A 57,671-nucleotide genomic window follows, 5' to 3' on the forward strand; every position below is an offset into this window, starting at 1 on the left:
CTCTCATCCCTTCGATTGTGCTGTGGGGAGATCACTTTTGCTTGAGGGCGATCGTACTCTTTAGTCTAAACTCCAGTCACATACCTCTCAGGAGTTAAAACCTAACACTTACCGTTTTGCTTTTTTGTGGCCTTTTGACTCCGCACCAGTGTTACAACTCTTCTGGAAAGTACATTTGCAGCAAATCTGCCCCGCCCTAACCCAACTGGCCTAACTTCTCCAGAACTTACGTAAAAAGCACCTAAAGTATGATGCGAAACTCGGGCAAAACTCTTACTCTATAAATTCATCGGGCATTAAACCGATACCCACAACCGCCAAGATTTATTGCCAAAAATTAAATCTTTCCGGCGAAAACTTGCTATTTACTGAATAAGACTTTAAAATCCAGCTATGTAAATCAAACTCTCAATGAGCAGCCCTGCAAGCACAAACCCGAAAGGGGTCGCAAGTGCCAAAAAGCAGCAAAAGCTACCTTTTTTAAGTCTTTCAACAGCAAAGCATTGGCAGAAAAACCCAGGGATCGACGGTTGGCATCTTGGAACGAATGCTTTGCTCGCAATACTACAAATGTATCAAAACTTGTCAGCCAAATTTAGCCCTAACAGATGCCTAGCTGTAACTCTTGCTGCGTAAGGTTTCAGTTTGTAATTAGGCTGGTTTTATTGTCTTTAACTACTTGAGGATTCGATCGCATGGTTTCGATTTCTACAACTCAATCCGATGTGCTGCCTTTGTCTTCGCCAACCGTAACTGCTGCAACCCAAAGCAGTGCGGCTGCCGCAACTGGGGTGTGCGTGACGGTTCACGGTCACTTTTACCAGCCGCCCCGGGAAAACCCTTACCTGGACGCGATCGAACGCCAAGCCAGCGCCTCTCCAGCCCACGACTGGAACGAACGCATTGACATCGAGTGCTACCGCCCGAACGCCTTTGCCCGCATACTCAACGATCGCGGCGAAGTCGCGGGGATCGTCAACAACTACGAGTATATGAGCTTCAACATCGGGCCGACCCTGATGAGCTGGCTCGAACGCTACGACGCGGAAGTCTACCAGCGGATTCTGGAAGCCGATCGCAAAAGCTGTCAGCGCCTCAACGGTCACGGCAACGCGATCGCCCAAGTATACAATCACATCATCATGCCGCTGGCTAACGAGCGAGACAAATACACCCAAATTCGCTGGGGGATCGCAGATTTTCGCTCCCGATTCAATCGCGATCCCGAAGGAATGTGGCTCGCCGAAACCGCCGTAGACTACGCCACCCTCGAAGTTTTAGTCGCTGAAGGCATCCGCTTCATTGTCTTAGCCCCCTCCCAAGCCGAACGCTGCCGCCCGCTAATCGGGCAAAACCACGAAGGAGAACCAGCGGAAAATTCCGAATGGCACGAAGTCGGCGGCGGTCAAATCGATCCGACTCGCCCGTACCGCTGTTATTTGAAGCCAGAAATGCGGTTGATGGCTGACCACCAACTCTCGCCGCTGAGCACTCACTATTTTGGCCGCCAGCACTCCCAAAATTCTGCAGCCCCACCTGCCAACACTCCCTACATTGATATCTTTTTTTACGACGGCCCGATCTCGCGAGATATGGGCTTCAATGACGTTCTCAGCAGCAGCCACCACTTGGCAGGGCGCTTGGGTCAAGCAGTACGGGGAGACCACCGACCGGCTCAATTAATCTGCGTGGCGACGGACGGCGAAACTTTCGGCCACCACAAAAACAGTACAGAAAAATGCCTCGCTTACGCCTTCACAGAAGAGTTTCCCCGCCGCGGCTGGACGGTGACGAATTTTGCTCATTATTTAAGTCAAAATCCGAGCGCTTGGGAAGTGGAACTCAAACCCGTGACGGCCTGGAGTTGCTCTCACGGGGTCGATCGCTGGCAAGATGATTGTGGCTGCGGTGGTGGCGGCGGGTGGCACCTCAAATGGCGCCGCCCTCTGCGAGATACTCTCAATTGGCTGCGCGATCGACTGATTCCGATTTACGAAGAAGCGGGGCGCAAGCTGTTGAGCGATCCCTGGAAAGCCAGAGATGAATATATTGAGGTCATCCGGGATCGATCGCCCGCTAACGTTGACAGTTTCCTTCAACGCCATCAAGTGCGCCCCCTCGATGCCTCCGAACAGGTGGACGCCCTGCGACTGCTGGAAATGCAGCGCCACACCCTGTTAATGTTCACTAGCTGCGGCTGGTTTTTTGAAGAAATCTCGCGGCCAGAAGGCGTGCAAATTCTGCGCTACGCGGCCCGGGCGCTGGAATTGGCGGGCGAAGTTACCGGCGTCCAGCTAGAAAAGGATTTTGTCGCTCAACTAGCCCTCGTACCCAGCAACGTTGACTATTTCCAAACAGGGGCCGAAGTTTACCGCAAACTTGTGGTGACAGCCCAAATTAGTCTCAGACAAGTGGCCGCCCACTACGCGATTAGTTCTCTGTTTGCCAAATATCCCCGGGAACAGCGAGTTTACTGCTATCAGGCCCAGCAGGAAGACTTCCAAATTCAGCGCATGGGCTCGATGACTCTGGCTGTGGGTCAATTGCAGTTAACCTCGGAAATTACGCGGGAAACAGAGATTTTTGTGTTTGCTGCGTTGCACCTCGGCGGCTGGGACTTCCACTGCTGCATTCAGCCTTTTGGCAGCCGCCGGTCTTACACTATGCTCAAAGAGCGGTTGTTTGGAGTTATGCAAGAAGCTTCGGCGGCCCACGCGATTCTGGAAATGGTGCGCCTGTTTGGGGATCAGTCCTTTAGCTTGCGGGATTTATTTGCTGAGGAACGCCACCGGATTGTGCAGTTGCTGAGTCAGGAAAATTTGACTCGGTTGGATCAGCTTTACACTCAGGTTTACCGCGAAAATTACGGGGTGATGATGGCGTTCCACCGAGACGAGTTGCCGGTGCCGGTAGAGTTGCAGGTGGCTGCTGAGGTGGCTTTGGGACACCGCTGTTTGACGGCGGCTAAGGCGCTGGAAGTGGAAACGGAGGATGTGGAACCGCTGCTGGCAGAAATTGAGGCGATCGCCACTGAAAGCGGCCATCTCCGCTGTCGGTTGAACGTTCCCGAAGTCAAGGAAATTTTGGAAAAGATGGTTTGGCGATCGCTAGACGCGCTGCTGCAAGCAGGATCGGGTGTGGATGAGCGCTCGCCTGTCAAGTTGGAAGCTGATATCCGCACGATCGAGCGTTTGATTGCGGTGGGCGATCGGCTGAGTTTAGGCTTGTGTTTGGACAAATCGCAGGAACTGTATTTCGATTCTCTGTACAGCCAAATTGTGCCTCTGTGCTTGGGCTGGCTGCAACGGCAAGATGCCTCGGCGGACGAAACTGCGGTGGCTGCTGTTGCCTTGGAGATTGCACGTTCAGGCGGCGGCTGGGAGTTGTCTTCGATCCGGCAGTTGCTGGAGTTGGGTCAAACCTTGGCTGTTGATGTTGAGTGTTGGTTAAATCAGTTAAGTAAATAGTTTTCTGATTAGCCTGCATCTATTCCTGCCCTTGAGAATCCGCCCGATCGAGCTTGAAATGCCGATCGGGCCTGCGGTTTCAACCGAGAATAGATCGGCCTGGATGCCTCCATGCCGATCTTGGCTGGCGATCGAAGCACCGACAGAGAACCGCCAATTTTGTTTAAGTTTTCGCTCTACTTATGTGGGAAGATAAAAAGACTGTCCCCAAAGCGTACAGGTGTTCTGCACTTGCGCGCTTTGTAGAGTTTGGAAGAAAGAACACTAAGTTTAAATTTATGAAAGTTGGCGATCGCGTTTGCATTAAAAACTCTGTTGTTGTCTACCACCATCCTGAAAATCGCAGTCAACCATTTGATATTAAGGGTATGGAAGGCGAAGTCGTGGCGATCGTTCAGGAATGGCACGGCAGACCTGTAAGTGCCAATTGGCCGGTTCTAGTTCAGTTTGACAAAAAATTTAAAGCTCATTTCAAAGAAGATGAGGTTGAATTGATCTCTTCTGAAGTCTAGCTGTTTGATCCCCGACTTCTTAAAGAAGTCGGGATCTTGGGGTTCGGTTGTTTAAAGTGGGATTAAGTTAATATTCGTAATTTATTTAATCCTTAATTTTTCGACCCTCTGCGGCTGAACCAACCTAAAATATTCCAATCTCCCTGCATTTTCTGCAATTCCTGCTGATGCTGCTTGGCTGTAGCGTAATACCACTGGCAGTGAAGTTCTAGTTCTTGACGGTACTTAATTTCGTCGTAAAACTCGCGGACAATTTGGTGTCTCTGAAAAATTTCGGCCGCGGGAGTCGGTTCTGGGGCAATGTTTTGCAACTCGTGGGGCAGCATGATTGTTTGGGGGCGACGGTGGCTAATATTGGCTGTATTGACTTTAAGCTAGCACACTGAATCAATTTTGGATTTGGGAAGTGACTTAACAGTTGAGACTACTTAAATTCTTCCATCCAAAACCCCAAATTTAAAATTCTGTTAAAGCCATCCCCGCAGCCGATAAACGATTAAGCCGATGTATTCTTTCAAAGCTTTAGTTGACTGGTTTAACTGATAGGTATCCGGCAATAAATCCAAGGCGACTGCTTGCCAATTGCTTTGGGATGCTGCGATATCCTGCTGCGTGATTTGAAAGTCTGTTGGTGCCGCAATTGCTTTTATTCCCTGACGCTGGAAAATTAAGAGCGATCGAGTCATGTGCATAGCCGATGTCACTAGCAAAACCGGCCCTTTTATAGCTTTAACATCTAAAATTTTCCGCACGTTGACGGCATTTTGATAAGTGTTGTGTGAATCGGGGTCTTGCAGAATTGCTGATGCCGGTACACCCATTGTTTGGGCAATTTCTGCCATGTCTGCCGATTCGGGAGACCCGCCGCCTTTCCAATCTACTCTACCGCCGCTGAGAATTAGCAAAGGAGCTTTGCCTTGCTTGTAAAGTCGGGAACCGTAGATTATTCGATCGCCCGCTTCCGCTAATTCTACCCAAGGACGGGGAGGTAAAGCTGCTTTGACACCGCCACCCAAGACGATAATCGCTTCAGCTTGGGGGAGTTCGGCGGTTGGTAAGTTTTGCCATTCGAGCGATCGAACTAATGATTTTGAAACCCAACCGCTACTTCCGAGCAGTAAAATAATTAGAGCCACAGCAATTGGCGCCGCCGCCCATTTGGGACGCTTCCAAAGTGTGATTAAAGCCGCCATCATTAACAGGCAACTTAACCCCAAAGGATAAATAAACAGTGGCAGGAGTTTCGAGAGAAATACAAACATTAAGCAAGTAATTCAAATTGCTCGTTAGTGGAAATGGGGAATGGGTAATCGGTAATTAGTAATTTAGCTGGCGAGAGTTGTTAACTTTTAGTATTGAGTTAGGAATTTTGAACTCTTTAACTTAAAACCGCGCAGCGTTACGAGGCAGGAAGCAATCTCCATACTCAAAACTATTAGAAGTGCTAGCGACGATCCTCTGGCCCAGATAACCAGCCAAACAATGTAGCAGCATCAGCCCTAGAGGTTTTGCTATATTTATGGCCGTCCCTTTGCACTACTTCTTTATTGAGGATAGCATCCGAGGTTTTGTCCTGGGAATTCATATTCGGGTTGAGTAGTAATTCGTTGTGCCACCAAGCGACAATTAAACCTGCTGCCACGCCGCCGAGGACACCAAGACCGAGACTCAGGAGCAGCTTACATCCTACTAAGCGAAACCCAACGGTAAACAACACAAACCATATCAGCGCGGGGCTAAACCCCTTGGAGTCTCCGGTAAATTTTGGCATAAGCTGCAAGTTTTGTTTGTAATAACACAGAAAGATATTTACAATATTAGCAGACAATCAAATTGCCAAGGGCGATCGAGCTGCAACTACTCCCCACAAATCTCGTTTAATTGTACCTCTAAGTCTGGGGCGGTATTTACAATTTTTACAGAAATTTGCTCTAATTCTGTAAAAGGTTCAAAAGCTGCTTGCTGCGAACTCAATAGTTCGGCTGTCGCGTCGGCAATATCGCCCCTGCGCTGTTGCAGTCGTTCTCGCAATACTTCAATTGGTGCGGTGCAGTAAATAATTTGCAGGGGCAAGCCGTGGGATTGAGCCTGATTAATCGCATCGGTTCTCAAGTTTTGGCGATCGAACTTTGCATCTAAAATCACATCCCAACCTCGGTCAGCCAAAATTATCCCCAACTCTAACAATCTACCATAAGTCTGCGCGGTCATTTCATCCGAGTACAAATCTTGTCCGCCGCGTTCATTTAAAGAAATCCCGCCTAAATGTTTGCGAACAGCATCCGAACGAATATGAATTGCCCCAGTGCGGCGAGCCAAATATCGAGCCGCTGTACTCTTGCCAGAACCAGACAAACCGGACATCAAAGTTAACTTTCCCCGGTGCGATTGTGTGTATTGCCAAGCCAGTTTATAGTAATGAGCTGCTGTCTGTGAAAGCTCTGCTTTTTGGTCAGTTGAAATAGCCGGATCGTCCAACATTAACGAAGTTACTTTCGCTCTAACATAAGCTTGACGGCTCAAATACAGAGGTAACAGTTGCAGTCCTTCCCAATCCCCTGTTTGTTCGATGTAAGTATTCAGAAAAGCATTACCCAAGTCTCTGCGTCCGCGCGATTCCAAATCCATTACTGTAAAAGCCACATCGTACATCACATCAACAAAGCGAAAAGGTTCGTTAAATTCTATGCAGTCGAATAGCAATATTTTATCTTGCCACAATGCTAGATTCCGCAAGTGTAAATCTCCGTGACACTCGCGAATTTTATTATTGGCAATCCGCAGGTTAAATAACTCTTGATTTTCCGCAAAAAACGCATCAGTATAATCTTTGGTTTCCTGAAATTGGGCTTGACTCTGCGGCCCGCCGATATATTTTTGCGAAGTCAGGTAATTGTTGTCTATTGCTGTACGAATCTGACTAACTTCGCCAAATGTGCGAATGTAGCTATTACTAATTGCCGTGCTGTGAAACTTGGCAACTTCCCGCCCTAAGTCTGCCATAATTTGCTCGGTCAACAGTCCGCGTTCCAACAAACTAAGCAACAGCGAATCTTGAGGAAACTCCCGCATTTTCAGTGCGTATTCTACAGCAACTTCAGCCGGAGTTATAGCAGGTAAGTTGCTGCCCAATTGAAACGAATCCCCAATTTGAACAATTGGCAAAACTTCTAGATAAATTTCCGGTGCAGTGCGTCGGTTCAGCAGCAATTCTTCCTTGCAGAAATGGTGCCTTTTCTGCAAGGAAGAATAGTCCAAAAAGCCAAAGTTGACTGGTTTCTTGATTTTGTAAGTATAATCTCCTGTCAGCAGGACAAAGGAAGCGTGAGTCTGAATTAGCTGCACTGGTTCTGTCACCCCGTGCGGATAAAAACCGGGCTGCAACATTTGCTGAATCAGAGGTGGGAGACAAGTCATAGCGATTTTAGATTTTGGATTTTAGATTTTAGATTGGGGATTTTGGATTTTGAATTTTAGATTTTAAGTTGGGGACTTTAGATTGGGAGTGGGGATGTTGACTTTAATCCGATTTATTATAGAGTTGATAGTTAGTGTAAAAAAAAAGCAGCGATGACAGAAAATAATCAAGATTCCCGTTCGGTGGATGTGTTTGGGGTAGGCAATGCCCTGGTAGACATTCTAGCATTGGTGGAAGATGAATTTGTACTCGGCCACGGGCTGAATCGCGGCGGGATGACGCTGATGAATTCGGAAACGCAGGGGGGGATTTTGCACGATTTAGAGCACAATTCGCTGCAAATGCGATCGGGGGGTTCGGCGGCAAATACGATGATTGGTTTGGCTCAGAGCGGCGGTAAAGCGTATTATTCGGGGAAGGTTGCTAAGGATACTAACGGAGAATTTTACCGACAAGATTTGCTGGCGGCGGGGATTGATTTTAACGTGCATCCTGCTGCTGAGTCGAACGGGCCTACGGGTACTTGTGTAGTGCTGACTACGCCGGATGCGGAACGCACGATGTGTACTAATTTGGGTGTTTCTACTACTCTGGCGGCGACTGATATTGATGTCGATCGCCTGAGTCACTGCAAGTACAGTTATGTTGAGGGCTATCTTTGGGATGCTCCCGATCCGAGAAAGGCTAGCATTGAGACGATGGAACAGTCTAAGCGTCTGGGTGTGAAGGTGGCTTTTACTTTTTCGGATGGCTTTTTAGTCGATCGATTTGCTGATGATTTTCACAAGGTGGTTTCGGAATATTGCGATGTAATTTTTTGCAATTCTGATGAAGTTCGGAGCTTTTTTAAGGAGGAATCTTTGTCAGAGTGCGCTCGGAAAATGACCGAGATTTCGGATTTGGCTTTTATCACTAATGGGGATAAAGGCTGCATGGTGGTGGAGAACAAACAGATTGTTGATGTGGCTGGATTTCCGGTAAAGGCGATCGATACTGTGGGTGCTGGCGATGCTTTTGCGGGCGGTGTTTTGTTTGGAATTACTAATGGTTTGAGTTCTACACAAGCGGCTCGTTGGGGCAATTATTTGGCTTCTAGGGTGGTGCAGATTCACGGGCCGCGTCTGGAGGGTTCTCAGGCTCATCTTTTGAGTGAGGTGATTTCTGGTTAGGAATTGAAATGGGCGATCGCACTTTTTGGATTAAGGGCGATCGCACTTTTGAACAGCAGATGCACGCGGATGGACGCGGATGAGGGAAAGGGCGATTAAGCTTTTGGAATGTCTAACAGGTGAGGTATCTGATTATTCAAGAAATTGTTGGAATCACGAAGTTTTCCTGAAGCTTCAAATCAGCCATAGTGAAAGTGCCATTCAGCACAGCCAGATATTCATTAGTTCCCTTAACCTTCAGTGCAGTCCGCGCGCCACCGTTGTTAAATGACTCCAAATCAATCATATTGGCTTTCAATTCACCTGCTAACCCAATCTTATCAACACCACCAAAGCCAATAAAGCTATTTCCAAAATCGGTAATGATATCAGCATCACCTATGCTAGAAGCAGTATCGCCTCGTGAAAATACAAAGGTGTCGCTCCCAAAACCGCCTGTCAGCGTATCTTTATTTTTGCCACCAATCAGAGTGTCATCGCCCCTATCACCTGAAAGGAAGTCGTTACCTTCACCACCAAAAAGGATATCATTATCTTTTCCTGCATAGATGGTATCGTTCCCTTGATCACCGTAAAGGGTATCGTTTCCTGTAGTGCTGTAAATGGCATCGTTTCCTGCGTCCGCTAGAATATAATCGTTACTGAATTCACCAATCACGTAGTCATTTTTAGGCGTTTCGTAAGATATAAAGTCATTTTCACCTGACGTTTTTGCATTCCTGACTTTAAGTTGAATTGGCTCGTTAGGTTTTTTAACAGAAAGAACCCCTTCATGTGCCAATCCATTCTTTGCATCTTCAGAATTATAAATTAAGGTATTCTGCCTTGCGTTAAAGGTTTGGCTGTTGAGGATGCGGTTTCCTATTTCGCCTTTTTCCTTGATTAACTCCGTAAATGTTTTAATAACTGCAAAATGCTCTTCACCAGAATCTATGATATTACCAAAATCCATTTGGAACGAATTTAGTGATCCCGCAGCAAGGCGTTGATTTCCTCCAAGACTTTTCGCACCAACAAAGGCTAGGGAATTACGGGCGATATCCTGGAAGAATTCTGGGCGGTCTACTTTTGCTGTTCTTCCATCTAAATCGTAGCTTGCTGTGTAACCTGAATACACATCTATATTCAATTGTGAAGGAGGATCGAGCGCTATTATCGTGTTAATTCCAGTTGCATTGGGTATGACACTTTCACCTTTTCTATTAGTGCCTAATGTATAAATCCTTCCCATTTCACTACTGACGAGTGAGCCAAGGCTATGGCCTACTATTTTTAGATTTTCACGAGCTGCTTTACCATCAATTCCATACTCTTGTTCTAGCTTTTTAACGGCCCATTCAGCAACAGGGCTTGCCCACTTAGCTGCAAAGTAGTTGCCTAAGCGAGCGGTAGCATATGTAGAGTTTCCATTGTCCTTTGGCAATCCACCATTGCTAGAAGCATCACTCCAGTCTAGTAACAAAACTCGATCGTTAGGTTTTGCATCTTTAAGTGCTGTTTCTAAATCTGGAAACCTGTCAGATGTATCATTCCATCCATGAATCAGTACCCAAGTATTTTCTGGTTTAGGTGATTCGCTAAGTTGCCTAATCTCTACTTTTCGTGTCTTTTTTTCTGGGTCATTTTTAATTCCTTCCTGCCAGAATCCATATTTAAAATCATCGAGCTTGTCAAGTTCGCGAATACTTGTATTGAAGCCAGATAAATCTGAACCCAATTGAACAGCCAAGGGGGCGGTATCATTGATAGCAATTAAATTTTTTATACCATTTTTTAAAATCTTATCCGTGTCTGAGTCAACAAAATCAGCCGTGACTGTGTTTGGTAGCTTTTCCTGAAAGGGAGTTACAACCGTCGGGGGTGTCGGAGTTGGAGTTACAACCGTCGGAGGTGTCGGAGGTGGAGTTACAACCGTCGGGGGAGTTGGAGTTGGGGGAGTTGGAGTTGGGGGAGTTGGTGTTGGAGGAGTTGGTGTTGGAGGAGTTGGTGTTGGAGGAGTTGGTGTTGGAGGAGTTGGTGTTGGGGGAGTTGGTGTCGGGGGAGTTGGAGTTAGAGTCGCAGATGGGATAGACCCTGCACCAAGAATGTAATCATCAATGTTAATATCTGCAAACTTAATATCTGTAAGATCTTCTCTATACTCAAGACCTGTAATTTTTTTATCGAAAGTCCCTTTTCCAGTTGTGGGATTGATAATGATACGCTCATCGAGTGTGAAACCAACAAGAGTGCTTCCCTCAAAGGACAATCCCCTCAAATCACCAAATCCAGTCTCACCAATCAGAGTGGATTCACCTGTTAAGGACACAGAGAACAAAACGCCTAATTCAGCAAACAAAAATCGGTTATTAACAGGATCAAATACTAGGTCTGTAGGTGTAGTTGCAGGCCCAAAAAAGGTGTTGAAGTTGGTGATTGATGATGCAACTCCAGTCTGAGGGTTAATGGTGTATAATCCTGGAGAGTCACTAGCTCCGTAAAGTGTGCGATCGGGCGAAAATTCCAGAGAGGTCATCGTCGCGTCAGAAGGCAAATTACCAATTAATGAGGATGAGCCTGAGCCTGGATCGAGGCTGTATAACTGGCTACCAACTGAATCTTGCTTAATACTCAAAATTTTATTGTCATTAGAGAAAGCAATATCATTAAAAGATCGTAATTTAGTTTCTGGATCGGCAAAAGTTCCTATCGGCACAAATCTTCCTAATGGATCAACTGTTCCTGCTCGTCCGTTTACCGTAACAACTAGGGATGATGCAGTTCCTAACGAGTTAGTTATGATGGTATAGTCTCCTGTCTCGTTCGCATTCAAGCTAGTAGCTCTGATCGCGTAATTGACACCAGGAACTACTGTAAATTTTAACTGTGAATTCTTACTACCGAGAATATAGTTATTATTCTCGGCAATTACTTCACCTGTTGAAGCATTTACCAATTGTAGGTAAGCGTCAAAAGCTGTTGCGCCGAGGTTAACTTGAACTTGCTGCCAATTGGAAACCCCTGTCAAGGTATAGTCATCGGAGAAGTTACCCAATCTTTTGGGGTTATTAGTATCAGTGCTACTCAAACTCTCATCAATGAATTGCCCTAAGCTAATATTCGTCATAATCCCATCTCCTCAAAAATATAGTTACCTCAAAACCAGCAAAGCCCGCCTAGCAAGCCTTCCTAGATATCTATCAGGGCCTTCATCTGCTTTTTATGCAGTTCGCCCTATTCTTGTAATAAAACTTTACATCGCTCCCAACAGCTGATCGGCCGTATCCCCGATCGCCCGCCAGATGCACCGTCAAACGTAGCTGACAGCCAAACACATCATTTCACAATACTCCAAAATCCTGAATCTTTATCGGCTAAACGGCTCACAATTTGGCTCAACATAAAAGGCTCATTTGGCTCACCCAATCATGTAACATTATTTACTAAGGCAGAGTTTCCGTAGAGGAGTAGCAATGGCAGGCTTGCTCAGAGCATCCGAAGAAGGGCTAAAAATCATTGACATGGTAAGACGCAATCTCGGATGGAATAAAAGTGAGGATACCTGGTGTAAAGCCGCTCTAACTTCAAAAGCCACTTTAAGGAGGTTTTGGGCGTAAAACCGAATTCGACGCGAAACATTTATCGATATTTGCAAAGCTGTAGGAATCAATAACTGGGAAGATATTATCGAGCGCAATGATATCAAACAAACAGAATTACTTTTAGCCGCCGCGATCGCAGATATCCCCCAAGACAACCAAAACGATCGCACTTTCCCCCTCCCCGACAACTTACCCCCCGTCAGAAATTGGGTACAGCGCACCAAAGAAATCGACATCTTAAAAACTACTATTATTAACTCAGACATCACCGCCATCTCAATTGTCGGATTACCGGGAATCGGCAAAACCACCCTCATCAGCCAACTAATTCGCCAACTCCACACAGAAAAAACCCCCTTCACCTGCGCCGCTTGGCAATCCTTGCAATCGGCAACAGACAAAGCACCCCCCTGCGATCGCACAATTGACTCGCTGCTATTCACCCTCTCCAACGGCGACATTACCGCAGCCGTCACTGCTCAAGATGACTCTTTCAAAAAAACCGAAAATCTGCTCAAAATCCTCAGAGAAAAACCTTGCTTGCTCGTTTTCGATCGCGCCGACACACTTTTGAAAGCTGGAGAGGCAAAAGCGGCTGGTTATTTCGCAGAGGATTGTGCAGAATATGCTTGGTTATTCAAACAACTATTAGAAACAGAACATCAAAGCAAAATTATTTTCACCAGTCGCGAAAGCTTAGCCGAATTGCCGTCAACAGTCACCCGCGAAATCCAGCTAAACGGATTGGATCGAGATAGCGCAATTTCCCTGTTGCAATCTTTTAATCTGACTGCAAACCCAGAAGAATTAGCCGAAATGGGCGATCGCTATTCTGGACATCCCAAAGCCTTACAACTCGTCGCAGCCTTGATTCGAGACGATACCGAGTTTCAGGGAAATGTCGGGATTTTTCTGCACCCGAGAGACTGGTTGCTGATTCGAGATATTGAAAGAGCGATCGATGAAATGATAGCACGTCTGGGCGACGGCGAGCAAACTTGTCTCAGCCGAATTTCTGTCTATCAAACCTCAGAATATCCCCTATCTTTTGCGGGAATTAGCGCTCAAATGCCAGAAGTTAGCAAGTATGAACTCCAAGAAAATATTATTCAGGGACTCAAACGCCGACAATTGCTATATTACGATCACCACCTCAAATCCTATCAGTTGCATCCGCTAGTTCGAGAAAAGGGCGAGTACCTGCTAAATCAAAACGCTGAAAATCTCCGTACCGCCCACAGCGAAGCCTATAACTATTATATCAGCATTCCGATCAAACCGGAATCGGAATGGCAAGAAATCGAGGATATTAAGCCCCTAATCAGAGCGCACTATCATGCTTCTCAAGCAGGAGATTTAGATGCAGCAAATGCGATTATTTCTGAAGTTTGTGAGTATTTGCGACAGTGGAATTGTGCAGAGTTGGTGTGTGGAAATATAGAGTTGCCGTTGTTAACAGAGGTTAAAAACATTAGCCTTTCAGGGGCGGGCAAGATGCCCACCCCACAAGAAAATTAAACTCTTGTGGAACGGGCATCTTGCCCGTTTCCATAGTCCGCGAAGGCGGACTTTGTTTGTGTAGACGCGGTTTCAGCCGCCGATTTTAGGGACTTCAACCACTAGAATAAATCCCTCTTTCTTGCAGTTGCTGCATAAAAAACTCTTCCAAAGTAGGCTTAGCCAAATTCATCCCAATTAGCTGCCCTCCCGTACCGCTCAGACTAGAAAGAAACTCCTTCGGATCGCCCTGCAAATGACCGTACCACAAATCATTATCAACTTCCATATCCGGTATCCATTTTTTCAGGATATTCAAGTGGCCGCCCCTACCTTCAACCCGGTAAGTTTCAGTATTACCGAGAATTTCGTCGATCGCACCAATGCAGATTAACTCACCCTTCGCCAAAATTGCCACTCGATCGCAAATCTTCTCCACATCAGACAATATATGCGAATTAAAAAAAATTGTTTTTCCTTGATTTTTCAGCGATAAAATTATCTCCCGCATCTGATAGCGTCCCATCGGATCTAAACCAGACATCGGCTCATCCAAAAATACCACATCTGGATTGTTAATCAAAGCTTGAGCCATGCCGATCCGTTGCAGCATTCCCTTAGAATACTGGCGCAACTGTTTTTTAATTGCTGCCGATTGAGATAGCCCAACTAAGTCTAGCAAATTCGGAATTCGCTGCCGCTGAATCGAGGGGGGAATTTCAAACAAGCCAGCCGCAAATTGCAAGAATTCCCAGCCCGTGAGATAATCGTAAAAATAGGGATTTTCTGGCAAATAGCCGACTCGCTGCTTCACAGCGCGATCGCCCAAAGGCCTCCCCAACAGCAGCGCCCGCCCAGAAGTGGGGCGCACTATACCCAGCAAAGTTTTCAGCAGCGTAGTTTTCCCCGCTCCATTTTGCCCTAACAACCCGAAAGTTTCCCCCTCAGAGACAGTCAGAGTGCAATTTTTGAGCGATTCAATTTTTTCATTCATCCAGAAGCCGGTACGGTAGAACTTCCCCAGATTAAATGTTTCCACCACAGGGGTAGCTCCGTGCATCTCGGTGTGATTTGGCGCGTCTATAAGAGGTTCCATTTTCGTAAGCGAAATAAGTAGCACCTGATTATATTCTATGGCATAAGTTCAGTAATAATCGCTCTTTTTAATGTTAAGCTAATATTAGCTGTACTGAAAATATTCGGAATATGGATCGTTCAAAAATTATTGCTATTATCACTGGGGTGATTTCTATAATTTTAGCAGTGGCCTACCTGCTGCTCGTCACCCTCCTCGACTTCCGAGGCGAAATGCTGCCCGCACCTCAAAGTCAGTTGCCAGTCTCCATGCCAATTCAGCAATTAGCTAATGCTAATCTGACTTTCCGAGTACATTAGTTATTGGTTATTGGTTATTAATCATTGCAATAATAACTAACAACTAACAACCAACAACTGCCAGCTAACAACTAACTAATACACATGAATTGCTTTCATCATGTGATATGCAACTAGCAACTGCGTCAAAGCTAGCGGGTAACTTTGCAAAACTTCGCCAGTTGTGCCGATAAGTTTGCCAATTTCCGGGTTGCCTTGGGCGGAGCAAAATCCTCGCAGGTGTGGCAACTCGCTACACAACATCATTTCCAGTTCGTTTACTTGCTCGCTGGTAGCGTGCGAGTCTACTTCCAAAACGTCAACTGGTTTGCCCATATCCCGATCGAGTCCCAAGCGAATTGCAGGTTTAAAACTCTCGCTGCCTCGACCTAAAATCTCAGTAAAATCAGGGTGAGGAATTGTCGGTCTGAGCACTAAACGGACGCTCAAATTTGATTCATTATCCGCTTCTGGCGGGTAAAAACTAACTACAACGTCGGCCGATTTGCGCTGAGGACGAATGAAGTCTTCAGAGTCCGGTTCCCGTTTTTTTATTTCTGCAAGCACCTGTTCTTCAGTATAACCGCGCTTCATAATATCGCGCTTAACTTTCCACTGAGTTCGCAACTCTTCGGGAGGAGCAAGATACACTTTTACGTCGTAAGAATCGCGGATTGTTCGGGTTGCGTAACCGAGCAAACCTTCAACTATGACAAATTTGCTGGGCTTGATGTATTCCGGTGGGTCGAATGTACCTGTGGTGTGATTGTAGATGGGTTTGAGAATTGCTTGTCCGGTACGCAGCAGACTGAGGTGCTGCTGCATGATGTCGAGGTAATTGCAGTCGGGATGCAATGCTGTGATTCCGATTTCGGCCCGCTGCTTTCTGTCGTAGCGATGATAGTCGTCAGTGCAAATCACAGTGACATTTTCTGGCCCCAATACTTGGGCAATTCCCCGCGTCAGGGTGGTTTTGCCCGCTGCGCTGTCTCCGACAATACCGAGAATAATTGGTCGATCGCTCATTGTTTTTACCCGGACGCACAATAGCAAATTTTGTTGTCAATCTTAAATCTTATCAAAGTTGTGTTCGATCCGATCGCTCGGTTTGACTTGAGCCCCCGGAGTCTCCCCAATGTGTAAAAATATTGTTATATTTCTTAATATAATGCGGCACGGGAGACTCAGGGAACATCTGATTAAAAAATCACGCCCATTTCTCAACCGCCCAGGAGCTCGATCCTACTTTTGAATCCAGCTCCGCGTCAAAATTTCGGGAAAATTCCCCCTGCAAAGTGTCCGGGTAGTCTCCTTTGTCTTTTGTAGTGCAAATTGCAGCGGTGGGGTTCGTGGGATATTTTTGGTTTCAAAACTTGCCAGCAAGTAGTGAATCAATTTGCCAGTCAATCAATCGATGCTGAGGCTGATCGAATTTATCCGCAATATGAAATTTTAGCCCCAGCTTTCGCTGTTTTGACAAATTAGTATAATAAATTTGAGTTGAGGAGGCAATCATGCCCTCACAAACCTGTTTTTTTTCCTCTTGCTTGCCTTCGGCAATGCGTCTTTCCGTGAAAAAACAATAGGTTTGGACGCACCTGTGCGTAATTTATAAATTTAAACAAATTTTAAGTTTAACTAAGCCCGTAGCAAGCCCATGAATCAACCATCTTCAGAAAAATTAAGGGGCAGTATTTTAATTGTGGACGACAGTCTTAACAATTTATTGTTAATGGAGCTGATCTTATCCAGGAAAGGCTATAAAGTAGAAGCTGCATCTAGCGGTCAACAGGCACTCGATGCTGTGGATTTGGCTCAGCCTGACTTGATTTTGCTCGATATTATGATGCCCGATATGGATGGCTATGAAGTTTGCAGTCGCTTGAAAGCTACCGCTAGCACTCGTGGCATTCCCATTATTTTTCTGACTGCTGTGGTAGAAGCTTCTGAGAAGGTGAAAGCCTTTAAGGCTGGCGGGGCGGACTACATTACTAAACCTTTTCAAACCGTAGAAGTGGTAGCTAGGGTAGAAAATCAATTGCGGCTGCGGGAACTAGAGTTGCAACTGAGGGATAAAAATCTGATGTTGCAGCAGGAAATCGCCTATCGGGAACAGGCAGAAATGGAAACGCGGTTGCTGTTGGAAACAACCCAGTCTCAGAAAGAAGAAATTGAAGAATTGCTATTAAATATTTTGCCAAAACCGATTGCAAAGCGCTTGCAGGAGAGACAAAGCATAATTGCTGACAGCTTTTCGGATGTCAGCGTTTTATTCGCCGATTTGGTGGGATTTACGAATTTTGCATCTCAAAGAAGTGCTGCAGAAACGGTGCAAGTTCTCAATCGAATTTTTAGTCAATTTGACGAGTTGTCGTTACGGCACGGTTTGGAGAAAATCAAAACTATGGGTGACGCTTACATGGTAGTGGGTGGTTTGCCAGAACCGCAGGAAAATCACGCTTTTGCGATCGCCCAAATGGCACTGGATATGCAAGCTGCTGTCGCTAGCTTCAATGTCGAAAACAATCACAACTTTAGTCTCCGCATTGGGATAAATATTGGTGGGGTGGTGGCGGGAGTCATTGGTTTAACTAAATTTAGTTACGATTTGTGGGGCGATACAGTAAATGTTGCTCAGCGGATGGAATCAAGCGGTATTCCGGGGGAAATTCAGGTGACTGCTGCGGTTTACGAGTGTTTGAAAGATAAATTTTTGTTTAAAAGGCGCGGTGTTGTTGAGATTAAAGGTAAAGGAGAAATGATGGCTTATTTGTTGGTGGGGCGAAATTAGTCAGTTGACAGTTGTCAGTTGTCAGTTGACAGTTGACAGTTGTCAGTTGACAGTTGACAGTTGTCAGTTGTCAGTTGTCAATTACCACTCATCCTTTCGCTTGTTGCTGTGTGTTTCCCAATCGTCGTATTGGGGCCGCGGATACAAAGGTTCTTGTTCTACTTCTGGTTCCAATTCGGCTGACATTTCTAATTCGGGTTCCGATTCCTGCTGATAGATGTTCAGAGGTTCGACAACGCGGGCGATCGCATCTTTGACAAATGCTTTGACAAACTCGTCTTTCCGATTTAACTGAAACTGCCTTTGCACAACTTCGGTGATGCCACCATCGCCCCAATCTTGGTCATGACGGAAATATTCAATAAAACTTTTACCGGCAATTCTGGTTAAATAAGCGGCGCTGACTGCTTGAATTGCTTTGCCAAGTACAAACCCGGCTACGCTTAATTGCAGCGCCCTTGATACTACTTGAATTACGCCTTCAACTATTCCCAAACTTGCTAGGGTTTTTGCTAGAGACAATGCCAATTCTTTGGCGCGGTCGATATTTAATTCGCAGCCGTAAATCTTGGCAATTTCTACTACCATTTGAGCGTTAACTGCTGCTGTCGCTAACAAATCCACAACTGGCAAAGGCGTGACAGCAATTACTCCGGCTCCGATCCACTGAAATCGCTCTACTGCTTTATCAGCTTGCCGCCTTCTTTGAGCATCAATTAACTTGCGCGCTTGGTCTCCCAAGTGCTGAGATTGCAGCAAAATATTGTCCGCAATTAAGTCTTCGCCTTCGGCTCGCAAAATCGCAGCGACGCGCCGAATTAATGGCATAATATCCGGGTCTGGCTGAAAAATTGTGCCGTCTTCTAGTACAACTTTTTGCGGATTGGCGCTAATTGCTACTACATCCATTGCTGATACAAAACCTTTGACTCGCTGCCGCAGCCTAGTGAGAATTTCATCTCTGTCGGTGTCAGGATAAAGGTCAACTTTATTAAAAACCACGATCGACCTTTTGCCAATTTCCGCCAAAGTCCGCAGCGGTTCGTACTCTGATTTTCGCAAATCGCCGTCCAAAACAAATAAGATCAAATCTGCCCTTGCCGCCAACTGCCTCGCCAATTCTTCTCTGTAAGTCCCCGCAACTCCCGCTTCCAAGATACCTGGGGTATCAGTAATTGCTAATTCTCGATCGATTCCTTTCAATTTCAGAGTGTAAGTTTCCCCAACTTCGGTAGTTCCCATCGGCGCGCCCACCTGTCCCGCCATCCGCCCCACCAGCGCATTGACAGCGGAAGTTTTGCCCGCAGAACCGGTGCCGAAAACAACTACTCGAACGCTGCCGCGAGCCATGCTAGCTTCAATTTCGCGAGCTCTCAACAGCAAAGCTTGCCGCGCTACTTCATCTTGAATGCGATCGACTTGTTGCCGAATTGCTTTGAGATTTTCCGAAGCTGCTTCACTTTTCACAACAGGAATCTTCGGAGTAATCGGCCGTTTTCCCTTAACTTTCTGAGGGCGTTGCAGCAACCTAAAATAGTAAACCAGCGCAAAAATTAGCGTTCCCAAAAGTACAATTATCAGGAAAATCAGCAAATTAGCCAGCAGCGGAGAGGCAGACCACGCAACTTGACTGTAAAGCCCTGTTAAGGAACTCACCAGCCCAATAATCAGCCCCAGGGCGAGGCAGAAAGCAGCAATTAAGGTTAATAGGCGCGGCAAAGGCATGAGGGGAGTGGCAAATAAAAGGGTTATGCTTTGATTTTTACATTACGCCGATAGTCATCAGTCATTGCAAATCTAAAATCTAAAATCTAAAATGGCGAAGCGCCCGTTACCGTTAGCGAAGCGATCCGAAGGAAAGCCCGCGCCTACGGGGGCTACGCCAACGAAGAGGATCGTACTGCGCGAGTCCGCAAATCGCGATTCTGTCCGACTGCGGGCGCGGTTTGCGGGGTTTTAGTGGTAGCGGGTGCAGATGGAGTGCGATCGCGCTCTTGCTGCAATTGTAGCTTGCACGATAACTCACCTACAGTTTATCGCCCGCCGCAACTGCAGGCTGGTTTATTTGCATTTACCTACTTATTTATTCGGTGATTTATTCGATCGCGAGTCGAGCCATACTTTTTTATTAAGAATAAAATATCGCATGAAGTATCCAGAAACCCTATTTCTTAAGGTAAGTGCCTCCTGGAAGCTCCAAAAGCGGAAATGAAAAACCGGGTTTCTTAGGCAACGTAAGAGCATCCTAATTTACAAAAATTATCACATAAAATATCAATGCGGTACTCTCAAATTAGCCGCGAGTTAAGTTAGACTGAATTGTCAGTGCGTGAATTATTCACAGGTTAGCATCTATGCAGCTCAAACATCTAAATCAGCCTTCACAAGAACTCTCTACCTCTTGCGAGCATCACATCAAAGAGAGCCAGCCACTCAAGCCCAATTATTTCGCTCACATAGCCCATTCCTTGGGCAACCTCAGTATTCGCGACAAAATCAGCAGTGGGTACGCACTAGCTCTTTGTGTTGCGATTGGAGGAACGACTATCGGGATGTTGGTGGGCACTCATTACTATCGCAGAACTAACAATCAAGTACACATCGATCGAGAAACTCAGCTTTTAAATAAGTTACAGGTGGCTTTACTGCGAACTAAAAATAGCCAAGAATGGCTTATTTACGGGCTAGAACAGCCCAAAATTTTTGACAACAAATACGAACAACTACAAAACAATATTTACAATTTGAAGGTGTTATTATCTGAAGTCAAGAACTCTAAATACATGGAAGACATAGAAGGCATAGAAAAATTTAAAAAAACTTGCGATTCGCTATTGTCTAATTATCTTGCTCGAATAGAAACAGTTAATAAAAAAATCATTGTATTGCCAAATAACCCCGCCAAACAACTTGTAAAACGTAAGTTGCTGTCGAATTTAGATCGAGATAAAATAGGGTTGGAACTAGATAGGGCGGTCAATGATATAGCAGAAATTATCGATCGCGCCCAAGAGCAAGAAGATGCAGGGCGGGAGGATCTGCTGCGAGCCCAGACGCTGCGGGTGCAAATAATTTTGGGCAGCATGGCACTGTCGATCATCGTTGCAGCAGTGCTGGCGGGCTTCACCAGTCGGGCGATCGCCAAACCCCTCGCCGCTGTAACTAAAATCGCTCAGCGAGTGACTAAAGAATCTAATTTTCAGTTGCAAGTACCAGTTACCAGCACCGATGAAGTAGGAGTATTAGCAGCTTCGCTGAATCAACTCATTCAGAAAGTAAATCAGTTGCTAGAAGAATTGAAATCTGAACAAGAAAGCCAGATACTTCAAAATGAGAAAATGGCAACTTTGGGGCGGATGTTAGCCGGTGTTGCTCACGAAGTTAACAACCCAATCAATTTTATCTATGCCAATATCGCTCCTGGCAGAAATTATGTTGAAGATATTTTAGACTTGCTCAAAACTTACGAAACAGAAATTCCCAACCCCCCGGCCGCAGTTATCACGAAAGGCGAAGAAATAGACATCGATTTTCTCAAAGAAGATTTGAGCAAAATATTTGACTCGATGCAACTAGGGGCGGAAAGAGCAAAAGCTATTATCTTAAGTTTGAAAGATTTTTCTCGCCTCGACGAGGCGGCCCCTCATCCCGTCGATTTGCACGCCTGCATAGACAGCAGTTTGCTGATTCTCAACAGCCGCATCAAACAGGGCATTGAAGTGGTGCGAAATTACGGGAATATTCCGACTGTGGAAGGCTATATGGGTTTGCTTTACCAGGTATTTGTGAACCTTCTCAACAATGCACTAGATGCTGTGGAAGAGAAAGCAAAAAGTGAGAAGTCCAGCTCAGTCGAGGCGAAAAAACAATCGGCTTCGGAGTCACTCCAGGAAGCACCGAGTTTTTCGCCGAGGATTGTGATTGCTACAGAATACTTGGACGACGACTCAGTGGTAGTGCGAATTTCTGATAACGGTACGGGAATAGCACCAGAGAGCCAAGAAAAAATGTTTGAAACATTCTTTACGACTAAACCGAGAGGTGTAGGTACTGGTTTGGGATTGGCAATCGGTCGCGAAATTATCGTTAAAAAACATGGGGGGACAATTAACTTTTGGTCGGAGGTGGGAACGGGGACGGAATTTTCGATCGCCCTGCCGATTAAGCATGAGAATTTAAGGCAAAATACGCTCTTACAACCTCCAATTGATCGGGAATCAAATTCCATCGGCAACGGGAACGCGCCAACCAAGTCCGAAAAGAGAGGAACTGTAAAAACTTAAAAATTATTCGTTTTAATCCCTGTTTCAAAAAAGAATGCAACTGCAAGCACGCTCCGCAATCTGATGTCAGAATTCATTACCCATCTAAAATCTAAAATCTAAAATCTAAAATCTAAAATCTAAAATGGTATGAGATTGCTTAATAACTGGCTGTCGCTACCCCATTAAATGAGTGACAATACCCAAATCACAACTATTTGCAGTAATCTTGAAAAACAGGAGTTGCTATAATTTAAAGTTGAGAAACAACTGTACGGAGCGAAAATTATGGGACTATTTGACCAAATTTTGAGCGCGATCGACAATCCCAACCAGCAAGCAAGCCCGAATCAGTTGGGCAACATTCTCGGTGCGGTAGAGCAGTTGAGTGGCAACCAGGGCGTCAATGCGGGTACGACTCAGTTGGCGATGTCGGTTTTGGGCGGATACGTGCGATCGGCATTGCAAGACGTGCGATCGCAGTCAGGAGACGCACAAGCTCAACAACTTGTCAACCAATTTAGCGGCACAAATCCCAATCCGCAAGCGGTACAGAGTTTGTTCGGCGCAGGCCAACTGACGCAGATAGTGAACGATATCGCCCACAGAACCGGTTTAAATAACGCCACAGTGCAGGCGATGATACCTGTTTTGGTGCCGCTCATACTGAATTTGCTACAAACCGGCGGTAACGCCCAAAATCCAGCCCAGGGCGGAAATCCCGTTTTAAATACGTTTTTAGATGCAGATGGAGACGGCGACGTAGATATTACTGACGCCATGTCGATGGCAGGCCGCTTTTTGAATCAGCGCCCTTAATTTGGGATTTTGTAACCGCAGATATCAGCGGATGGACACAGATGAACGCAGATAGGATTTTATCTGCGTTCCGAAGCGTTGATCTGCCTTCATCTGCGATTACAAAAACTCCTACTTTAACCCAAACCCAAATCAGTCACAGCACCAATACTGCTAGAAGAAACCAACTTAGCGTATTTAGCCAAAACGCCCCTAGTATAGCGAGGTTTAGGAGGCTGCCAAAGAGCGCGCCGCTGCTCCAATTCTGCATCAGAAACATTGAGCTGCAACAAGCGATTGTTAGCATCAATTGTAATCGAATCACCCTCTTTTACCAGAGCAATTGTCCCGCCAACTTGCGCTTCTGGTGCAACGTGACCGACCACCATGCCGTAAGTTCCGCCAGAGAAGCGGCCGTCAGTAATTAACCCTACAGAATCGCCCAAACCGGCGCCAATAATTGCCGAAGTTGGTGCTAACATTTCGCGCATTCCCGGCCCGCCTTTGGGCCCTTCGTAGCGGATGATAATCACATCTCCGGCTTGAATTTTGCCGGCTAAAATTGCATCCAAACAATTTTCTTCAGATTCAAATACCCGCGCCGGGCCGGTAATTTGCGGTTTCTTAACGCCAGTAATTTTAGCAACGGCTCCTTCGGTTGCCAGATTTCCCCTGAGAATTGCTAAATGTCCTTGGGCGTACATCGGGTTGTTCCAAGGGCGGATGACATCTTGGTCGGTGCGGGGTTCGGCTGGAATATCTGCTAACACTTCGGCAACAGTTTGACCGGTAATTGTCAGCGCGTCTCCGTGCAGTAAACCCTTTTCTAGCAGCATTTTCATTACTTGAGGAATGCCGCCGGCTTTGTGCAAATCGGTTGCTACATATTTGCCGCTGGGTTTGAGGTCGCACAGCACGGGCACTTTCGCTCTAATAGTTTCAAAATCGTCGAGGGACAACTCCACTCCGATCGCATTGGAAATGGCCAATAAATGCAGCACAGCGTTGGTTGAACCGCCGACTGCCATGATTACCGCGATCGCATTTTCAAAGGCCTTGCGAGTCAAAATTTGGCTCGGTAACAACTGTTTGCGGACAGCTTCCACCAACACTTTTGCAGATTCGGCAGCGCTGTCAGCTTTTTCGGCATCCTCAGCAGCCATTGTCGAAGAATAAGGCAAACTTATGCCCATCACTTCAAAAGCGCTCGACATCGTATTTGCTGTGAACATTCCGCCGCAGGAACCCGCCCCCGGACAAGCATTCTGTTCCACTGCATTGAGTTCTGTTTCGTCAATTTTGCCCGCGCTGAATTGACCGACCGCTTCAAAAGCGCTGACAACGGTTAAATCCTTTCCGTTGTGGTGTCCCGGTTTGATCGTGCCACCGTAGACAAAAATAGCAGGAATGTTCATGCGGGCGATCGCAATCATCGCCCCCGGCATATTTTTATCGCAGCCGCCGACAGCCAGCACACCGTCCATACTTTGGCCGTTGCAAACAGTTTCGATGGAATCAGCAATCACATCTCTCGACACCAGAGAATATTTCATCCCTTCTGTTCCCATCGAGATCCCGTCGCTGATAGTAATCGTACCGAACATCTGTGGCATGGCGCCGGCTTCCCTTGCACCCGCAATAGCCCGCAAAGCGAGCTCGTTCAATCCCATATTGCAGGGCGTAATCGTGCTGTACCCGTTGGCAATCCCCACAATCGGCTTAGTGAAATCGCCGTCGCCAAAACCGACTGCCCGCAGCATTGCTCGGTTGGGCGCGCGCTGCACGCCCCCAGTCACAGCTTGGCTTCTCAAATTTTCAGGCATTTTAAAATTTCCTTTGTCTGTTGACAGTTGACAGTTGACAGTTGACAGTTGACAGGTGTCAGTTGTCAACTGCCAGCTCGCCCAAAAACGAATACAAGTTTCCGATAATCGTCGTGGTGAGCCCATAATTTTAGACCAAAGTTCCGGCTCCCAGATGAATCTGTGGAGCCAATCTAAAATCTAAAATCTAAAATCGACTGACTCAGTGGCGAGCGCCGAGAGTTTTACCCTATTTTTAATTTTCTCAGAACCGTTGATCTTTGTCAGACCTTTTAGGAGGCAGTGGCACCGCAGTGCCCGGAAAGCAATGCAAAGATTCTACAGATACTACAGCGTGCAGAGTGAATACCGTAGTTATCTGGGATGATGTGGTAACACCCATCACTCTAACGTTTAAAAAAAATTGCGAGGCGAATGACATGGAGGCCGATCGAATTCTGAGGCAATATGCGGCCGGAGAAAGAAATTTTCGAGAGATTAACCTCGTCGGGGCCGACTTAAAAGGGGTAAACCTCAGCGAGGCTAACTTTACCAGAGCGAATTTCCAAGACGCAAATCTCAAAGGCGCTAACCTGACAGGAGCGAACTTGCGCGAGGTGAAATTGGCAGGGGTGGACTTGACGGAAGCCAACCTCAGCGAAGCAAATCTCATCGGTACCGATTTGAGCCGTGCCAATCTCAGCGGGGCTAACCTGATGGGAGCCAACCTGCGCGGCTCAATGGCCAGAGAAGTCAACATGACCAAGGCTAATTTGACCGAAGCTAATTTGACCGAAGCCAACTTTACCGAAGCGAATTTGTTTGCGGCCAACTTAACCGACGCTAGCATGATTCGCATTAATTTGATGAAGGCAAATTTGAGTTGGTCAACTCTCAAAGCGGTAAACCTGACAAATGCCATTCTCAGCGAGTCGCTTTTAGAAAGAGCTAACCTGAATCAGGCAATTCTTAGCGGGGCGATGCTGAGCGGGGCCAACCTGACTGGTGCTGACTTGCGCCAAGTAACGATGATTGGAGCTAATCTCACCGAAGCTAATCTGAGCAATGCTAATTTGAGAGTTGCTAATGTGAGTTGGTCAACGCTGGCAAGAGCTAATTTGAGCGGTGCTAATTTGTACCGGGCAAAGCTGTGCTGGTCTAATTTTAGCGGGGCTATTTTGGTGGAAGCGGTTTTGATTGATGCTAATCTCAATCGAACTAACTTCCGCGATGCAGATTTGAGGCGGGCAATTATGCCCGATGGCACGACTAATGATTCTTAAAATTTGACTGTTAACTGTTAACTGTTAACTGTTGACTGTTGACTAATGACTAATGACTAATGACTAATGACTATCACTGAATTATTGATGTTGGGTGCGGCGGGAATTTTTGCCGGAATTCTAGCTGGATTTTTGGGTATCGGCGGCGGTACGGTGCTCGTGCCTTTGTTAGTGGCTCTCAATTACGCTCCGGTGGAAGCGGTTGCTACTAGCGGTTTGTCGATCGTGATTACAGCTATTTCTGGCAGCATCCAGAATTGGCGCATGGGCTACCTCAACTTGAGTCAAGTCGCAGGCATCGGATTTCCCGCCGTCATTACAGCACAAATCGGTGCTTATTTGGCGGGGATATTTCCGCCTTACTTGCTGTTACTTACTTTTGGGTTGTTGCTGTGGTTGAATATTTATTTGATTGAAGTTCGCAAGCACCTGACAGCTAAGAAGAAAGCGGAACTAGAACAAGGGGAACTGGGAGGACAAGCGGGACAAGGAGAAAATGCTCAATTACCAATTAACAATCACGAATTACCCCATAATTCAAATATTTTATTCCATCCAACTTTTGCTAAAATTGCCACCGGCAGTGCGGCGGGTTTATTAGCGGGTTTGTTTGGCGTAGGCGGCGGCGTAATTATGGTTCCCCTGCAAATTTTGCTGTTAGGAGAAAGCATTAAAACCGCAATTCAAACCAGCTTGGGCGTCATCGTCATCACGGCAATTTCGGCGACGGCGGGACACGCGGCGCGCGGGAATGTTTTGTGGGTTGTGGGGTTAATTCTGGGGGGTGGCGGTTTGTTGGGCGCGCAGGTGAGCACGCGGTTTTTGCCGAGATTGCCCGATCGTATTGTTAGTTTAGCTTTTCGATCGCTCTTGGCAGTGTTATCGATTTATGTTTTCTGGCAAGCTTGGCAAAAATTTAGTAACGGGTAATTGGTAATTGGTAAGGTGCGCGGTCCGGCGCACCCTACGAAAGAATGCGGGAAGATGCCCGCGCTGCACCCTAGGAAAAACGAATAAGTAAGACTAATTTGCTGATAGTTTCTTCACGGCGCGAGTCAGACGCTGCAAATAAGGCTTGACAATTTCTTGATTTTGCCTCTGCAACTCGGACACTTGCTGCTGCAAATGCTGAATCTCGGTTTGCAGCATCCCTGTGTCTATTGTGGGTCGATCGAGCAAGTCCTGCAATTGCTGGAGAGAACCTTGGATTGTATCCAAGTCTACTTCGTTCGATCGCTCCTGTAACTGAGCCGTAATAGTTTTAACTTCAGTTAACTGTTCGCCCATCAATAAAAATCGGACGTTGACATTTTCCCAATCATGCTCTCTGAGGGCGCTATTTTCCAAAATGCGGAGTTTTTGCTGCAAATCGGACAGGGTGGTGTAGAGTTCCTGAGAGTCGGCCGGAAGCGCTTGGGCTTGGCGTTCGAGGGAGGCTACAGCAGCTTGTACCTCGGCGATGACGCCGGATTCCAAGCCCTGGAGTTTCTGCCGCAAGTCGGAGACGGCGGTGTAGAGTTCCGCAGGTTCTCCAGGTAGTATCTGAACTTGCTGCGAGCGACGTTCTACTGCGGCCTGTACGTCCGTAATCGCAGAATTTGCCTTTTGTTGCATTTGTTGCTCGAAACGCTGGCGATTGGCGAGATTTATCGAGAGTGCTGCGGTTAAAGGGGCGGCAGCGTAGACAATTTGGCCCGACAATCCTGCAGCAATCGTGCCAATAGCGGAACCAGCAACAGAGGCGTATTCTACCAATTCTAGCCAGTCCGGCTGGTTCGGGGCACTTCTGGAAGCTGGGAATGATGCTTTTTCAATCTTCTGCATAGCCTTTTAGTCGTAGTCGGATAGATGGCGATACCGACATGATAAAAGCGATCGGCAAATAAATCAGGCCTATTTGTCAAAATTTCCTGATTGTGGTATTTTCATTGACCGAAAGCATCCAGGATACAAGCCGCCGGATTCATCCGTCCAGAAATAAAAAACCTGTATCCGATGAAACTTGCCCCCAGAATTTATCCGTGGGGTCAAGGCTTCAATCCTTTAATCTAAAATCTAAAATCTAAAATCGATTGACCTCCTGCCGAATACGTTCTGCGTTTAAAACGCTCAGTCTCAGGTAAAATTCAGGATTAAGTCGATCGCTCAAAACAGTTAACCAATAACCGTTAACCGCCATCTGTCAGGAGTATACAGAAAATGGGTCTTAAGATTATTGAAAGCTACGATAGCAGTTTTGTCCTCGAACCAGAGGCTAAAACTGCACTGTTCGGTTTATTAACCGGTGAAAGCTTTGTCAAACAAATAGCGCTACAATTGCAATGCTCGCGCATTGAGTTTGCTGAGTTACTTTTTCAGCCAGTCCCTTACAGCAGCGAGACGCCGAAGGGAATGCCTGCTGAATTTGAAAAGTATCATGAATCGAGCGATTTTGCGATCGTCAACGTCCCCCCTAATTTCATGTTCCAAGCCAAAATATTTAAACCCAGCCGCCTCTGTGCAATTTATCGAGTGTTCAAGAGTTAAGTAAAGGCTGGTTAATCTGTGGTTTAATCTTAGATCTAAAATCTAAAATCTAAAATCGGATGACAGAAGACATTCAATCTCTCGCCAGCTTAGAATTCATTCCATACATAGACTCTGAGGGGAAATTGCCCGATTTTGTCCAGGGAAAAATCGGCGTTTACGCGATTTTTGACAGCGAGAAAGTCCTGCAATTTGTCGGCTATTCTCGCGACATTTACCTCAGCCTCAAACAGCATTTGGTACGCCAGACCCAATATTGCTACTGGCTGAAAGTTCAAACTATTGACAAGCCCAGCCGCACAATTCTAGAAAGCATTAGAGAAAGTTGGATTGCCGAAAACGGTTCCCAACCCCAGGGTAACGGTGCCGATGCTGCCAAGTGGAACGATCCCATCGACACCAAAACTGTAATGACTGCCCAAGAAACGGCCAATTATGAAGGTATATTCGCCGATGAAATTGCCAAAGATAAATTGTTGAAAAATGTCGCGCGGCGGGTGGAAAATGAAATTTTCGCGCTGCTGAAAGATCGGGGCGTAACTGAAGAAATCCGGTTTAATCCTAAGCTGAAAACTAGCGGATTGCTGGATTTAAAGTAAATACAAACTCAGGACTTTAGTCCTTATTACGCACCTGTTTGTAGTAAGGAGTTTAGTCCTCTCTTTCAGGGCTAAACTCCTTACTGCGAACTTATAATATTTAAAATATTTTAACATTTAATATCGTTTCCGGTTGCATCGGTATTGTTCAAATTTCCAAACAGTCAACAGTCAACAGTCAACAGTCAACAGTCAACAGTCATTCCGGTGCAACCGGAATTGATTTAACAGATATCGGAATCTGCAAAATTAACTCGGTTCCTCGGCCCGGAGCAGAAGTACAACTGATTTGACCTCGATGTTTTTCCACTACAATATCGTGACTGATGGCCAACCCTAATCCAGTACCGCGACCTACAGGTTTCGTAGTAAAAAATGGGTCAAATATCTGGTGGCGCACTTCCTCACTCATCCCACAACCGTTATCGGCAATGTGAATAACAACGGATTTATAGTTTTGAGTGGCTAATATTGAATCTTGATTGTGCAGCGCAGCTTCTGAGTCAAAACCTACTGAAGTGCTGATGGTAATTTTTCGGGGAGACGATTGATTTTCCAGGGCATCAATAGCATTAGTTAGCAGGTTCATGAACACTTGATTTAACTCACTCGCATAACAGGTGACTCTTGGCAGTTGGCTGTAGTTTTTAATGACCTCTATCTCACCAGCTTTGTTTGCTCCCTTCAGCCGATGTTGCAAAATAACTAAAGTATTGTCAATGCCTTCATGAATATCCACTGGCTTGTACTTTTGTTCGCCAAGGCGGGAGAAGTTCCGCAAAGACATTACAATTTCGCTAATCCGAGAAGCACCCTCTGTCATCGAATTCAGCAGTTTTGGATAATCCTCTGCGATGAATTCCGGTTGAATCTCATCCAATTCGCCGATAATTTCTGCAACGGGGTGCGGATAGTAATGTCGGTACAATTCGACGAGGCGAAGCAAATCTCGTGCATACTCCGCCGCTAGAGCAATATTGCCGTAGATAAAGCTGACGGGATTGTTGATTTCGTGAGCAATTCCTGCAGCTAGCTGACCTAAAGAAGCCATTTTTTCCTTCTGTATTAACTGAGCTTGAGTTTTCTTTAGTTCAGTTACGCTTTGTTCGAGTTGCTGGGCGTAGGATTGTGTTTGCTGGAACAACTGGCGCTGCACGAGTTGATTTGAGACGCGAGCGAGAACTTCTTGTTCGTGAAACGGTTTTGTGATATAATCTATACCACCAACTTCAAAGGCTTTGACTTTATCTAATACTTCATTCAAAGCACTGATAAAAATAACCGGAATGTCCTTGGTTTTGGGAGAAGCTTTCAATGCTTGGCAGACTTTGTAGCCGTCCATACCGGGCATCATGATGTCGAGCAAAATCAAGTCAGGAGGAGTTAACTCGATCGACCGCAGCGCTAGTTTGCCGTCGGGGGCGGTGCGTGTTTTGTACCCTTGCTGCGAGAGTATTTGAGCTAAAAGTTGCAAATTAGCCGGAATATCATCAACAATTAAAATATTCCCTTTTATGACGGGAGTTGGTTCGTAATTCATATCTAGTTCGGTAAAATAACCTTTATATAGCAATCCTTGCAGGAGTCGTAAATTTTTGACCCCACCCCAACCCTCCCCTTATCAAGGGGAGGGAGTAAGAAATTCACAAATGATTTAGGATGGCTATAGGTTTGTAGTGAGTACGATCGCCCGATCGCGTTTTATGAGGACGATCGTACTCATTACAAACCTATCTCATATCCTGATTATTTTGGTTCGGGATGGATGAGGGCTAGTATTTGATTGAACTGAAACTCGTTAGCCAAGGCGGCTAGAGCGCTAGCTAAAGGGTCATTACGATCGCGAATTTGCTCAATGTGGATCAGAATTAACTCTAAATCGCACTCTATTGTGGCTTTCTCTAAAGCTGCCAGCCAATCTGCGGGTAAAGCTGCCAGACTCTCTGGAGTCGGAGCCTCAATTTGAGTTGAATCGGGAACACTCTCCGGTTCACCGTAAATGTAACGCACTCCCAGATGTTTGTGCAGGGTGGCAAAAATTTCTGTATCTCGAAAGGGTTTGTGGATAAAGTCATCGCAATCATCTGATACAGTAACGGTTTGCGCTTCCTCGGCGTTACCGGCACTCACGGCAATAATTGCCGTAGCATGACCTTTAACGGTGGCTTTAATGCGTTTGGTCGCTTCATGTCCATCCATCACGGGCATCCACATATCCATAAAAATTAAGTGTGGCTCAAAACTCGACCACATTTCAATAGCTTCCATGCCGTTGCTGGCTTCTTCGAGTTCAAAGTCAAAGACAGCGAGGAGTTTAATCAGCAATTGGCGGTTGTCTAATTGATCGTCCACAATCAAAATACGATAGCGTGGCTGGTTGCGTTCCAGGGCTATCACCCGACGCGGTGGCTGTACGGGTTGAGTCGCCGGGGCATCAACGGCGCTGATGGGAATATCAAACGCGAAGGTGGTGCCGCGTCCTACTTCACTGCGTACGGTAATCAGGCCGCCCATCAGCTTGATAAACTGTTGGCTGATAGCGAGTCCCAAGCCTGTTCCTTGCTGAGATTTGGTTCCTGTTTTGGTTTGCACAAAGGCTTGAAAAAGCTGATCTAACTCATCAGCAGCTATGCCGGAACCCGTGTCTTCTATTTCAAAATGTAATTGGTAATTACTGATTGGCACTTGCTGATTTTCACCGTCTATAAATGCACTTACTCTTAACCTAATTACTCCGTATTTCGTAAATTTAATGGCGTTAGAAAGCAGATTAATTAAAACTTGACGTAACTTCATTTGATCTGTTTGCACGTATTCGGGAGTTTCGCTAGAGCAGTCAAATATTAACTGCAATTGTTGCTCCCTTGCCTGGAGTTGAAACATCTCTTCCAAATCGTTCAGCAGGCTGCTTAATTTAAAATCAGTTGGGTTGATTGTAATGCGTCCCGCCTCTATTTTTGCTAAATCTAATATTTGATTGATCAGAGCTAGCAAGTGCTCTCCGCTGCGGTTGATGATGCGGATATTTTCCTGTTGTTCGCGAGTCAGGTTGGTAGAGCGCTGCATCAATTGGGAGAATCCCAGAATTGCGTTTAGCGGGGTGCGGAGTTCGTGGCTCATATTTGCTAAGAAAGTGCTTTTGGCAAGGTTGGCAGCTTCTGCGGCCCAGGCGGCTTGTTGGAGCTGTACTGCTTGCTGTTGAGTGGCTTCTAGCAATTGAGCTTGTTGTAAGGCGACTCCCAATTGAGTGCTAATTTGCAGCCCAATATTGATTTCTGCTTCGCGCCAAGTGCGGGAGCCAGAATTTTGATAGCTGGCGAGCAAACCCCAAAGTTGACTGCCACAAAATATGGGAAAAATAACGTATGCTCTAGCTTGAAATTGTTTTAAAAGTTCTAGGTAACAAGGACTTAAACCAGCGCTGTATATGTCTTCAATTATGCGGTAAGGAACGCCTCTAGCATACATACCGCCTTGATTTTTTTGTAGATAGGTATCCAGCACTGGTGTACCGCCGGCTTGCATAGTTTTGACGGTACAGCGAGAGTCTTCGACGAGAGTGTTTGGCACATTAAAATCGTCGGCTTGTGGGATCAGAGACTTCCAGCCGGCAGCCATTGACTCGGCAACAAATTCCCCACTCCAATCAGGATTAAAGCGATAGATACCGACACGATCGCATTTTAGGGTTTGTCGCAGTTCAGAGGTTGTGGTTTTGAATATTGTGTCAATATCTAAGGATTGACGGATGCGATCGATCGATCGGGCGATGGCTTGTTCTCCCTGGGCGCTTTCTCGCAAAGCGGACTCGGCTTGTTTGCGCTCGCTAATATCTAAGACAGTGCCGAACAAACGGATCAACTGCCCTTTTTCATCATAAACAGGTTTCCCTCGGACTTCAATGTAACTGAGCGAGCCATCTCTTCGGATCAGCCGCAGATCAATTTCAAAGCTTTGTCCCTTCATCGCTTGATCGCGCACCATTGCCAGATAGCGCGATCGATCTTCTGGATGAAAACGCTCGATTAATTGTTCGGTTGGCAGCGGTTTTTGAGTAGGATCGAGCTCATAAATGCGATATAGTTCCTCACTCCAAGTGGTTGTTGCTGTGGCCATATCGTATTCCCAACTGCCAATACGGGCAATTTTTTGGGCTTCCAGCAGTCGGGATTCCGCCAACTGGCGATCGCTAATGTCGCGCGCTACCCACACAGCGGAGCTATCGGACAGTGGCGAAATTTTAGCAGCAAACCAAACTTCTTGGTTATTAATCTGCATCCTGTAATCAAAACTAATAGTTTGTTGGGTTTCCAATGCCTGTTGAACTTGAGCGAAATAAATCTCCTCATTTTCCTCGTGAAATAATTGTTCGATGATGGAGTCGATCTGATTCGTCTGATAGTTGTATTGATAAATCCTCTTTGTCGGTATAATCTGGATACTTTTTTCGGTCTGGTTAAATATCAATACAACATCGGTTATCGACTCAAATATTTTTACAATTTCCTCGACAGAAGTGTAAAGTTTTTGTTCGAGCAATTGGCGATTGGCAATTTCATCTTGTAATAGTTCGTTAGCACGAGCTAAGGCGTAGCTACGTTCGGCAACTTCGGCTGCTAAAGTGCGATTGTAGTCAGTTAATATTTTTTCAGCTTGTTTGCGCTGTGCGATGTTAGAAAAAGCAGTGATGGCATAAATAATGTTTCCCTCTTCGTCGAAAATGGGTGTGGCGCGCACCTCAAAAGGAATAAATTTCCCATCTCGATAAAGTTCTATATCTTCAAGGAATACCGTTTCGCCGCGGAGTGCTCGGAATGCAGGCAGTTCTTGAGTTGGATACGGCTGGTTTTGGCGGTACATTTGATAAACTTCTACTGCTTCTTCTAGAGTCGCATCGGGGATAGTTTCTACGCTGAGCCAATGCTTGGCAGTTTCGTTGAAGTACACGACTTTACCGGAGGCATCGTGGATAGATACTCCCGCAGGTATGGCTTCGATAAATTGCTTGAGTTGGCTCTCGCTGTGCGCTAAAGCTTCATTTAAAGATTTTTGGTCTGCAAAAGCCTTTTGCAGTTGCGCTGCCATAAGATTGAAGGAATTGGCGAGTTCTCCGACTTCATCGAAGCGTCTAATTTCTAAAGGTTGATCCCATTTTCCTGTGGCAACATTTTTGGCTGCGGTATTCAAGCGCATAATTGGCTTTGTTACCCAACGGGAAGTCAAAAATCCGATCGCGATCGCCAGCGGCAGTGTACCTGTCAATAACCACAATGTATGGCGCGTATTTGCTTGAATGCGAGCCATGAAATCAGACTCTGGCACCACCACCACAATCAACCAATCCAAGCCACGGAAATCTCGATAGGGAGTGACGCGGACAAACTGCCTATCGCGCTTTCTCGCTAGAGTCAATTTCTCGGTTGTTTGCAGGGTGCGGAAGTTGCCAAATCGGTTGGTGAGTTGTCGAGCAATATCTCGCGTGCGGGCATCCTTGCTGTTGGTGGCTAGCAATGGCGTCGATTGCTTTTTTGTTGGCATCACCAAGGGTGTTTCTAGTGTGGATGTGGCAATCAGATTGCCCGATCGATCCATAATAAAAGTTTGTCCCGATGCCGAGAAGTGCAGCCTAGCCAGAAAGGTATTGATTGCCGAGAGTCCATTATTATCCGTGAGGCGATCGCTAATTCGCTCTCCTACTTGTTCGATTAGCTGATGCGCTACATCTTCGACTGATTCCTGACTACTTTTGAAAGAAAGATAGCCCACTAGCCCAACTACACTTAGCGTTTGCAAAACTAACGGAACAATCAGAACCGTTCGCAGCGGCAGCTTGCTGAAAAATTTGGCGGTTAGGCGGTTGAGCGGATAAATGGGCATGGGTGTGAACCAATTGCGCTGATAATCGTATTTTAACTGCTGGAGCGTGCCTTTCCCGGCAATTGGCGCGCCCTAAAAAATGTGAATTTTTCCGCCCGTTTCAATATAGGCAACTACCAGCGAAGATTGGACCCTGCTGTCAAAATTTGCTTCTGTCAGTTCTGTTTTTAGCTGTTGGGAATTTGATTCAGTTTTACTTGCAAAAATTGTGATAAATTTTCTAATTGCTTTGTGTTTGTCGGCAATCCTGTTATTAATGAAAAGCCAGCGGGGGCGGGTTTATGAGTTTGTAGATTATGGGCGATTATTATTGGTGAACCCGCCCCTACAAGATGTAACATCATACAAATCCGAATCAAACGGAAGTGATATTATTTGTGGGTTCATCGAACCCGATCGCCCTAATGCCCATTTGTTAACTTGCCTAAAACGGTGGCGAAGAGAACGGGTTCGATCGGCTTTGTTAAGTGTTCGTTGTAACCAGAGGCGATCGCCCGATCGCGGTCTTCTTCGCTAGCATAAGCTGTCAGCGCCACGGCCGGCAAGCGCTTGATTTTGTCGGATGCGGACGATCGCACTTTGCGGATCAGCGAGTAGCCGTCCTCAACGGGCATACCGATATCACTAACTAAAATATCCGGCGGCGACTGCTGTAAAATGTCGATCGCCTCTGCAGCCGTTGCAGCAGCAATCGCAGTCGCCCCGCACTGTTGGAGGGCAACCATCAAAAACTCCCGGTTGTCGGGTTCGTCGTCAACTACCAACACCTTTAAACCAGCCAAAATACCCGGAGGCGGTGGATTGGATTTCCTTTCCCCTCTCAACTGCGGCTGCTTACTCCGACTCTGTTTGAGAGGCAGTGTCACCGTAAATGTCGCACCCTGGTCTTTACCGGGACTTTCCGCAGTCACAGTGCCCCCGTGGAGTTGCACCAAGTGCTCGACGATCGCCAATCCCAGTCCCAAACCGCTCTCAGCCTTAGTTTTCGAGGCGTCTGCTTGTCGGAAGCGATCGAACACGTAGGGCAGAAAATCAGCAGAAATGCCCTTTCCGGTATCGCTGACAGTAATTTGCACGTAATTGGGTGATGAAGAATCGCTGACAGCCACCGCAGACAAGCGCAGTTGCACAGTTCCCCCCGAAGGCGTAAACTTCACGGCGTTAGTCAGCAAATTCCACACTACCTGCTGCAACCTCGGGGCGTCGCCCCACATCAAGCCGACTGCGGGGTCAAGTTCTAACGAAATGGTGACAGACTTGGTTTCGGCTGCCAAACGAACTAAATTATGAGCCGCCTCGATCGTCCTTACCATGTAAAACCAGCCGGGTTTCAGAACCAGCTTGCCTTGAATAATCCGGGAAACATCCAGCAAATCTTCCACTAGCTGGATCTGCACCTTCGACTGACGCTCAATGGCTTCCAAACCCGAGGCTAATTTATCTTCGTTGTAGGGATGGGCGCGCAGGATCTGTGCCCACCCCTGAATCACATTTATAGGCGTTCGCAATTCGTGGGAAAGAGAGTCTAGAAACTCGTCTTTCCGGCGGCTGATCGCTTCTGCTTCCGCCCGCGCGGCTTGTTCGCGATCGAGCAACTGAGCGCGTTGGGCCTCGACTTGCTTGCGATCGCTGATGTCGGCGAGGATCGACATACAGTTGATATTGCCGTTGCTATCGCGGACTGGAGTTGCCCACCAACTGATGTCGATCAAGCTGCCGTCTTTCTTTTGGCGGTGGGTTTCCATGCCGACGATCGCGTTTCCTGCGCGAATTTTTTTCAAATTAGCCGTAAATTCCTGCCGCTTGTCTGCGGGAACGCAGGGCACAAATTGACCTACCGCTTCTGATTCATGCCAGCCAAAAATCCTCTCGGCGGCTGGGTTCCACATTTTCACAGTGCCGTCGTCGCAGTCCAAAAGGGTAATTGCTAGGGGACAAGCCTGAATCAAGGCTTCTAAAGTTTGATGGATGTGCGATCGCGCCTCTTCTGCTTGTTTGCGATCGGTGATATCGACGTTCACCCCGATCATCCGCAAAGGCAAACCCCCATCGTCCTGAAACACCTTAGCCCTGCAAGCAATCCAGCCCACGCTTTTGTCCGGGCGGCAAATGCGAAACTCTATGTTTAATTCCTCCCCGGACATCGCCCCAGCCTTTACCTGCTTTTGAGTAACAGCGCGATCGTCTGGATGCAACATTTCCACCCAACTTTGATAGCTGTCGATACCACCGGCCGGCAGCCCGTACAAAGCCTCTAACTCCCGTGTACACGCGATCTCCCCGGTTTCGATGTTCCATTCAAAAGTTCCGATTTTGCCTGCTTGCTGAGCGATTTGCAGCCGTTCTTGATTGTGTTTGAGTTCTGCTTCCACCCGCGATATCTCGGTCAAGTCGATGTAGAATGCGACGATCGTCTCTGGTTCGCGATCGTCCGGGGACAGAGTGGTTCCGCCCATCAGAACCGGCACGCGGCTGCCATCTTTGCGGATGTACTCTTTCTTGAAAGGAGTTGCCACTCCCTGATCCCGCAGTTCTTGGGCCGCCAGGGCGTCGAGGTGCAGGTATTCGGGGGGGGTCATCCTGTCCCACCGCATTTTACCCGAGAGCAAGTCTGAGCGGGTGTAGCCGACCATGTTGAGCAGGGATTGGTTGGCGTAGGCGATGCGGCCGCTAAAATCGCCGATCGCAACTCCGAAAATATTTGACTCAAACAGCCGCCGGAATATGGCTTCGCTTTGCTGCATTACCCGTTTTGCTTGGTTGCGATCGGTAATTTCGGCAATCACGGTGCTGACTCCCAGCAGTGTTCCTGATTCATCGCTCACTGGGTAAAAGCTGATTTGCCAATCCCGCAAAACTCCCGGCTGTTGCTTGGTTTCGGCCTTAACTTCCAAGTCGAGCACGGGGGTTTGCGTCGCCAGCACTTGGCGGTAAATCCGCTCTACCATATCGGCCATTTCGGGAATTACTTCTCTAACGGTGCGCCCGATGTGCTCTGCGATCGATCGGCCGTTGATCGCAGCGAGGCATTCGTTCAGGCGGATGTAGCGCAAATTGGTATCGAGAAAGCACAGCCCGACTGGTGTAGTCTTGTAAACTAAGTCGAGTTCTGCTAGTTGGCGGCGAATGCGTATTTCGTTTTCTCGAAGTTGATTTTGGGCTTGTTTGCGCTCGGTGATATCGAGTACGAAGAATGCTCCTTTGTCTGTGCATCCTTGGAAGTTTCCGCCGCCGACTAAAACGGGGAAGCGCGTGCCGTCTTTGCGGAGATATTCTTTTTCAAAAGGCGCGCAACTTCCTGATGCTTCGACTTGCGCGAGGGCGATGCGATCGAGTTCTTGATATTCCGGCGCGGTGAGTTCGAGCCAGCGGATATGTCCCGAAACTAAGTCTTCCCTCGTATATCCGATCATTTCCAGCAAGGCGTCGTTAGCGTCCGTAACTTCGCCGCTGGCATCCCAGAAACCGATGCCAATCATGTTAGATTCTACCACGCTGCGGAAGCGCATTTCGCTTTCCCGCAAAGCTAATTCGGTTTGTTTTTCTGCGGTAATATCTGTGATAATTAGGCCTACTCCGATTATTTCTGCCCTTTCATTTTTTACTGGGTAGTAGTTGGCGAGCCAGTAGCCGAAATATCCCGGTTTTCCATCAGGTTCGCCGCTCATTTCTAAGTTTAAAACAGGCTGACCGGTTGCTAAAACTTGCTGAATTATCGGCGCAAATTTGGCTGCATGTTCTGGCAACAATTGCCGGAAGTCTTGGCCGAGATGCTGTTCTATCGGCAAACCGTTGAGTTCTGCTAAAACTTGATTTATACGGATGAAGCGCATTTCGCGATCCATAAAGCAAATCGCTAGGGGAGATGCTTCTAATAGCGAGTCAATTAAGGCGAAGGATTGCGATGTTTTAGATAGTGCTTCTTGCGCTTCTGTGTAAAGTCGGGCGTTGTCTAGGGCGATCGCCACGCGGTATGCTAAATCTTCTAGCATTGCCATGTCTTCTGCACTGTAGCGGCGGCCCAACTTCTGCGTAAAGCAAGTGATGGAACCCATTACCCGCCCGCGAGCCCTCAGCGGTACGCAAGCGTGAGATCCGATATTGAGCGATTGCAATATTTCCAATTCTGCTGCATTTTCGGCTCCTGCTGCTAAAATCTCCTCATCCACTTCGGCAATTAGTTCGGATTTTCCGCTGCTGATTACCAGCGGATAGCCGTTAACAGCATTTTCGGCGCTCAAACTTCGGATGCTCAAGTTATTAATAGTCTCAACCGTTGAGGGTTCTGCGTGAGCCACAGCGACTAGACGCACATTTGAGTCGCTTTCGGTCAAATGAATGCAGCACCCATCGGCGATCGAATTTATGGCTAATTCTGCTACCTTTTGCAGCACCGTTTCCCCGTCAAACGCATCAGCCAGCATTTTGCTGACTTCTGCTAAAAATGCCGAGCGCTGCTGTTCTATTTCCGCTTTTTCTCTTGCTGTTTGCTCGATTGTCAACTGCAATCTTTGAGTTTCTGCAAGTTTTATTTCTGTGATATCGCGGGCGACAATTAAGGCTGATTCTGGTACGCCATTTTTGTCAAATTCTGGAACTACGCGGGATTGATAACTTCGGATGCCGTTGATTGATAAAGCCTGAAATTCGATAATTTCTTCTTGACCTGTTTCTAACACTTTATGCAGGGTTTCATCCCACCTCTGGCACAGTTCCGGCGGCATTCCTATTTCTTGACTGGTTTTACCCAAAAAGAATGAAACAGGTTTTCCTTGGGTTCTTTCAACTGCCTTATTGACATAAATATAACGCAGTTCTTTGTCGGTGCGGATAATGATGTCTGGCGTATTTTCTAGCAGCGTTCTCAGTTGCTGTTCGCTGCTTGCTAATGCTGCTTGCGCTTGTTGTCTTTCCGTGACATCTCTCACCGTGCCCACGTATCCGATGAGTTCGCCGGAGTCGGAGAACATCGGCGAGGAACAAACGTTAATCCAGCGCACAATCCCCTGTGGTGTTTGCACGCGATACTCGATCGCATAATCCCCACCTTTCCGAGTATAATTCAGCCATCGGGCCAATACGCGATCGCAATCTTCCGGGTGAATGCAATTCTCCCAACCGTCTCCTAAAAGTTTTGTCAAACTTAAGCCGCAAATAGCCTGACAGCGAGGGTTTCCATAGGTGTAGCGCCCCTCAAAATCTGCCATAAAAATGCCGACAGGCGAACAGGAACTTAAACAGCGAAATCGTTCTTCTTGAGCTTGCAGCGCTTCTTTAGCTACTGTTAGTTCTGCTGTGCGTTCTTTAACACGACTTTCTAGCTTAGTGTAGGATAAAGCCAGGGCTATTTCTGCTTCTTTGCGGTCAGTAATATCGATCCCCGTTCCTATCACATATTCTACCAAACCCTCGCCATCTGTCGTCACAGTATTCGACCAAGAAATTAAGCGCTTCTCGCCGTTTTTACTGCGCCAATAGTTTTGATATTCGCTGTTATAATTTTCGACTTTTAGCTGGGTAAAAACTGTTTTAACCGGCTCTATTTCTTCGGGAATTAAGAATAAATCCCAAACATATTTATTGATTACTTCTGCTGCCGAGTATCCTGTACTTTTTTCGCAAGCTTGGTTAAACCGGACAATCCGGCCTTGGCTGTCGAGAACTACAATCAAGCAAGCCGTCGTCTCAATGACTTTGGAAATAATCTTACGTTCTATTTCTTGTTCTTGTTCTACGGACTTTAAGCCAGCATACCAAGCGCTAACCATTGCAGTGGCCAAAAGTAAGATTACAGGAGCTGCCTGGTATGAAAACAGTAACAGAGTTGTCAGCAGTAAAGCGGTGCCGGCACTCAATGTAGCAATTTTGTAAGATGTAATGGGTGAGGTCAAGACCTGAAACCGACTCATTTTTATTGACCTGTAGCGATGGCGCGATCGCACTATTGCTGATGTCGATGAAACAACCTGGTTAAAACTTAGTTAAAACTAAGTATTTATTTTTTCTATACAAAACCACATTTGTCGGCTCTGTGCCATCTTCCCAGAGACAGATTGGCATGGGGATTTCTGCTGAATCAACTGCTATCATAGATCAAGGGACAAATTAGATTATCTAATTTCTGGGAGCAATAAGCGAGTGAATCACAAGCTGGCAAAAATTATCGGGTTATTTTTCGCAGCCGCCACCCTCTTTGGATTCGTCGGTTACGCGCTGCAAAATCCCAACTTCGCCAGCAACTCAGCGATATCGATCGGCTTCCCCAATCTTACCACCCTGGCCGCCGGGGCGATCGACAATAAACGATCCCAAATCTATCTTAACGGAACTTGGCAATTTGTCCCCGCAGTTGGCAACCCCCAAACCCCCCCCGTCTCCCCAAATTGGGGTTCCATCTCGGTGCCGGGAGACTGGCAAAAAGAAAACAACGAATCCGTACCCGGAATCATCACTCGCGGCATCGGCAAAGATTGGGAAAGCTTCAACAGTAAACAACTATCAAAAGCTTGGTATCAGAGAAATATAGACATTCCCGGCGACTGGACAAACCGCCGAATTTTTCTCGACTTAGCCAGAGTCAGCACCGATGCAGTCATCTTTGTCAACGGCATTAACTGCGGTCAAATCCCCTGGCCCTACGGCACTATTGAAATTACCAAAGCAGCCAAACCAGGTCAAAACACCCTATCTATTTTAGTGGTGGCAGTATCCGATGAAAAGGAAAAAGCCGTCATCATGGGCCCCACAGAAATCTACACAGAAAAATCCAACTTGCAATCGCGGGGAATCATCGGCGAAGTAAGGCTTCTGAGCCTTCCCCCAGGCCCGCTAATTAGCGACGTATTCGTCCAAACTTCTACCAGAAAAAAGCAAGTTAAATTAGATGTAGAACTCAAAGACGTTGCCCAAAGCGGTCAAGTTAAATTAATCGCGGAAATGCTCGACGAAAAAGGCAAAGTACAACAAAAATTCACCGCAACTGCCAAGGTTCAAGCTAAACCAATTCAAACCGTCCAAGTTCAGTGGAATTGGCCAAATCCCCGTCTTTGGGATGTCGGGAAACCAAACCTTTACACCCTGCAATTAGAAGTAAAAGGCAGCGGCATAGACACGCAATACCACCAACCTTTTGGCTTCCGCGAATTTTGGATAGAAGGGCGCCAATTTTTCTTAAATGGAACTGAATTTCGGCTGCGACCAATCTTGCACTCGGATACTTGGCAAGGCGGGACATTAGAAGTGGCGGATAGCCTAATTGATGGCTACGTAAAAGCAGGTTTTAACATAACAGAAATGTGGCCTTGGAATCACGACGAACGGGGTAGATGGCACTTCCGAGAGTTATTTTCCGAAAGAGCAGACCTCAAAGGTTTTCCCATTATGGCTCCCGCTTTAGACATTAGTCCTATCGCTTGGAACGGCAAGTGGAAGAACCCCCTGTGGAAAAACCGCTGGAAAGACCGAATGGTGACAGAAATGCGCCGCTACCGCAATCATCCATCAATATTAATGTGGGCGACAAGTCCTAATTTTTTCGGCAACGCTGACGACCTAAATCCCCGTCGCATCGGCAAAAGCAAAGTAGAAGGAACTCTCAGTCCCTCGGACAACCAGCGTTTGCGGGTCAACACTCCGCTAGGAAATGACGCTATAGCTGCGATAAAATCGGCTGACCAAACCAGACCTGTGATGGTACACCAAGGCGCCAACTTCGGTGATGTTTATGCGCTGAATTCTTATTTAAATCTGATTCCCTTGCAAGAACGAGAAGAGTGGATTTCTGAGTGGAGCAAAACCGGGGAAAGGCCCTACATGGCAGTCGAGTTTGGGACTCCTCTGCACGCAACGATGATGCGGGCCCGCAAAGGTTTTGGTCAGGCAATTCTCAGCGAACCTTGGATGACTGAGTTTACGGCAATTTATTTTGGTAAGCAGGTTTACGAGTTGGAAACTGCCGCTTATAAATCTAAAATTCGCGAGCAGTTTGTCAGCGGTCAGGAGTATCAAAACTGGCATTTTAAAAAAGAGTTGGATTTTGCACCAGCTTTTCAAAAGTTGCAGCAGTTATTCAGTACAAATACTTGGCGGAGTTGGCGGACTTTTGGAATGTCTGGGGGGATGATTCCTTGGAATGACGGACATGGTTGGGAAGTTTCCGAAGCTGGCCGAAAAAAGGTGAATATTGGGGCATTTCAACCTGGTGGCAGGGGAGTTTATTTGAAGCAAGTCTCGAATAATCTTTTGAATTATTTGCAGCCCGAAGCTTACACTGTTCATCCTGGGGGCGAGGCAATTATGAAGAATAATAGCTCGACTTTGGCTTGGATTGCTGGTGCTAGCCCGGTTTTTACTGCGAAAGATCACAATTTGTTCGTGGGCGGAAAACTGGCAAAGCAAGTAGTGTTAATTAACGATACGCGGGCCGCGCAAGAATTTTCGTTTAAGTGGCGGGTTTTGGTGGGGGGGAAAAAAGTAAAAAAAGGCGAGCAAAAAGGGACAATAGAGTCGGCAGGCACGCTGTTTTTCCCAATAGACGTAAATTTGCCAAATACCATTTCGAGGAAGGCTGATGGCGAAATTCGCTTGACTGCACTGGTGGGCGACCGATCGCATTCTGATACATTTGCTTTCCGCGTTTTTCCGAATCAAGCCAAAAGCAAGGAGACGCTGACAATCTTCGATCCAGCGGGCAAAACCTCGGCTATGTTAAAACAGTTAGGTTATCAGCTTGTACCGTGGAATGGTTCGCAAGTTTCATCGCTATTAATTATCGGTAGGGAAGCGTTTTCGAGTGGGGAAAAATTGCCGGGAAATGTAGAAAATTTTGTCCGAAACGGCGGCAAAGCAATTGTGTTTCCTCAGCGCCGGGAATGGCTGCAAAATACGGGTTTCCGGGTTGCTGCCCACGTCAGTCGCCGCGCTTATCCAGTTGACAGCAACCACCCGGCAATTAGCGGTTTAGACAGTGAAGATTTGCGGGATTGGGCGGGGGAAAGCACGTTGGTTGAAGCTTATCCAAATACAATCCAAACTGGCCCTAATTTGAGTCCGGCAAATAAACCTTGGTACGGCTGGCGTTGGGGAAATCGTGGCGGTGTCAGTAGCGCTTCAATTGAGAAACCGCACCGCAGCAGTTGGCGCCCAATTTTGGAATCTGAGTTTGATTTAGCTTATTCGCCGCTGATGGAATTGGATTACGGAAAAGGGCGGTTGATTTTAAACGAGTTGGATTTGGAAGACCATTATTCTGTAGATGCTGGGGCGGCGCAGTTAGTGCAACAAATTGTGAGTTACGGGATAAATTCTCCGGTACTTGGAAAGCCGGATCAAGTGGTTTTAATTGGGGGAGATGAGGATGCCCAAAAATTGGACAGTTTGGGGGTAATTTATCAGCGCGCTAGTTCGCTTTCTAATGATGTTGGTTTGGTCATTGTGGGGAGAGAAGCGAATCTGAAAGATGCAGATTTGCGCGGTTATTTGAATGCTGGCGGGAAGGCGTTTTTCTTGCCGCGCCAAGTGCCTGCTGCGGGTTTGGGTGTGGGTTTGCAGCAAGCGCAGGATTTCGGGGGTTCGCTGGCGGTTCCGAGTTGGGATGAGGTGAAGGGGGTTAGCGCCTCAGATTTGCGATCGCGCTCTTTTTATGATACTTGGTTGATTAAGTCTGGGGGAGAAATCGGCGCTGACGGTTTGTTAAGTCGGGTACAAGTTGGCAAGGGTGTGGCGATTTTTTCTCAGATTGAACCGGACAGTTTGAATGCTGATACTAAGACTTATTTGCGTTTTACTCGCTGGCGGCAAACCAGGGCCAATGCTCAGATTTTGGCTAATTTAGGGGCGAGTTTTAAGGCGGATGGTTCTGTGTTTAACGGTTCGAGTCGGGAGTTTTATCACTGGGATTACAGAACGGATTTTGAGTATGGGGATGATCCTTATCGATATTATCGATGGTAGGTGTTACCACTCTATTTTTACCGGATAGTTGGCTAGTATCGAATCGCCACTCACCAGCACAGCGTTTTCTACAATCGCTTGAGAAATCAACAGCCGATCGAACGGATCTTTGTGATGGTTGGGTAGGCTATCCAAGGTGAAAAGATGAGTTAAATTAATAGGTAACAATTCTATATTATTAGTCTGTTGCTGACTTTCTATAAGTTCTGGTAAAGGCAGATTGAGACTCAGCTTCCCCAGTTGGATCTTGATTTGCATTTCCCAAATGCTGCCAATGCTTAAAAGCAAAATATTGTCTGGGTTTTGGCACAATGCCAAAGCCTGTGGTGAAAGCTTTTGGGGGGAACTATCCCACCAAATGAATGTATGAGTATCCAGCAGTAATTTCATAGATTCCCTGTCCAAAATTCGTCTGGTAACGGTTCATCAAAATCATCGCTTGTCCAGATTGCTCCTGCGTGCAATCCTGCTGTACGCTGCTTAGTTGGGGATGCGATCGGCGCTAAACGGACAAGGGGAATACCACCTTCTGTGAGAACAACCTCTATGCCTTTAAGTGCTAGAGATAATAACTCTTTTAAATTTGTCTGTGCTTCTTGCACGTCAACTGTTTTTGTCAGCATTGCAGTTATCCAAGCTAGGGATTAAAAGTGCGATCGAACAGAGGTTAGCAATTTCAAGCTTAAATTGCTGATTTTATTATACTGTTAAATATCACAGGTCAAAGTGTCGCCTGAAGCGGGGGTCTAGTTTGTCGGTTTTCTTTTGGTTGCAGGTGCCGCAGAGGGTTTGCAAGTTGCTGATGTCGTTGCTGCCGCCGCGCGCTAGGGGGATGATATGATCGATCGTCAGTTGGGTTTCTAGCTTGGTTTGGCCGCAGCTTTGGCACTGGTATTTATTGCGGGTGAATACGTATTTTCTGACTTCTGGGGGAATGGGAATTCTGGGGGTTTTAGACATGATGATTTTTAAGCGCAGATGAACGCGAATGAACGCGGATGTTTGATGGATTAGCTGGGTGAGTTTTCTTGATTGAGAAGTTGGCGGCGCAAATCATCGAGGGGGGATTCTGGTTGGCTAGTTTCTGATTCGTTGTTTTCTGGTGTTTCTTCGACTTCGGGTTTCTCTTGGCAAAATTCTATAGTGACATTGAGTTTGAGTCTAATCTTTCCTTTCTGCCAGCCCTGAGCACCCACTCTGAGAATTTCACAATCTATACCTTCACCAAACCATTTCTCATATAAATATCTTATGTTATGTAATTTACCACCATGAAAATTACCGTCACGACCTACATCAATAATTATTTTCTGTTCGCTTAAGGAATTAGTGAGTGTCTCTCCTAACCCATGTTCAGGAAAAACTCTATTTACTGTTTCCTTGAGTTTTTCTACTTTAAGCATTGCGTTACCAAAAGATAAAGCATCATCATTGCCGCAGTTGTGCAAATCAACTTTATTTTTCATATTCATTGCTAATTTATTTAAACTGTCATCCTAACTATTTTAGAGTAGTATCTCTCTTTTGGCAAGAATCCCGGCGAATAGAATTCGCCGCTATACAAACGATGCCCGCCTCCGCGCACTAAGAATGTCTTCAACCCGCGTCGGCGGGTTTTGTCTGTGTAGCCGCGATTTCCAATCGCCTGGTTTCCAATCGCCGGATTTCCAATCATTCAACATCCCCCGAAACGCTATCATTCTGTCCAATTACAGGCAACAAATGCTCGTGCAATTTCATCGCCTGCAAACAGCTATTAATCCCAGAAACCGCCCGATCGTACTCTTGAATCTTTTGCTCATTCTCAGCTTGCCGCCGCAGATTCCCAGCAATCTTTTCCTCCGCCTCCTGTGCCAAAGTTTGCTCCAAATAATCGCGGGCTTGACTGTATTTCTGCAAAATATCATCAGCTTGCTTTTGGGCCAGCGGCAACAAATGCTCTTTCAGGGTTTGGTTGACAGTTTGGCGGAAAGTTTGCCGAATAGTTCTAGATACTTTCGGCTCAAAATCCAGCCGCAATAATTGTCGAATTGCTGGTTGGGCGTCCACCATATTTTCGCAGTCGAAACCTTGAGAAGTTTGCTGCAATGTTTCCCGGAATTGATAAATTGAAAATGTGCCTTCGTCGTAAAAACGGGGACTTTCTCGCACGTAGCGATCGCACTCAACGCCCGCCGCATTTACCAAAGCATCAGAAACCCGCTTTGATAACTCCTCTAACTGCTGTTCAATTCCCCCGTCGTTCCCCAACAACCGATAAAGTAATCGATAGTATTCAGACTTGCGAACGCTATCTTTCAAATACTGGAAATAATTATCAACCAGTGACTTAGTAGCCTCTACTAAAATATCTTCCAACTGATTCGCTAAATAATAAAGCGCCTCAACTAAAACAGCAATTAAAGGTGCTGTCGCATTGCGGGGATGATTCCGCAAAGTGCGTCCGTAAGCCGCCTCAACAGAAAATCCATCTAACAATTCATCCAAGCGCCGGATCATCCGAGATTGCAATTGCCGAAAGTCTATATCGAAAATATCGCATCTGTTCATAATCATTTCATTGACTTCTTCGGCGATATGTTCCCGAAAATCCTGTCCGACTTGCTGCAATTCTTGATTTAGCCGCAAAAGTTCCTGTGCTTTCATCGCTTCAATTTCGCGGGGCTGGCTGTCCAAGTTCCGCTGAATTGTTTGATAATGTTTCCGCAGTTGAATGCACAAGTCTTCTAAGTCGTCAGCTAAATTTTTGAACAGTTGCGGGCGTTTTTCTTCGGTGAGGTAACGGGTGATGGCTGTGCGAAAATCTTCGATACCGCTATCTTGAATTAATTGAGCAATTAATGGTTGTCCTTGTTCTGCAAGAATCCGCACGTAATTTTCATTTGGCGTTTCGTAGCTGTTCACTGAAATGCGAAATTTGCTCGGAGATAGCTTGCCGGAATTCGCACAGTATCGGTTAAACTCGCTGACAAATTGCGGTGTTTCTTCACTAATACCGATAAATTCTGAATCTAATTTATCATCTACAGAAACTCGCCCTTGACTGCTGGCAAAGATTGTATTTAAACCAAAGCGATCGCGCCCTGTTGTCCCTCGAATCAAACTCCCGTAAAATCCCAACAATCCGCTAGTTTTGTAAACTCTCGCAGTATCCCGAAAGTCGGAATTAATCAGATTGTCTAAGCGCTGTCGCAGTTGCGTGTTGTACCAAGTTTCGTCAATGCGGTTGAAAATGTAAAACAGTCGATCGCGAATTCCCGGATTTCCCCGTGTTTTTTCCATCAGCTCGGTTTCTTCCGTCGTCATTTCCCCAGACGAAGCCGCTTTCAAAACGCAGACAACTGCCGAAGTATCCGGGCTTTCAATTTTATCATAAGTCAATTCTGCATCCCGCTGCACCGGCGCATCAATTCCCGGCGTATCGATAATAATATTGCCATCTTGCAGTAAGGGATGATAACAGTAATATTCAACTCGCTTGAGTACAGCACTGTTACTACCGCGACGGGCATAGCTAGCAGCTTCCTTGAGATTGGAAAAGTTAAACTGTTCCATCGAGTAGGTAGCGTTTTCGAGAGTTTGGATGCGAGCGCGATTTGCCTCAAAACCTTCTAACAGCAGCATCAAGGCCTTAGCTTTTTTGGCTAGTTCGGATTTATTTTCGCCGCCTTCCGTTTCAATAATTATGTTACATCCCTGAGACAACAGCGACACTACATCTGTTTGATTAATATTAAGTTCAGTAGCCAAACCTAATTGATGGCAAAGCACAGAAGCTTGCTGGCTAATCTCAAACTCGCTCAAAAAAGTGAGAACTACGCGCTCTTTTTCCGGCTCAGCAAAGGCGATATAACATTCCGTACCTGTCGCGTGTCCTTCAGCACTGTAGAGCAATTCCCGCTCCAGCAAAGCATTAATCAGCATCGATTTTCCCGCACTGAAAGCGCCAGCAAACACAATTTCAAACTCAGGAGAAATTGCCTTTTTCAGAGAAGCTTGTACCGCCGTGATATCTTGTTGTCGCAAAGACGATTCCTGACGCAGCAGTTGCACTAAAGAATCAACTTGCTCTTGCAGACTGGTGCATTGAGGGGGCATTTGAGTCATGGCGGCAGACTGCTCCTGATTGTGGGAAAATTACCTTATTGTTAATTCTCTGCTAGTTCAGGAATAATCACAACAGTAATTTTACTTATGGGAGCCAGGATTGCTGAAAGTGCGATCGGCTATTCTGGCGACAAATCCTATCGTTTACGGTTGTTTTGGAATGATTAAACCGCAGAGGCCGCAGAGGGCGCTGAGTTAGAGAAGAGAGAGAGGAATAAGAGGAATAATTGGTATACCCACGGATTTGATATCATCTATTTACAGCCAAGTGGCTAAATGTCATATGTCAGTAAAATTTAGCCAAGCATCTCCTAATTTTTCGTACAAAATTAGTAGTAAGGCGCGCATTATTGCGCCCCTACAGAATTAAACGAGCGCATTGCGTACTCTACATTAAACCGATAAATCCTGACGCGGTTTAAAAGACTCAACCTGCCGCAACTTTTCGTATAATTCCCGTTCCTCTTCAGTAATTTCTTTGGGAATTAACACCTGAATTTCTACCAATTGATCGCCCCGATCGCCATTTCCCGTCGGATAGCCCTTGTTAGCCAGCCGCAACCGCTTTCCAGACGTTACTCCCGGTGGCAATTTCATCTTTACCAAGCCGTCCAGCGTCGGTACTTCAATATCTCCGCCTAACACCGCTTCGCTGGGAGTCAGAGGCAATTCGCAGCAAATATCTGACATTTCCAATCGAAAAAATGGATGGGGAGAAACCGTGATTTTCAAATATAAATCTCCGCCGCCCATACCTTGATTTCGCAAGCGAATCCGCTGGCCTGATACCATAGCAGGAGGCAGATTCACCTCGATCGCTCGCCCATCTTCCAGACGAATTCGCTCGGTACCGCCCGAATAAGCCCTTTCCAAAGGCAGAGTTAGCCTGGCCTCGATGTCTCTTCTCGTTTCGCGCTCGACTGTTTCCCTAATTTCCCGTCGCATTTCGCGATCGGCTATATCCCTTCTGATTTCGCGATCGACTATCTCCCGTCGCATTTCGCGATCGACTGTTTCTCGTCGCATCTCGCGATCGTCTGTTTCTCGTCGCATTTCGCGATCGTCTGTTTCTCGTCGCGTTTCGCGATCGTCGAAATCCCTTCTAGGTGGGCGAGAATTAGCAACATAACTCGTTTTCTTAGAAGCCGTACTCCACGGTTCAGAGGAGGCGACTCCCGCTGCATCATTCGCTGTCGCCATCCTCACTTCCCGGCGCCTTCCGAGCACTTGGTCGAGAAATTTATTAAAATCAGAGTAATCACTAAAATCTACATCTTCTGTCGGTTTTTTGCGGGTAGTTTTACTGTTTCCCCAAGTTTTGAAATTGGGAAGTCGCACCCCTTGCTTTCCTTGAAATCCTTTTTGTTTCCAGAATTTACTAAACTGATCGTATTGAGCGCGCTTGTCAATATCGGAAAGAATATCATAAGCTTCATTAATATCCTTAAACCTATCTTCAGCAGATTTGTCCCCTGGATTTACGTCAGGGTGCAACTGTCTGGCTAGCCGTCGATAGGCTTTTTTTATCTCATCAGCCGTGGCCTCTTTGGGCACTCCCAAAATTAGATAGTAATTACGAAAATTCTGCATAATTAGTCATTAGTCATTAGTTATTAGTCATTAGTTATTAATTATTAGTCATTAGTCATTAGTCATGCTGCTTCCCTGCTTCAAACTAGGGACTAATGACTAGGGACTAATGACTAACCACTAATTACAGCCAATCGTCGTCATCATCCCAATCGTCGCTTTGATTTTGATAAGGGCGAGTGGGGCGATTAGCACTGCTTCTACGATCGCCCATACGATCGCCCATGCGATCGCCCATACGATCGCCCATGCGATCTCCCATGCGATCTCCCATGCGATCTCCCATGCGATCATAGGGGCGATCGGGAATTGGATCGACAGTCGATCGCCTGTACGGCTTAGCATTGGTATAATAGCTGCTGTCATCGCTGCGTCGCTTGGTACTGTCGCCTGTAAAAGTCCGCTTCACAGACTCAAAGAAATCATCATCATCGTCATCATCAGCAAAAGCTGAAACTTCTCGGCTCAAATCGTAAAGAGCATCTTGCAAATCCGAACCAACTTGGTCAACTCCCCGCTCATCATTGCGTTCCAAACTGTCTCGCAATTCCCGAATTAAAGTTTCAATTCGCTGGCGGCTTCTTTGAGCAAACTGCATTCCGCGATCGAGTGCAACTTCCCGCAACTGTCGCTCGGCTTGATAAGCTAAAGCTTCAGCGCGATTGCGTTTTTCCACCTTTTCGCGCTGCAACTTATCAGCTTGAGCAAACTGTTCCGCATCGCGAATCATTTGATTCACTTCCTGCTGAGTCAACGTCGAAGCACCTTGCACAGTAATGCTTTGTTCCCTGCCAGTAGTTTTGTCCAAAGCAGTCACCAACAGCATCCCGTTAGCATCAATATCAAAAGCTACTTGCACCTGCGGAATCCCTCGCGGTGCCGGCGGAATTCCAGTTAGTTTAAACCGTCCCAAAGACTTATTATCTCTGCCTAATTCCCGTTCCCCTTGGATTACGTGAATTTCTACCACAGTTTGGTTGTTTTCAGCAGTCGAAAAAATGTCCGATCGCCTGACGGGAATAGTAGTATTGCGAGGAATCAATTTTTTCATCACCCCGCCGATAGTTTCCAAACCCAGCGACAGCGGCGTCACATCCAACAGCAGCACATCGCGGACATCGCCACCCAAAATCCCCGCCTGAATTGCCGCACCCACCGCCACAACTTCATCGGGATTCACATTTTGATTGGGTTCTCGATCGATTAAACTGCGAACAACTTCCTGCACCAAAGGAATGCGAGTCGAACCGCCGACCAACACAACTTCATCAATGCGAGAAGGACTCAAACTTGCATCAGCCAAAGCTTGTTTGACTGGCCGCCGCAACCGCTGCACCAAATCTGTGCACAGCCCCTCAAATTGACCGCGAGTCAGCCGCGTCTCCAGATGCAAAGGCCCATCTTCATTCGCATCGATAAACGGCAAATTAATCTCGGTAACACCGACTCCCGACAGCTCAATCTTGGCTTTTTCAGCCGCTTCGATCAAGCGCTGCAAAGCTTGCCGGTTGCGACGCAAATCAATTCCTTCTTTTTCTAAGAATTGATCGGCCAACCAGTCAACAATTTTAGAGTCAAAATCATTGCCACCTAATTGAGTGTCGCCGCTAGTTGCTTTAACTTCAAATACGCCGTCTCCAACGTCTAAAATCGACACATCAAAAGTACCGCCGCCCAAATCAAACACTAAAATAGTTTGACTTTCTCGCCTCTCCAAACCATAAGCCAAAGAAGCCGCCGTCGGTTCATTTAAAATCCGTTTGACCTCAAGTCCGGCAATTCGTCCAGCATCCCGCGTCGCCTGTCGCTGCGAGTCGTTGAAATAAGCGGGAACAGTAATTACAGCCCCCGTTACCTCTTGTCCCAGATAGCGGCTGGCTTCATCAGCCAGTTTCCGCAACACCATCGCCGAAATTTCCTCTGGGGCAAAATCTTTTTTCAGGCGGGGACACTTGATTTTGATGTTCCCGTTTTCGTCGCGGCGAGTTGTGTAAGGGACGCGCTTTGATTCTGGAGTCAGTTCGGTATATTTGCGTCCGATGTACCGCTTGACGGCGTAAAAGGTGTTTTGCGGGTTGAGAACAGTCTGGCGTCGGGCCATCTGTCCAACCAGGCGTTCTCCTTCCTTTGTGAAAGCGACTACCGAGGGAGTTGTCCGCATCCCTTCTGCATTGGCAATCACAACCGGTTTGCCGCCTTCCATGACGGCTACTACTGAGTTTGTTGTTCCGAGGTCAATGCCAACTACTTTACCCATGCGTCTGTTGTCTCCTGTGGCGTTGTGTGTAACTTTTTCAATATAAGCGTTAAGTATGATTGCACTTATTGTACCGCGTCGAGAAGCGGGGGCTGCAGGGGGATTGCCTCACCTGCGGTTCAGGTTGCTGGGGTTGGCTGGGTGCGATCGATCCACTGGTGGATCGGCGAGATCCTGCGAGAAGTAGGAGTGTCAACTTGGAAAAGCAGTGTATGTTCATCTTTTGACAGCAAAAAAAATTTCAGAATAGATTAACTAATGCGTTTTGCTAAACTAAAAGCAGCTAGCAGGATTGTTGAGTAAACAGGAACATACAAATATGACTGTCAACTCTGTTCAAAATTCAGAATCCTCTCAAGAACACTCGATCGTTGACGTGCAACAGACAAGCTGCTGCATTGTCGGAGGTGGGCCTGCAGGTGCTGTTTTAGCCTTACTTTTAGCGAGGCAAAACATTCCAGTCATCCTGCTAGAACTACACAAAGATTTCGATCGAGAATTTCGCGGCGATACGCTGCATCCGTCTGTAATGGAAATTATGGAGCAATTGGGTTTAGCAGAAAAATTGCTGCAATTGCCCCATACAAAAATGCACAAACTCACCATCCAAGCTGCTGGGAATACCGCCACACTCGTAGATTTAGCCTGTCTTAAAACCAAGTATCCTTACATCACTATCCTTCCCCAAGTCAAGTTTCTCGAATTCATCACTGCCGAAGCGCAGCGCTACCCCAGTTTTCAGCTAGTAATGGGAGCTAATGCACAAGAAATGATCGTAGAAAATGGGGTTGTGTGCGGAATTCGATACCGGGGACGCGGGGGATATCATGCAGTGCGATCGACCCTCACAGTCGGTGCAGACGGTCGCTTTTCCCGCCTGCGCCAATTAGCAGGTTTTGAACCGATTAAAACTTCCCCGCCGATGGATGTCCTTTGGTTTCGTTTGCCGCGCAGGGCCGATGATGTCCAAGATTTTGGCGTGGGAGGTCGAGCGGTTGGAGGTCATTTATTAGTCATGATTGACCGCTTGGATTATTGGCAACTCGGTTACATTATTCTGAAAGGCAGCTATCAGAAATTGCGCGACTCAGGAATAGAAGCTTTGCAAAAATCTGTTGCTGAATTAGCACCAGAATTTGCGGATAGGGTCGAGCAACTGAAAGATTGGTCGCAAATTTCTTTCTTGTCGGTTGAATCGAGTCGCCTTCCCCGCTGGTATCGTCCCGGTTTGCTCTTAATTGGGGATGCCGCTCATGTCATGTCGCCTGTAGGCGGTGTGGGAATTAACTATGCTATTCAAGATGCTGTCGTCGCGGCTAATGTACTCAGCACCCCCCTGAAAAATAATCACTTGCATCTGTGGGATTTGGCAGAGGTGCAGCGACAGCGGGAGTTGCCCACACGCATTATTCAAGCATTTCAGTCGTTTGTACAGGAGCGAATTATTAAGGGGGCATTAGATACAAATCGACCGTTTACACCGCCACTTTTGTTGCAGTTACCAATTTTGCGAAATATTCCAGCGCGATTAATTGGTTTTGGATTAAACCGGGTTCGGGTGCGAAATCAATGAGATACACCAATCCTAAATATAGAGGTAGAATGACGCACGGGTGGTCAGAAATCGGGTTTTTTGACGAAAATCTTTCGCACTCACCCAGATATTCGGTAAAAAACCCGGTTTCTTTGGCATAGATGAGTAATTCCTGACCAGATTGAATTTCAGTACCAACTTAATGAGGCCAGAGTTATGCAAAGTATTAAAGTACGATCGCGCGTTGGTGCAGACAGAATTACTTGTTGAGAAATATTGTTTGCAGACTTAGAGGAAAACGATGATCGAACAACTGACCCCGCAACAAAAAGCCCTGATTCCAGTTTATCGAGAAAAATGGCGAAAAATTGCACTCTCTACTGAGCCGATCGAGCGCGAAGCAGCAGCAAAATCCGTAAGATTTGCCTATGCAGCCCTCGGCTATAAAGAGCCGCAGATAATAATCTGTGATAGCCCCCGTGCAGCTTTCGATCGCATCTTCATCCCAATTTTTGAAAGCTGCCAAAAATCTCCATCTGGAAGAAATATCAAACAGGAAATAACCGCAGTTTTAGGCCATGATCTGACATACAAAATGCTGAGTCAAATAGTGACCAGAAAAGAGGAGTTTTTTTTTCTCTGCTGAATACAGAGGTATATAGATTTCTAAGATACCAATTGGTAGACTATTTTAACCTGCTGCTGTGGTCAGCATTTGGCAGTTTAGAAAGCTGTATCAATTGTCGCAGGCAAATCACCGGAATTTATACATGGCACGAAAGATGGCGTAAATTCGATAGGTTTGCCAGACACCAACACAATGACATCAATAAATTTTTTTTTGCATCGATATCTCGCGGCGCGTTAAGTGATTTCTATATTTCAGTATTAAACGGCGATCGCGATCCAGTTAAATGGAGAGCATTTCAGTTGCTAGTTGCCAACTGTGGGTGGATTTATCCTTTTGAAAAGACTTGTATTGTGTGCGATCGCCCCCGCATCCTCTCCTTCGACAGTGAACACCGCCTCCACGCCGAAGGAGGGCCCGCCATTCAATTTGCTGACGGCTACAGCCTCTATGCTTATCACGGCGTCACCTTACCCGAAAAATACGGCAAAATCCATCCGAACGAATGGCGATCGGAATGGCTTTTAGAGGAAGAAAATACCGAATTAAAGAAATTCCTAATTCAAACAATTGGTGATAACTAAGATCTGGCATCAATAGTTATAATTTCAGTTAAAACTTCCATTGCTCTCCCTATCAAAAACACCTACGTAAATAAAACTATGAAATTTACCCTAGATGTAGAAAACAACCCCACAGGCTGGCCAGACCACACTCAGCTACCCGAATCAGACGGTACTTTTGTGAAAAGTTTCCAAGAACATCCCCAAAGCATTCTGTTAACAGATTCAATTACTCCCGTTTTGCAAAGAATCCACGCTGACGGTAACTATTGCATCGGTCAAGACAGCGGCATTTACTGGCGATTAACTGAGCCGCTAGAACGGGGTGCGGAAGCACCGGACTGGTTTTATGTGCCTAATGTTCCGCCAACAATTGACGGTCAATTGCGCCGTTCTTATGTGATGTGGCAAGAATTTGTAGCACCGTTAATTGTGTTAGAGTTTGTATTGGGCAATGGTGATGAAGAACGGGACAGAACGCCTTTATTGCGATCGGGTCAACAGGAAACTAAGCCGGGTAAATTCTGGATTTATGAAAATGTCATCCATCCGGCATTTTACGGAATTTATGAAGTAACAAAGGCTAGTGTTGAAGTCTATCACCTGATCGAAGATAGGTATCAATTAGTTGCTGCAAATGAGCGCGGTCATTATCCCATTGAACCGTTAGGAGTGGAATTGGGAATTTGGCAAGGAATGTATCAAAATGTGGAATTACCTTGGTTGCGCTGGTGGGATAGTGAAGGGAATCTGTTGTTATCTGGATCTGAAAGAGCAGAACAAGAGCGGCAAAGAGCCGATCGCGCCGCAGACCAATTAGAGCAATTGCGCGCTCAGTTGCGAGGGGCTGGAATTGAACCAGAATTGTGAATTGTCTGAAAATGCGATCGCCTCCATACCCACCGATCACACCTAAAAACTTTACAATGGCGATCGGGAACATCGATCGCTCCTATTGAAGCTAAAATCACACAACAACCCAAAATAAATCTATGGGACTCTTTGACAAGATTCGCGGCGAATTTGTCGATATCATCGAATGGTTGGATAATACCAGCGATACCATTGCCTATCGATTTGAGCGCCACCAAAACGAAATTAAACAAGGTGCTAAACTAACTGTACGGCCCGGACAAATAGCAGTCTTTGTCAGCGAAGGTCAAGTTGCCGATGTATTCGCTCCGGGAATGCACGAACTGTACACCCGCAACTTACCCGTTCTGAGTACCTTAAAAGGTTGGCCCTACGGTTTCAACTCTCCCTTTAAAGCAGAAGTCTACTTTTTTAACACCAAAATATTTACCAACCTGAGATGGGGAACCTCTAACCCTGTAATTATCCGCGATCCAGAACTCGGCCCAGTGAGAATGCGGGCTTTTGGCACATACAACATTAAAGTTTCCCATCCCGAACAACTCTTAAAACAACTAATCAGCACTGACGGACTATTTCAAGTAGATGAAATCAGCGAACAACTACGCAATACAATAGTCAGTGCCTTTGCCAATTGGGTTGGCAATTCCCGCGTTCCCCTGCTGGACTTTGCAGCAAACTACACGCAGATGGGTGAACAGGTACGAGTTGCCATAGAGCCAAGTATCCAGCAGTTTGGGTTAGAATTAACTCAGATATTAATTGAAAATATCTCGATGCCGCCTGAAGTTGAAGAAGCACTCGACAAACGAGCCTCTATCGGACTTCTGGGAAATATGCAGCAATATACCCAATATCAAGCTGCTAACGCCATAGAAGCATCAGCAAATAACCCCAGCGGCGGCAATCAAGCATTAGAATTGGGCATGGGAATGGCACTAGGTCAGCAAATGACCAATATGATGCAGCCGCCAGCATCGCAAACACCGCCGCCACCTCCTCCGCCAACACAACATCAGTGGTATATTGCCCAGAACGGTCAACAATCAGGCCCTTTTGGATTGGAGCAACTTTTGCAAAATGGTTTGACACATCAGGTAATGGTGTGGCGTGCGGGTTTTGACGGCTGGAAGTTAGCATCGCAAGTGCCGGAATTAGCATCTTTGTTGGCGACAGTACCGCCGCCTCCCCCGCCAGCAGCAGCCTAAATTT

The 57,671-nt window shown here is 46.5% G+C and carries 38 protein-coding genes; 18 read left to right on the plus strand and 20 right to left on the minus strand.

The window, feature by feature from the left end; all coding sequences use genetic code 11:
- The first annotated feature begins 695 nt into the window (after positions 1 to 695).
- Positions 696 to 3,467, plus strand: coding sequence for a DUF3536 domain-containing protein (locus QUA34_RS16995; protein ID WP_333329358.1), 2,772 nt, complete (start codon positions 696 to 698; stop codon positions 3,465 to 3,467).
- 278 nt (positions 3,468 to 3,745) lie between these two features.
- Entirely contained in the window at positions 3,746 to 3,979 is a 234-nt protein-coding gene (locus QUA34_RS17000; protein WP_333085253.1) for a ferredoxin-thioredoxin reductase variable chain, read from the plus strand.
- A 92-nt stretch (positions 3,980 to 4,071) separates the two neighbouring features.
- Here QUA34_RS17000 and QUA34_RS17005 read toward each other — a convergent pair whose 3' ends face one another.
- The 4 genes from QUA34_RS17005 to QUA34_RS17020 all read right to left on the minus strand — a co-directional run bounded on the left by QUA34_RS17005 (position 4,072) and on the right by QUA34_RS17020 (position 7,396).
- Entirely contained in the window at positions 4,072 to 4,305 is a 234-nt protein-coding gene (locus QUA34_RS17005; protein ID WP_333214159.1) for a hypothetical protein, read from the minus strand.
- A 141-nt stretch (positions 4,306 to 4,446) separates the two neighbouring features.
- Entirely contained in the window at positions 4,447 to 5,241 is a 795-nt protein-coding gene (locus QUA34_RS17010; protein ID WP_333329355.1) for a YdcF family protein, read from the minus strand.
- Positions 5,242 to 5,423: 182 nt separating this feature from the next.
- Positions 5,424 to 5,750, minus strand: a complete 327-nt coding sequence (locus tag QUA34_RS17015) for a hypothetical protein (protein ID WP_333329351.1) — start codon at positions 5,748 to 5,750, stop codon at positions 5,424 to 5,426.
- A gap of 86 nt (positions 5,751 to 5,836) precedes the next feature.
- A complete protein-coding gene (locus QUA34_RS17020) occupies positions 5,837 to 7,396 on the minus strand; it encodes an AAA family ATPase (protein ID WP_333388455.1) in 1,560 nt (519 codons plus the stop codon).
- Between the two features lie 153 nt (positions 7,397 to 7,549).
- Between QUA34_RS17020 and QUA34_RS17025 the strand changes: the two genes are divergently transcribed.
- Positions 7,550 to 8,566 (plus strand): adenosine kinase, encoded by a 1,017-nt coding sequence (locus tag QUA34_RS17025; protein WP_333388458.1) that lies wholly within the window; start codon positions 7,550 to 7,552, stop codon positions 8,564 to 8,566.
- Between the two features lie 136 nt (positions 8,567 to 8,702).
- On the opposite strand, the gene QUA34_RS17030 is transcribed toward QUA34_RS17025, so the two are convergent.
- On the minus strand, positions 8,703 to 11,672 hold the full coding sequence (locus QUA34_RS17030) for a hypothetical protein (RefSeq protein ID WP_333388460.1): 2,970 nt from the start codon (positions 11,670 to 11,672) through the stop codon (positions 8,703 to 8,705).
- A gap of 754 nt (positions 11,673 to 12,426) precedes the next feature.
- Here QUA34_RS17030 and QUA34_RS17035 point away from each other — a divergent pair.
- Positions 12,427 to 13,665 carry an NACHT domain-containing protein gene (locus QUA34_RS17035; protein ID WP_333388553.1) on the plus strand — a complete coding sequence of 413 codons (1,239 nt, stop codon included), beginning with the start codon at positions 12,427 to 12,429 and terminating at the stop codon, positions 13,663 to 13,665.
- A 94-nt stretch (positions 13,666 to 13,759) separates the two neighbouring features.
- On the opposite strand, the gene QUA34_RS17040 is transcribed toward QUA34_RS17035, so the two are convergent.
- Positions 13,760 to 14,740 carry an ABC transporter ATP-binding protein gene (locus tag QUA34_RS17040; protein ID WP_333329340.1) on the minus strand — a complete coding sequence of 327 codons (981 nt, stop codon included), beginning with the start codon at positions 14,738 to 14,740 and terminating at the stop codon, positions 13,760 to 13,762.
- Between the two features lie 110 nt (positions 14,741 to 14,850).
- On the opposite strand from QUA34_RS17040, the gene QUA34_RS17045 reads away from it, so the two are divergent.
- The gene (locus QUA34_RS17045; RefSeq protein WP_333083223.1) at positions 14,851 to 15,039 is read left to right on the plus strand and encodes a hypothetical protein; all 189 of its coding nucleotides are present in this window, start codon (positions 14,851 to 14,853) and stop codon (positions 15,037 to 15,039) included.
- A 75-nt stretch (positions 15,040 to 15,114) separates the two neighbouring features.
- Here the strand turns inward: QUA34_RS17045 and QUA34_RS17050 are convergent, their stop codons facing one another.
- Positions 15,115 to 16,044 (minus strand): phosphoribulokinase, encoded by a 930-nt coding sequence (locus QUA34_RS17050; RefSeq protein WP_333083222.1) that lies wholly within the window; start codon positions 16,042 to 16,044, stop codon positions 15,115 to 15,117.
- A gap of 631 nt (positions 16,045 to 16,675) precedes the next feature.
- Here QUA34_RS17050 and QUA34_RS17055 point away from each other — a divergent pair.
- On the plus strand, positions 16,676 to 17,809 hold the full coding sequence (locus QUA34_RS17055) for an adenylate/guanylate cyclase domain-containing protein (protein ID WP_333388465.1): 1,134 nt from the start codon (positions 16,676 to 16,678) through the stop codon (positions 17,807 to 17,809).
- An 81-nt stretch (positions 17,810 to 17,890) separates the two neighbouring features.
- On the opposite strand, the gene QUA34_RS17060 is transcribed toward QUA34_RS17055, so the two are convergent.
- The gene (locus QUA34_RS17060) at positions 17,891 to 19,534 is read right to left on the minus strand and encodes a GTP-binding protein (RefSeq protein ID WP_333388468.1); all 1,644 of its coding nucleotides are present in this window, start codon (positions 19,532 to 19,534) and stop codon (positions 17,891 to 17,893) included.
- 629 nt (positions 19,535 to 20,163) lie between these two features.
- On the opposite strand from QUA34_RS17060, the gene QUA34_RS17065 reads away from it, so the two are divergent.
- Entirely contained in the window at positions 20,164 to 22,092 is a 1,929-nt protein-coding gene (locus QUA34_RS17065; protein ID WP_333329330.1) for an ATP-binding protein, read from the plus strand.
- A 267-nt stretch (positions 22,093 to 22,359) separates the two neighbouring features.
- Positions 22,360 to 22,890, plus strand: coding sequence for a hypothetical protein (locus QUA34_RS17070; RefSeq protein WP_333329327.1), 531 nt, complete (start codon positions 22,360 to 22,362; stop codon positions 22,888 to 22,890).
- A gap of 116 nt (positions 22,891 to 23,006) precedes the next feature.
- Here QUA34_RS17070 and ilvD read toward each other — a convergent pair whose 3' ends face one another.
- Complete coding sequence (gene ilvD / locus QUA34_RS17075; RefSeq protein ID WP_333388470.1) at positions 23,007 to 24,692, minus strand: dihydroxy-acid dehydratase; 1,686 nt, start codon at positions 24,690 to 24,692, stop codon at positions 23,007 to 23,009.
- Between the two features lie 419 nt (positions 24,693 to 25,111).
- Between ilvD and QUA34_RS17080 the strand changes: the two genes are divergently transcribed.
- Both QUA34_RS17080 and QUA34_RS17085 read left to right on the plus strand, forming a co-directional pair.
- A complete protein-coding gene (locus tag QUA34_RS17080; RefSeq protein ID WP_333388556.1) occupies positions 25,112 to 25,954 on the plus strand; it encodes a pentapeptide repeat-containing protein in 843 nt (280 codons plus the stop codon).
- A gap of 66 nt (positions 25,955 to 26,020) precedes the next feature.
- Positions 26,021 to 26,884 (plus strand): sulfite exporter TauE/SafE family protein, encoded by an 864-nt coding sequence (locus QUA34_RS17085; RefSeq protein ID WP_333388472.1) that lies wholly within the window; start codon positions 26,021 to 26,023, stop codon positions 26,882 to 26,884.
- Between the two features lie 93 nt (positions 26,885 to 26,977).
- On the opposite strand, the gene QUA34_RS17090 is transcribed toward QUA34_RS17085, so the two are convergent.
- Positions 26,978 to 27,778, minus strand: a complete 801-nt coding sequence (locus QUA34_RS17090) for a hypothetical protein (RefSeq protein WP_333329318.1) — start codon at positions 27,776 to 27,778, stop codon at positions 26,978 to 26,980.
- A gap of 375 nt (positions 27,779 to 28,153) precedes the next feature.
- Here QUA34_RS17090 and QUA34_RS17095 point away from each other — a divergent pair, with 375 nt between their 5' ends.
- Together QUA34_RS17095 and QUA34_RS17100 are read left to right on the plus strand one after the other, a co-directional pair.
- Positions 28,154 to 28,480: a hypothetical protein gene (locus QUA34_RS17095; RefSeq protein WP_333329315.1), complete on the plus strand. Its 327-nt coding sequence runs from the start codon at positions 28,154 to 28,156 to the stop codon at positions 28,478 to 28,480.
- 59 nt (positions 28,481 to 28,539) lie between these two features.
- Positions 28,540 to 29,079 (plus strand): GIY-YIG nuclease family protein, encoded by a 540-nt coding sequence (locus QUA34_RS17100; RefSeq protein ID WP_333329312.1) that lies wholly within the window; start codon positions 28,540 to 28,542, stop codon positions 29,077 to 29,079.
- 199 nt (positions 29,080 to 29,278) lie between these two features.
- On the opposite strand, the gene QUA34_RS17105 is transcribed toward QUA34_RS17100, so the two are convergent.
- The 3 genes from QUA34_RS17105 to QUA34_RS17115 all read right to left on the minus strand — a co-directional run bounded on the left by QUA34_RS17105 (position 29,279) and on the right by QUA34_RS17115 (position 40,865).
- Positions 29,279 to 30,619 carry a response regulator gene (locus tag QUA34_RS17105; RefSeq protein ID WP_333388474.1) on the minus strand — a complete coding sequence of 447 codons (1,341 nt, stop codon included), beginning with the start codon at positions 30,617 to 30,619 and terminating at the stop codon, positions 29,279 to 29,281.
- 206 nt (positions 30,620 to 30,825) lie between these two features.
- On the minus strand, positions 30,826 to 34,956 hold the full coding sequence (locus QUA34_RS17110) for an ATP-binding protein (RefSeq protein ID WP_333388476.1): 4,131 nt from the start codon (positions 34,954 to 34,956) through the stop codon (positions 30,826 to 30,828).
- A 401-nt stretch (positions 34,957 to 35,357) separates the two neighbouring features.
- On the minus strand, positions 35,358 to 40,865 hold the full coding sequence (locus QUA34_RS17115) for a PAS domain S-box protein (protein WP_333388479.1): 5,508 nt from the start codon (positions 40,863 to 40,865) through the stop codon (positions 35,358 to 35,360).
- A 229-nt stretch (positions 40,866 to 41,094) separates the two neighbouring features.
- On the opposite strand from QUA34_RS17115, the gene QUA34_RS17120 reads away from it, so the two are divergent.
- A complete protein-coding gene (locus QUA34_RS17120; protein WP_333388482.1) occupies positions 41,095 to 44,907 on the plus strand; it encodes a glycoside hydrolase family 2 TIM barrel-domain containing protein in 3,813 nt (1,270 codons plus the stop codon).
- A 3-nt stretch (positions 44,908 to 44,910) separates the two neighbouring features.
- Here the strand turns inward: QUA34_RS17120 and QUA34_RS17125 are convergent, their stop codons facing one another.
- The 7 genes from QUA34_RS17125 to dnaK form a co-directional block, all read right to left on the minus strand.
- A complete protein-coding gene (locus QUA34_RS17125) occupies positions 44,911 to 45,297 on the minus strand; it encodes a type II toxin-antitoxin system VapC family toxin (RefSeq protein WP_333388485.1) in 387 nt (128 codons plus the stop codon).
- Positions 45,294 to 45,530 carry a type II toxin-antitoxin system Phd/YefM family antitoxin gene (locus tag QUA34_RS17130; RefSeq protein WP_096829156.1) on the minus strand — a complete coding sequence of 79 codons (237 nt, stop codon included), beginning with the start codon at positions 45,528 to 45,530 and terminating at the stop codon, positions 45,294 to 45,296. Before QUA34_RS17130 ends, QUA34_RS17125 begins: the two co-directional genes overlap by 4 nt.
- Positions 45,531 to 45,621: 91 nt before the next feature.
- Entirely contained in the window at positions 45,622 to 45,867 is a 246-nt protein-coding gene (locus QUA34_RS17135; RefSeq protein ID WP_015179287.1) for an HNH endonuclease, read from the minus strand.
- Between the two features lie 50 nt (positions 45,868 to 45,917).
- On the minus strand, positions 45,918 to 46,373 hold the full coding sequence (locus QUA34_RS17140; RefSeq protein ID WP_333249407.1) for a KGK domain-containing protein: 456 nt from the start codon (positions 46,371 to 46,373) through the stop codon (positions 45,918 to 45,920).
- Between the two features lie 205 nt (positions 46,374 to 46,578).
- Entirely contained in the window at positions 46,579 to 49,014 is a 2,436-nt protein-coding gene (locus QUA34_RS17145) for a dynamin-like GTPase family protein (protein ID WP_333388488.1), read from the minus strand.
- Between the two features lie 393 nt (positions 49,015 to 49,407).
- On the minus strand, positions 49,408 to 50,604 hold the full coding sequence (locus tag QUA34_RS17150; protein ID WP_333388491.1) for a DnaJ C-terminal domain-containing protein: 1,197 nt from the start codon (positions 50,602 to 50,604) through the stop codon (positions 49,408 to 49,410).
- 124 nt (positions 50,605 to 50,728) lie between these two features.
- Entirely contained in the window at positions 50,729 to 52,861 is a 2,133-nt protein-coding gene (gene dnaK / locus QUA34_RS17155) for a molecular chaperone DnaK (protein WP_333388494.1), read from the minus strand.
- A gap of 319 nt (positions 52,862 to 53,180) precedes the next feature.
- Here dnaK and QUA34_RS17160 point away from each other — a divergent pair, with 319 nt between their 5' ends.
- The 5 genes from QUA34_RS17160 to QUA34_RS17180 all read left to right on the plus strand — a co-directional run bounded on the left by QUA34_RS17160 (position 53,181) and on the right by QUA34_RS17180 (position 57,667).
- A complete protein-coding gene (locus QUA34_RS17160) occupies positions 53,181 to 54,434 on the plus strand; it encodes an FAD-dependent oxidoreductase (protein WP_333388497.1) in 1,254 nt (417 codons plus the stop codon).
- A 262-nt stretch (positions 54,435 to 54,696) separates the two neighbouring features.
- On the plus strand, positions 54,697 to 55,041 hold the full coding sequence (locus tag QUA34_RS17165; RefSeq protein ID WP_333388500.1) for a hypothetical protein: 345 nt from the start codon (positions 54,697 to 54,699) through the stop codon (positions 55,039 to 55,041).
- A gap of 32 nt (positions 55,042 to 55,073) precedes the next feature.
- Positions 55,074 to 55,607 (plus strand): DUF6745 domain-containing protein, encoded by a 534-nt coding sequence (locus tag QUA34_RS30230; RefSeq protein WP_445242828.1) that lies wholly within the window; start codon positions 55,074 to 55,076, stop codon positions 55,605 to 55,607.
- Positions 55,608 to 55,685: 78 nt separating this feature from the next.
- Positions 55,686 to 56,456, plus strand: a complete 771-nt coding sequence (locus QUA34_RS17175) for a Uma2 family endonuclease (protein ID WP_333388502.1) — start codon at positions 55,686 to 55,688, stop codon at positions 56,454 to 56,456.
- A 122-nt stretch (positions 56,457 to 56,578) separates the two neighbouring features.
- Positions 56,579 to 57,667 carry an SPFH domain-containing protein gene (locus QUA34_RS17180; RefSeq protein WP_333388506.1) on the plus strand — a complete coding sequence of 363 codons (1,089 nt, stop codon included), beginning with the start codon at positions 56,579 to 56,581 and terminating at the stop codon, positions 57,665 to 57,667.
- The last annotated feature ends 4 nt before the right edge of the window (positions 57,668 to 57,671 follow it).

Source organism: Microcoleus sp. POL10_C6 (assembly GCF_036701585.1).
In the GTDB taxonomy this organism is placed as follows: Bacteria; Cyanobacteriota; Cyanobacteriia; order Cyanobacteriales; family Microcoleaceae; genus Microcoleus.

What these genes read in the sequence shown, in the direction of transcription:
- QUA34_RS16995 (WP_333329358.1), top strand. Translation starts at nt 696, where the DNA reads ATGGTTTCGATTTCTACAACTCAATCCGATGTGCTGCCTTTGTCTTCG.
- QUA34_RS17000 (WP_333085253.1), top strand. Translation starts at nt 3,746, where the DNA reads ATGAAAGTTGGCGATCGCGTTTGCATTAAAAACTCTGTTGTTGTCTAC.
- QUA34_RS17005 (WP_333214159.1), bottom strand. Translation starts at nt 4,305, where the DNA reads ATGCTGCCCCACGAGTTGCAAAACATTGCCCCAGAACCGACTCCCGCG.
- QUA34_RS17010 (WP_333329355.1), bottom strand. Translation starts at nt 5,241, where the DNA reads ATGTTTGTATTTCTCTCGAAACTCCTGCCACTGTTTATTTATCCTTTG.
- QUA34_RS17015 (WP_333329351.1), bottom strand. Translation starts at nt 5,750, where the DNA reads ATGCCAAAATTTACCGGAGACTCCAAGGGGTTTAGCCCCGCGCTGATA.
- QUA34_RS17020 (WP_333388455.1), bottom strand. Translation starts at nt 7,396, where the DNA reads ATGACTTGTCTCCCACCTCTGATTCAGCAAATGTTGCAGCCCGGTTTT.
- QUA34_RS17025 (WP_333388458.1), top strand. Translation starts at nt 7,550, where the DNA reads ATGACAGAAAATAATCAAGATTCCCGTTCGGTGGATGTGTTTGGGGTA.
- QUA34_RS17030 (WP_333388460.1), bottom strand. Translation starts at nt 11,672, where the DNA reads ATGACGAATATTAGCTTAGGGCAATTCATTGATGAGAGTTTGAGTAGC.
- QUA34_RS17040 (WP_333329340.1), bottom strand. Translation starts at nt 14,740, where the DNA reads ATGGAACCTCTTATAGACGCGCCAAATCACACCGAGATGCACGGAGCT.
- QUA34_RS17045 (WP_333083223.1), top strand. Translation starts at nt 14,851, where the DNA reads ATGGATCGTTCAAAAATTATTGCTATTATCACTGGGGTGATTTCTATA.
- QUA34_RS17050 (WP_333083222.1), bottom strand. Translation starts at nt 16,044, where the DNA reads ATGAGCGATCGACCAATTATTCTCGGTATTGTCGGAGACAGCGCAGCG.
- QUA34_RS17055 (WP_333388465.1), top strand. Translation starts at nt 16,676, where the DNA reads ATGAATCAACCATCTTCAGAAAAATTAAGGGGCAGTATTTTAATTGTG.
- QUA34_RS17060 (WP_333388468.1), bottom strand. Translation starts at nt 19,534, where the DNA reads ATGCCTTTGCCGCGCCTATTAACCTTAATTGCTGCTTTCTGCCTCGCC.
- QUA34_RS17065 (WP_333329330.1), top strand. Translation starts at nt 20,164, where the DNA reads ATGCAGCTCAAACATCTAAATCAGCCTTCACAAGAACTCTCTACCTCT.
- QUA34_RS17070 (WP_333329327.1), top strand. Translation starts at nt 22,360, where the DNA reads ATGGGACTATTTGACCAAATTTTGAGCGCGATCGACAATCCCAACCAG.
- ilvD (WP_333388470.1), bottom strand. Translation starts at nt 24,692, where the DNA reads ATGCCTGAAAATTTGAGAAGCCAAGCTGTGACTGGGGGCGTGCAGCGC.
- QUA34_RS17080 (WP_333388556.1), top strand. Translation starts at nt 25,112, where the DNA reads ATGGAGGCCGATCGAATTCTGAGGCAATATGCGGCCGGAGAAAGAAAT.
- QUA34_RS17085 (WP_333388472.1), top strand. Translation starts at nt 26,021, where the DNA reads ATGACTATCACTGAATTATTGATGTTGGGTGCGGCGGGAATTTTTGCC.
- QUA34_RS17090 (WP_333329318.1), bottom strand. Translation starts at nt 27,778, where the DNA reads ATGCAGAAGATTGAAAAAGCATCATTCCCAGCTTCCAGAAGTGCCCCG.
- QUA34_RS17095 (WP_333329315.1), top strand. Translation starts at nt 28,154, where the DNA reads ATGGGTCTTAAGATTATTGAAAGCTACGATAGCAGTTTTGTCCTCGAA.
- QUA34_RS17100 (WP_333329312.1), top strand. Translation starts at nt 28,540, where the DNA reads ATGACAGAAGACATTCAATCTCTCGCCAGCTTAGAATTCATTCCATAC.
- QUA34_RS17105 (WP_333388474.1), bottom strand. Translation starts at nt 30,619, where the DNA reads ATGAATTACGAACCAACTCCCGTCATAAAAGGGAATATTTTAATTGTT.
- QUA34_RS17110 (WP_333388476.1), bottom strand. Translation starts at nt 34,956, where the DNA reads ATGCCCATTTATCCGCTCAACCGCCTAACCGCCAAATTTTTCAGCAAG.
- QUA34_RS17115 (WP_333388479.1), bottom strand. Translation starts at nt 40,865, where the DNA reads ATGAGTCGGTTTCAGGTCTTGACCTCACCCATTACATCTTACAAAATT.
- QUA34_RS17125 (WP_333388485.1), bottom strand. Translation starts at nt 45,297, where the DNA reads ATGAAATTACTGCTGGATACTCATACATTCATTTGGTGGGATAGTTCC.
- QUA34_RS17130 (WP_096829156.1), bottom strand. Translation starts at nt 45,530, where the DNA reads ATGCTGACAAAAACAGTTGACGTGCAAGAAGCACAGACAAATTTAAAA.
- QUA34_RS17135 (WP_015179287.1), bottom strand. Translation starts at nt 45,867, where the DNA reads ATGTCTAAAACCCCCAGAATTCCCATTCCCCCAGAAGTCAGAAAATAC.
- QUA34_RS17140 (WP_333249407.1), bottom strand. Translation starts at nt 46,373, where the DNA reads ATGAAAAATAAAGTTGATTTGCACAACTGCGGCAATGATGATGCTTTA.
- QUA34_RS17145 (WP_333388488.1), bottom strand. Translation starts at nt 49,014, where the DNA reads ATGACTCAAATGCCCCCTCAATGCACCAGTCTGCAAGAGCAAGTTGAT.
- QUA34_RS17150 (WP_333388491.1), bottom strand. Translation starts at nt 50,604, where the DNA reads ATGCAGAATTTTCGTAATTACTATCTAATTTTGGGAGTGCCCAAAGAG.
- dnaK (WP_333388494.1), bottom strand. Translation starts at nt 52,861, where the DNA reads ATGGGTAAAGTAGTTGGCATTGACCTCGGAACAACAAACTCAGTAGTA.
- QUA34_RS17160 (WP_333388497.1), top strand. Translation starts at nt 53,181, where the DNA reads ATGACTGTCAACTCTGTTCAAAATTCAGAATCCTCTCAAGAACACTCG.
- QUA34_RS17165 (WP_333388500.1), top strand. Translation starts at nt 54,697, where the DNA reads ATGATCGAACAACTGACCCCGCAACAAAAAGCCCTGATTCCAGTTTAT.
- QUA34_RS17175 (WP_333388502.1), top strand. Translation starts at nt 55,686, where the DNA reads ATGAAATTTACCCTAGATGTAGAAAACAACCCCACAGGCTGGCCAGAC.
- QUA34_RS17180 (WP_333388506.1), top strand. Translation starts at nt 56,579, where the DNA reads ATGGGACTCTTTGACAAGATTCGCGGCGAATTTGTCGATATCATCGAA.